The 57671-nt window shown below is 41.8% G+C and carries 39 protein-coding genes, 1 pseudogene and 1 CRISPR repeat array (1 of these 41 running past the window's edge); of the genes and pseudogenes, 25 read left to right on the top strand and 15 right to left on the bottom strand.

Translation table 11 applies throughout. From position 1 onward, the window contains the following. Together HPS56_RS07680 and HPS56_RS07675 are read left to right on the top strand one after the other, a co-directional pair. Window positions 1–588, top strand: the end of a protein-coding gene (locus HPS56_RS07680; protein ID WP_172275582.1) for an ATP-binding protein. 837 nt of this gene lie to the left of the window's left edge; the window shows 588 of its 1425 coding nt (coding positions 838–1425); its start codon lies off the left edge, out of view; it ends in the stop codon at window positions 586–588. Beyond that, window positions 578–1891, top strand: a complete 1314-nt coding sequence (locus HPS56_RS07675) for a hypothetical protein (protein ID WP_172275581.1) — start codon at window positions 578–580, stop codon at window positions 1889–1891. Before HPS56_RS07680 ends, HPS56_RS07675 begins: the two co-directional genes overlap by 11 nt. A gap of 570 nt (window positions 1892–2461) precedes the next feature. Beyond that, a CRISPR array of direct repeats spans window positions 2462–3045; the repeat unit is 47 nt; unit sequence GTTGTGATTTGCTTTAAAATTCGTATCTTTGTATAGTAATAAACATC. A 201-nt stretch (window positions 3046–3246) separates the two neighbouring features. Here the strand turns inward: HPS56_RS07675 and cas2 are convergent. The 5 genes from cas2 to HPS56_RS07650 all read right to left on the bottom strand — a co-directional run bounded on the left by cas2 (window position 3247) and on the right by HPS56_RS07650 (window position 12050). Beyond that, window positions 3247–3579 (bottom strand): CRISPR-associated endonuclease Cas2, encoded by a 333-nt coding sequence (cas2, locus tag HPS56_RS07670; RefSeq protein ID WP_172275580.1) that lies wholly within the window; start codon window positions 3577–3579, stop codon window positions 3247–3249. 10 nt (window positions 3580–3589) lie between these two features. Further along, a complete protein-coding gene (gene cas1, locus HPS56_RS07665) occupies window positions 3590–4537 on the bottom strand; it encodes a type II CRISPR-associated endonuclease Cas1 (protein ID WP_172275579.1) in 948 nt (315 codons plus the stop codon). Between the two features lie 13 nt (window positions 4538–4550). After that, a complete protein-coding gene (gene cas9 / locus HPS56_RS07660) occupies window positions 4551–8720 on the bottom strand; it encodes a type II CRISPR RNA-guided endonuclease Cas9 (protein ID WP_172275578.1) in 4170 nt (1389 codons plus the stop codon). 444 nt (window positions 8721–9164) lie between these two features. Continuing rightward, complete coding sequence (locus HPS56_RS07655; protein WP_172275577.1) at window positions 9165–9545, bottom strand: MarR family winged helix-turn-helix transcriptional regulator; 381 nt, start codon at window positions 9543–9545, stop codon at window positions 9165–9167. 36 nt (window positions 9546–9581) lie between these two features. Then, a complete protein-coding gene (locus tag HPS56_RS07650) occupies window positions 9582–12050 on the bottom strand; it encodes an FAD-dependent oxidoreductase (RefSeq protein WP_172275576.1) in 2469 nt (822 codons plus the stop codon). A gap of 329 nt (window positions 12051–12379) precedes the next feature. Here HPS56_RS07650 and HPS56_RS07645 point away from each other — a divergent pair, with 329 nt between their 5' ends. From HPS56_RS07645 to HPS56_RS07620, 6 genes are all read left to right on the top strand, one after another. Continuing rightward, entirely contained in the window at window positions 12380–13588 is a 1209-nt protein-coding gene (locus tag HPS56_RS07645) for a tyrosine-type recombinase/integrase (RefSeq protein ID WP_172275575.1), read from the top strand. A gap of 300 nt (window positions 13589–13888) precedes the next feature. Beyond that, window positions 13889–15499, top strand: a complete 1611-nt coding sequence (locus HPS56_RS07640) for an NAD(P)/FAD-dependent oxidoreductase (RefSeq protein ID WP_172275574.1) — start codon at window positions 13889–13891, stop codon at window positions 15497–15499. 261 nt (window positions 15500–15760) lie between these two features. Further along, complete coding sequence (gene gyrA, locus HPS56_RS07635) at window positions 15761–18364, top strand: DNA gyrase subunit A (protein ID WP_172275573.1); 2604 nt, start codon at window positions 15761–15763, stop codon at window positions 18362–18364. A 27-nt stretch (window positions 18365–18391) separates the two neighbouring features. Then, a complete protein-coding gene (locus tag HPS56_RS07630; protein WP_172275572.1) occupies window positions 18392–19549 on the top strand; it encodes a tetratricopeptide repeat protein in 1158 nt (385 codons plus the stop codon). Between the two features lie 19 nt (window positions 19550–19568). Further along, complete coding sequence (locus HPS56_RS07625; protein WP_172275571.1) at window positions 19569–20780, top strand: tetratricopeptide repeat protein; 1212 nt, start codon at window positions 19569–19571, stop codon at window positions 20778–20780. 166 nt (window positions 20781–20946) lie between these two features. Continuing rightward, the gene (locus HPS56_RS07620; RefSeq protein ID WP_172275570.1) at window positions 20947–22695 is read left to right on the top strand and encodes a phospho-sugar mutase; all 1749 of its coding nucleotides are present in this window, start codon (window positions 20947–20949) and stop codon (window positions 22693–22695) included. A 98-nt stretch (window positions 22696–22793) separates the two neighbouring features. On the opposite strand, the gene HPS56_RS07615 is transcribed toward HPS56_RS07620, so the two are convergent. The 7 genes and pseudogenes from HPS56_RS07615 to lon all read right to left on the bottom strand — a co-directional run bounded on the left by HPS56_RS07615 (window position 22794) and on the right by lon (window position 33680). Continuing rightward, the gene (locus HPS56_RS07615; RefSeq protein ID WP_172275569.1) at window positions 22794–26192 is read right to left on the bottom strand and encodes an AAA family ATPase; all 3399 of its coding nucleotides are present in this window, start codon (window positions 26190–26192) and stop codon (window positions 22794–22796) included. 10 nt (window positions 26193–26202) lie between these two features. After that, a complete protein-coding gene (locus tag HPS56_RS07610; protein WP_172275568.1) occupies window positions 26203–26712 on the bottom strand; it encodes an exonuclease SbcCD subunit D C-terminal domain-containing protein in 510 nt (169 codons plus the stop codon). Beyond that, a complete protein-coding gene (locus HPS56_RS07605; RefSeq protein ID WP_172275567.1) occupies window positions 26669–27370 on the bottom strand; it encodes a metallophosphoesterase family protein in 702 nt (233 codons plus the stop codon). Before HPS56_RS07605 ends, HPS56_RS07610 begins: the two co-directional genes overlap by 44 nt. Window positions 27371–27602: 232 nt before the next feature. Further along, window positions 27603–28773, bottom strand: a pseudogene (locus HPS56_RS07600) (DEAD/DEAH box helicase); the annotation flags it as partial. A 71-nt stretch (window positions 28774–28844) separates the two neighbouring features. Beyond that, window positions 28845–29963, bottom strand: a complete 1119-nt coding sequence (locus HPS56_RS07595; RefSeq protein WP_369800287.1) for an LptF/LptG family permease — start codon at window positions 29961–29963, stop codon at window positions 28845–28847. Between the two features lie 78 nt (window positions 29964–30041). After that, window positions 30042–31169 carry a tRNA guanosine(34) transglycosylase Tgt gene (tgt, locus tag HPS56_RS07590; RefSeq protein WP_172275564.1) on the bottom strand — a complete coding sequence of 376 codons (1128 nt, stop codon included), beginning with the start codon at window positions 31167–31169 and terminating at the stop codon, window positions 30042–30044. A 51-nt stretch (window positions 31170–31220) separates the two neighbouring features. Beyond that, the gene (lon, locus tag HPS56_RS07585; protein ID WP_172275563.1) at window positions 31221–33680 is read right to left on the bottom strand and encodes an endopeptidase La; all 2460 of its coding nucleotides are present in this window, start codon (window positions 33678–33680) and stop codon (window positions 31221–31223) included. Between the two features lie 692 nt (window positions 33681–34372). Here lon and ileS point away from each other — a divergent pair. The 12 genes from ileS (at window position 34373) to HPS56_RS07525 (ending at window position 46862) form a co-directional block, all read left to right on the top strand. Next, window positions 34373–37939, top strand: coding sequence for an isoleucine--tRNA ligase (ileS, locus tag HPS56_RS07580; protein WP_172275562.1), 3567 nt, complete (start codon window positions 34373–34375; stop codon window positions 37937–37939). 29 nt (window positions 37940–37968) lie between these two features. Beyond that, window positions 37969–38349 (top strand): TraR/DksA family transcriptional regulator, encoded by a 381-nt coding sequence (locus HPS56_RS07575; RefSeq protein ID WP_172275561.1) that lies wholly within the window; start codon window positions 37969–37971, stop codon window positions 38347–38349. After that, on the top strand, window positions 38346–38987 hold the full coding sequence (locus tag HPS56_RS07570) for a lipoprotein signal peptidase (RefSeq protein WP_172275560.1): 642 nt from the start codon (window positions 38346–38348) through the stop codon (window positions 38985–38987). Before HPS56_RS07575 ends, HPS56_RS07570 begins: the two co-directional genes overlap by 4 nt. A 61-nt stretch (window positions 38988–39048) precedes the next feature. Next, on the top strand, window positions 39049–39999 hold the full coding sequence (locus HPS56_RS07565; protein ID WP_172275559.1) for a DUF4296 domain-containing protein: 951 nt from the start codon (window positions 39049–39051) through the stop codon (window positions 39997–39999). A gap of 7 nt (window positions 40000–40006) precedes the next feature. Beyond that, a complete protein-coding gene (locus HPS56_RS07560; RefSeq protein WP_216655775.1) occupies window positions 40007–40210 on the top strand; it encodes a hypothetical protein in 204 nt (67 codons plus the stop codon). After that, window positions 40207–41451, top strand: a complete 1245-nt coding sequence (locus HPS56_RS07555; protein WP_172275558.1) for a nucleoside permease — start codon at window positions 40207–40209, stop codon at window positions 41449–41451. The genes HPS56_RS07560 and HPS56_RS07555 overlap by 4 nt, the downstream gene beginning before the upstream one ends. Then, a complete protein-coding gene (locus HPS56_RS07550; RefSeq protein WP_172275557.1) occupies window positions 41448–42023 on the top strand; it encodes a DUF151 domain-containing protein in 576 nt (191 codons plus the stop codon). The genes HPS56_RS07555 and HPS56_RS07550 overlap by 4 nt, the downstream gene beginning before the upstream one ends. Before the next feature lie 37 nt (window positions 42024–42060). Then, window positions 42061–42810, top strand: coding sequence for a 16S rRNA (uracil(1498)-N(3))-methyltransferase (locus tag HPS56_RS07545; protein WP_172275556.1), 750 nt, complete (start codon window positions 42061–42063; stop codon window positions 42808–42810). A 35-nt stretch (window positions 42811–42845) separates the two neighbouring features. Then, complete coding sequence (locus HPS56_RS07540) at window positions 42846–44231, top strand: DUF4836 family protein (RefSeq protein ID WP_172275555.1); 1386 nt, start codon at window positions 42846–42848, stop codon at window positions 44229–44231. Window positions 44232–44291: 60 nt separating this feature from the next. Beyond that, complete coding sequence (locus tag HPS56_RS07535) at window positions 44292–44936, top strand: ATP-binding cassette domain-containing protein (protein WP_172275554.1); 645 nt, start codon at window positions 44292–44294, stop codon at window positions 44934–44936. Next, complete coding sequence (locus tag HPS56_RS07530) at window positions 44933–46141, top strand: transporter (RefSeq protein ID WP_172275553.1); 1209 nt, start codon at window positions 44933–44935, stop codon at window positions 46139–46141. Before HPS56_RS07535 ends, HPS56_RS07530 begins: the two co-directional genes overlap by 4 nt. 70 nt (window positions 46142–46211) lie before the next feature. Next, window positions 46212–46862, top strand: coding sequence for a DUF3256 family protein (locus HPS56_RS07525; protein WP_172275552.1), 651 nt, complete (start codon window positions 46212–46214; stop codon window positions 46860–46862). Window positions 46863–47026: 164 nt separating this feature from the next. Here the strand turns inward: HPS56_RS07525 and HPS56_RS07520 are convergent, their stop codons facing one another. Then, the gene (locus tag HPS56_RS07520) at window positions 47027–47929 is read right to left on the bottom strand and encodes a radical SAM protein (RefSeq protein ID WP_501981706.1); all 903 of its coding nucleotides are present in this window, start codon (window positions 47927–47929) and stop codon (window positions 47027–47029) included. Between the two features lie 129 nt (window positions 47930–48058). On the opposite strand from HPS56_RS07520, the gene HPS56_RS07515 reads away from it, so the two are divergent. After that, window positions 48059–48427: a winged helix-turn-helix transcriptional regulator gene (locus tag HPS56_RS07515; RefSeq protein ID WP_172275551.1), complete on the top strand. Its 369-nt coding sequence runs from the start codon at window positions 48059–48061 to the stop codon at window positions 48425–48427. A gap of 309 nt (window positions 48428–48736) precedes the next feature. Here HPS56_RS07515 and HPS56_RS13550 read toward each other — a convergent pair whose 3' ends face one another. After that, window positions 48737–50002, bottom strand: a complete 1266-nt coding sequence (locus HPS56_RS13550) for an MBL fold metallo-hydrolase (RefSeq protein ID WP_349665781.1) — start codon at window positions 50000–50002, stop codon at window positions 48737–48739. 14 nt (window positions 50003–50016) lie between these two features. After that, window positions 50017–50649, bottom strand: a complete 633-nt coding sequence (locus tag HPS56_RS07505) for a nitroreductase family protein (protein WP_172275550.1) — start codon at window positions 50647–50649, stop codon at window positions 50017–50019. Window positions 50650–51043: 394 nt separating this feature from the next. On the opposite strand from HPS56_RS07505, the gene HPS56_RS07500 reads away from it, so the two are divergent. The 4 genes from HPS56_RS07500 to HPS56_RS07485 are packed head-to-tail and all read left to right on the top strand — an operon-like array spanning window position 51044 to window position 57333. After that, on the top strand, window positions 51044–52240 hold the full coding sequence (locus tag HPS56_RS07500; RefSeq protein WP_172275549.1) for a hypothetical protein: 1197 nt from the start codon (window positions 51044–51046) through the stop codon (window positions 52238–52240). After that, a complete protein-coding gene (locus HPS56_RS07495; protein ID WP_172275548.1) occupies window positions 52237–52788 on the top strand; it encodes a condensin complex protein MksE in 552 nt (183 codons plus the stop codon). Before HPS56_RS07500 ends, HPS56_RS07495 begins: the two co-directional genes overlap by 4 nt. Then, a complete protein-coding gene (locus HPS56_RS07490) occupies window positions 52772–56428 on the top strand; it encodes an ATP-binding protein (RefSeq protein ID WP_172275547.1) in 3657 nt (1218 codons plus the stop codon). Before HPS56_RS07495 ends, HPS56_RS07490 begins: the two co-directional genes overlap by 17 nt. Continuing rightward, entirely contained in the window at window positions 56425–57333 is a 909-nt protein-coding gene (locus HPS56_RS07485; protein ID WP_172275546.1) for a hypothetical protein, read from the top strand. Before HPS56_RS07490 ends, HPS56_RS07485 begins: the two co-directional genes overlap by 4 nt. The last annotated feature ends 338 nt before the right edge of the window (window positions 57334–57671 follow it).

Raw genomic sequence — 57671 nt, 5'->3', positions numbered from 1 at the left:
CTTGAAGCTATGGTTAACCACTTTATCCATCGTGACTATACGGTGATGGGTGGTGAAGTACATCTTGACATATTCGATGACCGACTCACTGTAACATCCCCTGGCGGAATGTACAATGGCATGCTGATTCAAGACATAGACATCGCAGACGTTTCTTCCGAAAGACGTAACCCTATCCTTGCAAATGTAATGGCTCAGCTTGACTATATGGAGAAACGAGGCAGTGGACTTACACGCATCTGCAATGAGACAAAAGCATTGGATGGGTATAGGGACGAACTGAAGCCCATATTCAAATCAACCCCGACCCAATTTCAGACCATCATCTTTGCCTCTTCCGACAGTTCGAATGTCGGAGATAATGTCGGAGATGTGTCAGAGACAAAACTCTCTGAACGTCAACGGAAAATCCTTAATATAATCAAAGAGTCTCCGACAATAACTGGTAAGCAAATGTCGGAGACATTGTCGGTGAGCCAACGTACCATCGAGCGTGACCTTTCTGCTTTACAAAAGAGTGGAATACTGAAGCGTGAAGGCAAGGATAATGATGGTTTTTGGGCAATCGTGAAAAATAATGTCAACTGAAATTATGGGTAGTCAATACAAAGTATTTTTCTCTTGGCAGTCTGAGGACAAGAAGAGCAGAAAGACATTAGATGTTGCTCTACAAAACGCTGTGGAAGCATTAAATGATAGAGGCATAAGGCTTGAGATTGACCCTTCTACATTGGGTGAATCTGGTATGCCATCTATAGATCAGACGATTCTAAGGAAAATAGATGCTAGTGATATATTTCTTGCAGATGTAACTCCAGTGATAAACTATCAGAAGACGTCTGGGAATGGGATGCAAGTCAGTAAGGAAGTGCCTAATCCTAATGTTCTTTTAGAATTGGGATATGCTATGAGTGCTTTGGGAGTAGGATATGTTATTGTTGCGGCTCGTCAGGGTAATTGGGGTCCAGAAAATATGCCCTTTGACATTAATCATCGTGCAATATATAGTTTCACTTCTTCCAACTGTGACCTGACTTCACGCATACTTGAAGTTATTGAATATATCAAGAGGAATGGTAGGCATAGGCATTTAGACAAGTCATATCTTATCAACTGGATAGAGAAACAATATGAAAAGCTAAGACCCTCTAAACCTGTCATAGAGCCAGTTATCTCTGAGAAATCAACATTGTTTTTCAGAAGAAGAATGGCAGAGGCTTTTCCTGGCTACAGAGGTTTGGTTGAATTTCAGAAGATAAGAGACATTCAACGTCACTTGTCCAAGTTATTGGATTCCCCCATACAATTTAAGAAAAGTATTATTGGGGTAAATGATCCAATTTGGTGGTTCAGAGCAGGCTGTGCGTTAAACATTACTAATTTTAGGCATTTGAATAGGCGAAAGTTTCTAATAGAATGGGATGAATTGGTGATTCGTAGAATTGTGGCCTTTATTGATAATGGGCGTTATTATTTGAACTATGTGTATGTGGAAGCACAAGGTGAGAAACCAACAGGACTTTATAACCATTATACATCAGAAAGAATTAAAGCACTTAAAGAAGACCTTGGTGGTTTTGTAGATGAAGAGTACGCAATATATAAGCGTTGTGCGTTTTTTTGTAAGAAAGTAACTAAACAAGAAGAAGATGATGGCTCTACTAAGATTTTGGGTAGGCTTATAAAAATGAAAAGAGAATATGTTGAGACTATGTGCCGATTCCTAACGGACTACAATTTCATCATCGCAGCAAAAGGCTCTGCTTCTAACAATGCTGTATTTGACAGAACATCGGGAGATTATTTTAAAGGTCTGTTGGATGGCACTATATCTATTGAAGCTTTTCATGAATATATGATGCAGTTTCCAAAACCAAACAATGAAATGTAAGACAGAAAGAGAAAATTTTCGCATGAATCCACTGTTAAAAACACTCGCTTGAGCAATTATGCCGAGATATACAGCTTTGCTTATGTAAAGAAGAAAAGAGCTATTACCTTGGCAACTCACCATCTTTGTACTACTTGACTTTATTCATCTCTTATATATAGCATTAAGTCAAGAAATCAATTTAGGTCGATACAAACAGATGGTGTGGTTTAAACCGACCCCATTCCATGCAATCCACTTTACTTTATACTTCTTAAATATACAGACTATAAAGCGAAGTTGCCTTTATATCCATATATGGGAATGGGTATCGTTTCAACCGCATCCCATTTTATTTTCTTTTTTGACTGTCTTCTCTTATTTCTCTTTCCTCATTTTGTCATCCAAACCTCATATTTAGCGTGAAAGCAGGTTAAAATCGTTAAATCTTCACTATCCTTAGACCTATAAGTAAATTCTAGTTCACTTTTCTACCGTATTAACTGCATATAATAGGCAATCAAATACTTCCACATACCATGGTTGTATAGTAATAAACATTGTTTGGAAGAATAGGCATGTTTAAAAGTCGTTGTGATTTGCTTTAAAATTCGTATCTTTGTATAGTAATAAACATCCATCGCGCTCGATGACGCTTGTGCTGTCGTGTTGTGATTTGCTTTAAAATTCGTATCTTTGTATAGTAATAAACATCTTTTGGGTAGAACGATACTTGAAGTGACATGTTGTGATTTGCTTTAAAATTCGTATCTTTGTATAGTAATAAACATCGTGGCGAGAGAAATAACGCCGCAGTGGCGAGTTGTGATTTGCTTTAAAATTCGTATCTTTGTATAGTAATAAACATCGATTGTTACGGTTATTAGAACGGTTGGAGGTTGTGATTTGCTTTAAAATTCGTATCTTTGTATAGTAATAAACATCAAAGCATTTATAATGTTATGACCGTAAGGAGTTGTGATTTGCTTTAAAATTCGTATCTTTGTATAGTAATAAACATCATCAATATTAACAGTAGTCATCACCTGGCGTTGTGATTTGCTTTAAAATTCGTATCTTTGTATAGTAATAAACATCGGAAAGTGTGGGAATGACCATCCCCGGTGTGTTGTGATTTGCTTTAAAATTCGTATCTTTGTATAGTAATAAACATCACAAGTGAAGTAAAGTGGTGAAAGACAGAGATATACAGACACAAATAGAAAAGAAAAAATGTTGTCTTATTAATGGGATTTTGTTATATAACAAAATCCCATTAATATAAAGATTCCATTAATAGCATATATTGATATATAAATAGATAGATAGGAATTAATCTAAACTGCCGTTAATTAATATTTTGTAAGGTTAAAAGATTAGAAAAGTTCAAGTTGCTGTCCTGGTGCATTTGTGGCAAGATGTTTTGAACCATAAAATACTTTTATGTTACCAAATTGTTTGTCTGTAATACAAATTATTGCAACATGACCATATTGAGGTAGGAAGGATTTGACGCGTTTAATATGTACTTCTGCATTTTCCATACTAGCGCAATGACGAACATATATAGACATTTGAAACATAGTGAAACCGTCACGCTGCAGATTCTTACGGAACAAAGTATACTCTTTTTTGTCTTTCTTTGTCTCGGTCGGTAAATCAAAAAATACCAATATCCACATAACACGATATTCACTAAAACGGTTCATAACTATGATTTTATATTTCTGGATATGATATTCGTCGTAATTCTCCATTGAAACAACGGTATAATGAAGCTGTAGTTTGACTTACTGCTATCATCAGTGGACTGCGTTTCCCATTTATTATAACATCTGTTGTTGGTATGGAAAGAAGGCGTATTTTCATCTCTTTTGTAAGTTCTTGAATATTATCATATCCATATTCTTTTATCAGCGAGAATACTATTTCATCCACATACGGACGGTATGGCTCCATAATGTCATCTGCCAGACAATAAGCGTTATATCTGTTGTGATGATGTATGCCAAGTGTTGGAAGCATTCCGCTTGAAACCAGAGCACGGGCTACAACAGCACGCAGTATCGCATATCCGTAATTAAGAAGATTATTTGGCGGGATGCCTTCACGGTCGCGTGTAAATCCATCCAGTTCCTTGATGCCGGAGAAAATAGTTTTCCAGTAATATGCTGCGGCACGTCCTTCAAGATTATCCGTATCTCCACTCTTTACATCGTTCTCCCAGCGTCTCATGTTCTTTATTTCCTTTCCAGTGCAAATAGTTAGAACGGAAGTCTGATTTCTTATTTTTGCTTTGACAGTCTGCTGCCACAATTGTTTTTTCAATGGTAGCGAAGCGTCTATTTGGTCGCGGAACCGTTCACTCTGAACGGTGTTTCCACACAGAGGCAGCATAAGTCCGACAGGCATGCTTCGTTTGTCGCAGGTTATAATGGCACTGTTGGTCTCAAGCAATGCTTCTAACAGCCCCTGTGTAATGGTTACTTGTTTGTTGTCTAGAACCACTATTCCTATGTCTTCTATAGGTTTGGTAATTTCTCCCTGTTGTTTCATACGTTCTGGGAGTGTTTCATTTTTTGCGATTTCCGGAAGTTTTATCACCATCTGTCCTAACTTTAATGACAGATATGCAGGATTGCCGAAATATAGTGTTTTCTTTATCATGATATTCCAATATTTAGTATTCACCTACAGATACTATTTGACCGATATGATTGACGCGGACTTTAATTATTTTATTTATTCCGTTTAATGATGTTATTCTTTTCCATGTAATTTCTTGTAATTCATTATTGTCATCAACAGTTGTTTCGAGATGATGTCTAAACACATAATATTTACTTGCCAGCTTCTGTACTCTGAACAAGTTTTTGCTAATCTCTGTGTAGTTGTCGGGATTAAGCAGATCTGTTTCACTTGGATTAAATCCCGTTTCAGTATTAGGAAAAACAAAATATTCATTCTGTTTCATGGTAAAAAGGAATTGCCATCCATCTGTTTTCCTATAGTTCTTGTCTATAATCGGCATATTCATATTTGCACGCATTGTTGCTTCATAGAATGATACAACGTTCTCCTGCAAATTATCTTCCGCATCGCGGTATATTGCAACATGATGATTATTGCTTGTACTTACAAAGTCGGCCGGCTGTCTTTTCCCTTCACTGTCAAGAATAAGCTTTCCGGTATTATCATGTTTGTCATGTAGTGCCACGGCATTATTCACACCACGTATAGTCACGCGCTTTATTGAAATACCCTTTTCTTTATTCAGCCATATTGGATTATAGTCAAGATTGACAAATGCTTTTTTCGGGTCGTTGTCATATTCTTTAAGACGTGCTTTTAATATTTCACGCACATGAACATCTATAACTTTTTCGAGTTTCAAATCTGGGGTTATTTCTTTTCTTTGTGTATATATACCCTCAAGAGTCACAATCTTGACTTTTTCCGGAACACATTCTGTGTGCATTTCATTTAGGAAAAGCGGTTTCTTCTGCAAACTGTTGCTTCCCGTAAATGCTTTTTTTGCATTTCCGTCAAAGCTTTTTAGTCTTGCAAACAACGCATTGCGGTATTTCAGATTTGCAACTGTAGCTATTTTCTCTTCTGTAAATGCCGCATTCACTTTTTCTTCTTTTACGGTATATTGCCTAATTTTTCCGTATATCGTCTCGTTATGCAATTTACCTCGTGGAGTCAACTGTATTTTCTTGTTCTTTCCATTCTTTTTCTTAGATATGTTTTTATTTTTTGTGACGACCTTGTTCTTTGACTTTATTGAAACAAGGACGTTTTCCAGATGACGTTTTGCCTCAGCCCTAAGTATATCCAACGGCATGGGAGGGCAGAACTTAAGCTTGCCTTTGTCGCGATAAAGTTCTTGTTTCTCTATAGCATATATGTTTCCTCCCTTGTCATTTTTTGCGTTTAGGTTGTTGAGATATTGAATGTGGCTGTGTTTTGTGAATGCAATTGTGAGTGCATCCATTGCGTGGTGACGATGGTCGTTGCGCTTTGTCCAATTCGTAATTTTACGTATTCTTCTTCCGTCCCTGTCTTCTATAATCTCTGTTAGTCCGAGCTTGTTGTATTTGTTCCAGTTAAGTTCTTTCATCACATCAACCAGTTGCCAGTCTTCACGCAGACGTGAAGTTACAGAGCCGGTGGTTGGTACCACTTCCCTGACAATCTCTTCCAATATTTCCCGTGCTTTCTTTGCGATATATTGAGATTCTCGTAAATCACGGTTGATAAATCCATCTGGTATGTCGGCTTCTTTCATCATCAGCTTATCTCGCTTGGTTTTACTTATCACGCCATCGCGGAAAAGTTTGTCTATTTTGCTTACATAATCTTTAATTTCTTCAGCATTATATTTTTCACATATAAAGTCGTATGCTGTTTTATTGCTCTTCTCTATATTTATATCACGGGTCTCTATCGTCTTATTTGAGAATGAGTCGTCAAACAGTTTTGCTTGCGGTATGATATGCTCAATGTCGAATTCTTTGCTGAAAAGTTTTTCCTTAGAAATATACGTGTTTGAATATAGCGTTTTGTGTCCGTTCTTCTCGAGTTCCATATATAATTTATATCTTATAATATCATTTCGGCTTACGTTTTTTATACCAAATTCTTCTTGCAATATGTTCCGAAAATCTTCGTGTTCTTTTGTTGTCCGGTTTATGGCTTTTGTCATTTCCTCACGTTCTTTGGCACTTTTCTTCAGTTCACGTGCCATCTCTATACGTATCTCGTCCGGTTTACCGTACATTGTGATGATACTGTTTACTATGTTTATCATTTGATTGAGGATTTTCTCTACCACAGGATTGCGTAGGCTGTTGCGCGGTAACTGTTCCAGCCTATCTTTTAGCATCTTGTTGTCAAGTTCTTCTTTCGTAAGTGACTTTTTCGAATGTCTGTATCCAGCAGATTCACAAGCCATGCTGTATTCTTGTCCATTCTTCATGTAAGGCAAGATTTTGCGTATTGCTTTTGAACTGAGGTTTCCATAATCTTGTTGTAATGTTGCTTTAGCTATTATCGCAGCATACTCCTTGTCGAAGCCATATAGTTCTGATATTTTCCCGATAAGTTTTTCATTACCGGATTTTGAATTGTCACCGGTAAATGAATACAGTAGATGCCAGAGCATATATGCCGGTTGTTTTTCATATGCCTTTCCTTTTATAGAAGAGTCAAAATGAAGAATGTCAATATTAAATCCAAGGTCACAGAAGACGGGCTTTACTATATTCATGATTTCGTCTGTTTTCATTTTTGGGAAATCATATTTACCGTGTCCGCTCATATCTATTATTGTCTGATAAGCTTTGAACAATGCAGCCTGCGTACGGTTTCCTTCTATTTCCTTGAAATTAAGATCTAATTCCTCTGTCTTATTGAATAAGAGTTTCAGAACATCATTCTTAGACATTTTTTCCTTGATATTCAATTCTTTGAATAATATTTCTTTTTCTTCCTGATCAAGAAAACGTTTACCGTGTTTCATTTGGCATGTTGTTCCGAACAGATCTGTATATTCTGTCGGAATAACCTTCCCCGAAACCTGGATATTGTTAATAATATGCCAAATCTTGAATTCTTGAAATAATGGAGATGATTTTGGACAAACGCGTGAACCGACGGTTATTTGTCTGGTTTTCCCATCCACGATAATCTCCATTTGCTTATTTTCAAATTCACAGAAACTTATGAGGCCTTTTTGTGATTTCAATGCTCTTTGATAGAATATGATCACATCGCGTATTTCGCGTTTTAAGTCTTTTGTAAGTTCTTTATGATATATAGCCTGGTTTTCCCATATTCGTTCAAACTCGTCTAAATAATCCTGTCTATAGAACACTTTATTCTTTAAACTGTAATTAGGATTGGCATTTAGTTTTTCCATAAGATACTGTCCCACGGTCTGTCTCTTGAAATACAGTTCTTTGCTTCTGTCGCTTATTTCTCCGAGATAGCCGCTCGAATTGTTTATCTGTCCGTTGATTTTTTGCAGGACAATCGCAAGTCTTTCAAGATTCATTTTATGTGATAGACTATCCTTGCGCCATTCATAGTTTTCTCTTTTTTGTTCGTCTCCTTTTGTTTCACGCTTTATTCCTGTAAGTGAGAACGGTTTGGCACATATAGCCCATGTCTGCTTTTCGTTCTTGTCATACAGTTCTACTCTCAGAGTGTCTGTAAGTATCTCCGGATAAAACTGTTTTTGAAAGTTCCATATTCTGTCAAATTCTGTAATCAGATCTGAACGGTAGAAATCAGGTGTGTATCTTTTCCCGTTTTTTATATTTTGGAACATGAATTCTCCCGGAGTGAGATTTTGGCTGTACATCTGTATGGCAACATCCATTCCGTCTATAATTCTTCCATCTTCATTAGCTTTTATTTTGCGTGAACTTTTGTATCCGCGTTTTTTGTTTATCATTAGCAATACTCTTGCAAATTCTTCTAATGATATTTGTTCCGTTGCAGCCTTTGCCCTGAGATGGAAGGTCTCAAATGTCGATTTGTTTCCTTGTTCCGTCAATGTTGTATCTTCTTTTATGAGACCGTTGGATTTCATTATTTCTATAAGATTGTTGCGCCTCAGTTTGTAGCGTTGTAAGTTGCGTCGCATACTGCGCTTCATGGTTCTATCGGCATTTGTTGTTAACTGTTTGCCTGCCTTAAAATCGCGTTGCTCCTCAGCGGTGAGTGGGGTTACCCTGACTCCGAGTTTTACTATGGAAGACTCTTCGCCTTCATGTTCTTTTTCGTTAACGACAGCCCATCCGATACTGCTTGTTCCTAAGTCGAGGCCTAATATCTTTTTCATAATTTCCGGTTTTTCTGATTTAAGTTGTTGACATTGTTATGGTTCTTTTGCAAATATACGAAAAAAATAATGAGTAAAGTCTATGTATATAAATATTTTTTTAATACCTTTGCAATGAATTTTAAGCAAATCACAATAAGGATTATTCCGTTGTGAAAACACTCAGGTTGGCCCATCGTCCTTAACGGTGGGTTTTTATTATATGGTAATGTCCATTTTCAAAAAGAATAGAGTTGTGCTTTGGGCACTTCATAAGTATTTCCATGAAATGGCTAAACGCAGTATATATTGTGAAGTGATTTACCTGCTTGATGAAGTCGGTCGTGACATTTCGGTATTTATAAGCCTGAAAACTTTTCGTTAACCGAAATTAGAATATCAAGCTTTTTGAATACAGCTATGGCGGGAAAAGGAGAATAAATATGCCAAAATAAATAAAACTTTCTATTGATAAATTGCAGAATCTCCGGTATCAAAAAATCTAAGCAGTGTGGGTGGAATGTCAAACTGATGGCATTTTAGTTTGTCGAGTTTATCCTTTCCACTGGCTGTAAGAGAAAGAAATACCAGACGCTTGTCATCTTTGCCGAATTTACGTAACAGTAGTTTTCTGCGTTCCAGGGCTCTGATTACCTTAGAGGCGTTTGACGCACTGAGGCCTGTCTGGCCGGTGACGGTCGAAGCAGTGATACTGTCAGTGCCGATGGCACACATAACCATTGCTTCATTGAGCGACACACCATGAGTGGTCTGCAGTTCATTTTCGAGTAATGAGAGAGCTTTATACAACTCTCTCATTACACATATACATTTTATTTTTTCCATTTCCTGTATTACGCATTAATATGCGATAGATTTTGTTTATATGAAAAGATTTACGTTGGCCTTTTCGGCACGTTCCATATATGAAGCCACACCGCCTACAATAACATTATCGAGCAGCTCTTCGTGCTTTATGCCCATCACTTCCATCGACATCTGACAGGCAATGAATTCCACACCGGAGTCGATAGCATTCTGCCTAAGAGTCTCAAGTGAGTCAACGCCCTTTTTGGCCATAAGAAATCTCATCATCTTTCCTCCGATGCCCATCATGTTCATCTTCGACAGGCTGAGTTTCGTGGAGTCGGCAGGCAGCATCCATCCGAACATCTTGCCCCAAATATCTTTCTTTACCTGTGGCTTGACAGATTTCTTGATGGCATTAAGTCCCCAAAACGTAAAGAATATACTTACTTTCTTACCTGTGGCGGCAGCCCCATTGGCAAGTACAAATGTGGCGAGTGTCTTGTCGAGGTCATCGCTGAATAGAATGAATGTCTTGCCGGTGTTGCCGGTCTGTGGATTGTCATCCTTGACCATGCATGACGCAGACTTTTTTATTTCTACTGTATGTATTCCTTTTTCCGATTTCTTGTTGAGGAAAATGTTGCCAGTTGTGCGACACCATGCTTCGGCATCGCGTGGAAAGCCAGCATCGGTGGCTTTCACTTCCAGTGTCTGTTCTACTGTTAGTTTTTCCATTGCCTGCTTTAATTTCAGGATGGGCCCGGGGCATTGTAATCCGCATGCGTCTAACCGTATGATTGGAGAATGGCTGTTATGTGGACTCCCGGCACATTCGCATGTCTCACTTGTTGTGGTAAAGCCGTCTGGGGCAGGCATCTTTGCAGTTGAGGCTTTGTAGGTTTTCAAGCCTCCGATGAGATTGAACACATCGTTATATCCGTGACCTTTCAGAATGTTCGAGGCCAGATAACCTCTGAGTCCGACACCGCAGAACAGCCATACAGGTTTGCCGGACGGTATTTCCGATATTCTGTCTCGCAGGTCGTCAAGCGGTATGTTTACAGCTCCGGGTATCGAGCCTAATGCTGCCTCATCTGCTGTGCGTACATCAATGAGTGTGACTTTGGACAGGTCTGCTTCCTTGAGTTCACGCCAATAGAGTGGATTCATCTTTCCGCTGAGGATATTGCCGGCAACATATCCCGAAATAGCCACCGGGTCTTTTGCCGAGGAGAATGGCGGGGCGTAGGCGTGTTCCAATTTTGTAAGCTGTTGTACGGTGCATCCCTGTTTGATGGCGAGGGCATATTGGTTTATGCGTGTATCCACACCGTCATATCCCACTATTTGTGCTCCGTAAAGCTTGCCGTCGGATGGAGAGAAGGTAATCTTTATCGCCATCTGTAGCGAACCTGGGTAATAGCCGGCATGAGAGCCGGAGTGAATAGTTGCGGACAGATAGGGAATATCCATTTGTTGCAGACGTTTGGCCGGCAGTCCGGTGGATGCCACAGTTATATCGAATATCTTGGCGATGGCCGTGCCTATAGAACCTTCGTATTTCACATTGTTGCCTTTCACCATGTTGTCTGCAACGATGCGTGCCTGCCGGTTGGCCGGTCCGGCAAGGAAGTTGAGCCATGGCTTTTCTGTTATAGGGTGCTTGTACTCTATGGCATCACCGACAGCGTATATGTCACAGTCAGAAGTCTGAAGATATTCGTTGACGTATATGCCGCGCATCTCGCCAAGTTGCAGTCCTGCTTCTTGAGCCAGTTTGGTTTCTGCTCTCACACCAATAGAGAGTAACACCATGTCGGTTTTAAGTTCTATACCTGATTTGAAGTGTACTGTCAGTTCTTCACCTTCTTGTGAGAATGATTCCACGGCTTGTTCCAGGTATAGTTTTACGTCATGTTGCAGCAGATGTTCGTGCACTAATGCGGCCATGGAGTAGTCTATGGGGGACATTACTTGTGGAGCCATTTCTACAACGGCTACCTGTGCTCCGGCAAGACAGAGATTTTCCGCCATTTCGAGTCCGATAAATCCTCCGCCTACAATCACGGCACGTTTCACGTTGTGGTTTTCTACGTATGCCTTTATCCTGTCTGTATCATCCACATTTCTCAACGTGAAAATACCTTCGGAGTTTATGCCTTCCAATGGAGGGCGTACGGGTGATGCACCTGGCGATAGGAGCAGTTTGTCGTATGTCTCGGTATACTCTTTTCCCTCTGTGGTTTTTACGGCTATTTCTTTCTTCGTCCTGTCGATGGCTATGACTTCGCTTCCTGTTCTCACGTCAATGTTGAATCGTCTGCCGAAAGTCTGCGGTGTCTGTACGAAAAGACGTTCGCGCTCCTCAATAACTCCACCTATATAATAAGGTAGTCCGCAGTTGGCGTATGATATATAATTGCCTTTTTCGAAGAGGATGATTTCTGCATCCTCTGTCAGTCTCCTGATACGTGCGGCAGCAGTCGCACCGCCTGCCACACCACCTACAATTAGGTATTTGCTGATTTTGCTTTCGCTCATATTCTAAATATATTATTCGTTGATAATTAATCTTTTAAAATACTTTCCATTGGAAATTATTGCAAATGTATATTATTGTTTCCCATTTTCAATGCTTGTTGTGGAAAATATATGGTTTATTAACATATTATGTTCATACAAGGTCTTGTCATAATACTTCTGTATGATAGTCATGAATTGCCTTCAATAGTATGTCTGCCAATGACTTTTAAACGAGTTTCCGTCAAGTGTTATTCTTTAGTGGTAACACTGTGTTTATTTGAATTTTTATAAGAATAATTTTTATTGTTATCTTTCACAAGCTTTTAAATATAATAAAATTAGAAAATATGGCATCAGTAAAAGTTAGATTCAGAGAATTGTCGGTTGACGGTGAAACCGGCTGTTTGTATTATCAGGTAATATGTCGGAGAATTGTTCGTCAGGTTTATACCAATTACAGGATTTTAAAGTCGGAATGGGATACAACGACTAAAACAATTAAAGCATCTTTTGTTAATGAAGGCATTGGTACGCGAGAGGAATATCTTAGATTTGTGTGTAGACGGGTAAATCTGGAGTTGTCACGTTTTCATAGAATTGTAGTGTCTTTGGATAATGGATTGCAGGCATGTACTGCAGATGATATTGTTAGGCGTTTTGAGCAGGCAACCGTAGAGCAGTCTTTACCCTGTTTCATGCGAGGCATAATAGCTCAACTGAAACTTGTCGGAAAATGCAGGACATCAGAGACATATAAGGCTACATTAAACAGTCTTATCAGGTTTGCCGGTGAGAATACCATTCTTGATGAAATAGATTCGGACTTCATGATGGGGTATGAGGCTTACCTTAAATCCCGTCAGATATCGATGAACACTGTATCTTTTTATATGCGGGTGCTTCGTGCAGTATATAACCGTGCCGTTGAAAAAGGACTTACCGTTCAGAAATATCCTTTCAGACATGTATATACAGGAATCGGCAAAACCGTGAAGCGCGGAATGTCTATAACTTATGTCAGGAAGATAAAGGAACTTAGTCTGCCATGCAATTCCGCGCTTGACTTTGCCAGAGATATTTTTATGTTCAGTTTTTATACGCGCGGAATGTCGTTTGTCGATATTGCCTACCTGAAAAAGTCAGACCTTAAGGACGGAATATTGACATATAAGCGCAGAAAGACAGGACAGCAACTTATAATAAAGTGGGAAAAATGTATGCAGGAGATTATAAATAAGTATCCACAGAATGTTACGGAGTATTTGCTTCCTATAATCCGTTATCCTGAGAATAAGCGAAAACAGTATGATACCGCTCTTCACCTTGTGAATAGCCAATTGAAAAGGATTGCTGTGCAGATACGGCTTCCGATAAAGCTTACAACTTATGTCGCCCGCCATTCGTGGGCTGGCGTTGCAAAGAGTAATAATATTCCGTTGTCTGTAATCAGTGAAGGTATGGGGCACGATTCCGAGAGTACGACAAAGATATATCTTGCGTCATTGGACACTTCCGTTATAGACAAGGCTAATGAACTGATATTAAAAAGTATATGATGAGGACTGGATTTTCTCAAGGGTTCAATACATAATCCATACCGTTTTTTGGTTGATAGCTGTATGAATGAGATAAATTCCGGTTAAGGTTTTACGTGCCGTGTATTGTTTCTTCCGGAAATAAATACACGGTTTTTATGTGAATGTTAGTTGTCGTTAATGGAATCTCGTGGATTTTATGTAAATTTGCATGTTATATGCCTCATAATGCGGTGGTTTTGAAAGCAGATGGTGTGTGATTCTGGTTCTTTCCTATTTTTATGAGGCATCCCAGTATACATAATATTATATAGCATCTTTATGATACATGAATATCAGATAAGGGTTTTCCCGCAGGTAGCCTCGAATGAGGGCACAATAAAAGATTATATCGCACGTGAAAAAGGTTTTGATGTACGTACCATATATGGAATAAGGGTATTGAAAAGAAGTATTGATGCCCGTCAGCGTATTATCTATGTAAATTTGAAAGTCAGGGTGTATGTCAATGAGATGCCGGCATGTGACTCCTATATAAAAACAGAGTATGGAGATGTTTCAGATGCTGATGAAGTAATTGTTGTGGGTGAGGGGCCAGGAGGCCTTTTTGCTGCATTGCGCCTTATTGAGCTTGGACTGAAACCAATCGTTGTTGAACGTGGAAAGAATGTAAGAGAAAGGAAAAGAGATCTTTCAATGATAACCAAGGCGCAGAAGATTGACAGTGAGAGCAATTATTGTTTCGGTGAAGGCGGTGCCGGTGCTTATTCAGACGGTAAGCTATATACCCGGAGTAAGAAAAGAGGAAACATTGAGAAAATCCTAAATGTTTTCTGTCAGCATGGAGCATCGGAAACGATTCTTGCCGATGCACATCCGCATATAGGTACGGACAAACTTCCGGGGGTGATAGAGAATATGAGAAATACTATACTGAAATCCGGAGGTGAAGTTCATCACCAGACCCGCATGGACAGGCTCGTCATATCAGACGGTTCTTGTTCTGAACATGCTTTCGGTGCCGGCCGTCGGGTTGTTGGAATAGAGGCAACAGATTTGAATACCGGGCGTGAGATAATGTTTAAGGGGCCTGTAATATTGGCCACCGGACATTCTGCACGTGACGTTTACCGTTATCTTAATGATGCGAATGTTGAAATTGAGGCAAAGGGCATTGCTGTGGGAGTGCGTTTGGAACATCCTTCAGAACTGATAGACAGTATTCAATACCATAGCCGTCAGGGACGTGGGAAATATCTTCCTGCCGCCGAGTATTCTTTTGTTACACAGGTGGCCGGCCGTGGAGTATATTCTTTTTGTATGTGTCCGGGAGGGTTTGTCATACCGGCGGCAACCGACAAACAGCAGATAGTGGTAAACGGAATGAGCCCGAGCAACCGTGGAGGCCGGTGGTCTAACAGTGGAATGGTTGTTGAGGTCAGGCCTGAGGATGTCAGTGGCGATGGTGCTCTCCGTATGATGTGTTGGCAGGAAGAGATCGAACGGAACTGTTGGCTGCAAGGAAATATGAAGCAGACGGCTCCGGCACAGCGTATGGCCGATTTTGTGAACAAACGTCTGAGCTATGACTTGCCTAAAAGCAGCTATGCTCCGGGACTGATATCGTCTCCACTTCATTTTTGGCTTCCGCAGCATGTCGGAAGTCGCCTTCAGGAGGGATTCAAGACATTTGGAAAGATGTGTCACGGATTTCTTACAAATGATGCTGTGATGATAGGTGTTGAGACACGCACCTCATCTCCTGTAAGGATATTACGTGATTCCGATACGCTTATGCATGTCGGAATAGCCGGACTGTTCCCGTGTGGTGAGGGTGCCGGATATGCAGGAGGAATTGTTTCTGCCGGTGTTGACGGTGAACGGTGTGCTGAGCGTTGTGCGTCTTTTTTAGGTAAAAGTTTTGTGGAATAAAAAAAAATGATTACCTTTGACTGCTATTATCGTGACCTCTTCTCGACAGACCGAAAGCTTTATACGGGCTTAGAATGGCGTTAAGAACGCTGTCTTAATAAAAAAAGGTTGCTTATGCATAGCATATCATTGTCGTATGAATGTTGCCTTAAAATGGCCAAAACAACAGGTTTAAGCGATTATAATGCATAAACACACGAAAATGACATCGAAGGATGTTTGTATAAATTAAAGAGCATAAAATAATAATATATTTTACAAATGGATCAGACAATCGATCAAGACAGAATTATTAAAATCAATATTGAGGAGGAGATGAAATCCTCTTATATCGACTATTCCATGTCGGTGATAGTCGCGCGTGCCTTACCCGATGTGCGTGACGGATTCAAGCCGGTTCACCGTCGTATCCTTTATGGTATGATGGGGGTAGGAAACACAAGTGACAAGCCATATAAGAAATGTGCCCGTATTGTAGGTGAGGTGCTTGGTAAGTACCACCCGCACGGAGATAGTTCCGTGTATGGGGCTTTGGTACGTATGGCTCAGGACTGGAATATGCGGTATACGCTTGTTGACGGTCAGGGTAACTTCGGATCTGTGGATGGTGACTCTGCAGCGGCTATGCGTTATACGGAGTGCCGTCTGTCAAAAATGGGAGAGCATGTCATGGACGACCTTGAGAAAGATACCGTAGACATGACGAACAACTTTGACGACTCTTTGCAGGAGCCTACAGTAATGCCTACAAAGATTCCTAACCTTCTTGTAAATGGAGGCAACGGTATTGCCGTAGGTATGGCAACGAATATTCCGACCCATAATCTTGGAGAGGTAATTGACGGTTGTTGTGCATATATAGACAATCCGGATATCGATACCGACGGGCTTATGGAGCATATCAAGGCTCCGGATTTCCCTACCGGTGCGTATATCTATGGTATACAGGGAGTCAAGGATGCCTATGAGACCGGTCGTGGCCGTATCGTGATGCGTGCAAAGGCCGAGATAGAAAGTGGTGACACTCACGATAAGATTGTTATAAACGAAATACCTTATGGAGTAAATAAGGCCGATCTCGTGAAATACATTGCCGACCTCGCTTCAGAGAAGAAGATAGAGGGGATAAGCAATGTGAATGATGAGTCAGGGCGTCAGGGCATGCGTATAGTTGTTGATGTAAAGCGTGATGCAAATGCAAATGTAATACTCAACAAACTCTTTAAGATGACGGCACTGCAGAGCTCATTCTCAGTGAATTGCATTGCTTTGGTAAAAGGGCGTCCTAAGCTTCTTTCCCTTAAAGACTGTGTCCGCTATTTTGTCAGTCACCGTCATGATGTTACGATACGCCGCACACAGTTTGACTTGAAGAAAGCCCAGGATCGTGCACACATACTTGAGGCTCTTATCGTAGCCTGTGACAATATAGATGAGGTGGTGCATATTATACGTGCCTCAAAGACGCCCCAAGCTGCCATAGAGGGGCTGAAGAACCGTTTCGGTTTTGATGACGTACAAGCTTCTGCTATTGTGGATATGCGTCTGAGGCAACTCACGGGACTGCAGATGGATAAGTTGCATCAGGAATATGATGACCTTGAGAAGCTTATTGCACGTCTTCAGGCTATTCTTAATGATCCGGAGCTTTGCAAGCAGGTGATGAAGGAAGAATTGCAGGAGGTGAAGGAGAAATACGGTGACGAACGCCGTACGGAGATAAAGTATTCAAGTGAGGAGTTTAATGCCGAAGACTTCTATCCGGATGATCCTGTAGTGATAACCATCAGTCATCTCGGATATATAAAGCGTACGGCACTTACTGAATTCCGTGAGCAGAGTCGTGGAGGCGTCGGGAGTAAGGGCGCGCATACGCGTGATGAGGACTTTACTGAATATATTTATCCGGCAACGATGCACAACACGCTGTTGTTTTTTACACAGAAAGGACGATGCTATTGGCTGAAATGTTACGAAATTCCGGAGGGGGCAAAGAACGCAAAGGGACGTGCTATCCAGAATCTTCTGAATATAGAGCCGGATGATGCCATTAATGCTGTGCTTAGAATAAAGAAATTTGATGATGAGGAATTCTTGAACACCCATTATGTGGTATTTGCGACAAAGAACGGTGTCATAAAGAAGACATGTCTTGAAGCGTATAGCCGTCCGCGTGCCAATGGTGTTATAGCGATAAACATTCTTGATGGTGATCAGGTTGTAGGAGTGCGTCTTACCAATGGAAATAATGAACTGGTGCTTGCCAACAGAAATGGACGTGCAATCAGATTCAATGAAAAGGATATCCGTACAATGGGCCGTGTATCTACCGGTGTGCGCGGAATGCGTCTTGACGATGGTGACGATGAGGTTGTAGGAATGGTCTGCGTTAATGACCCGCAGTCGGAAACGATAATGGTGGTTAGTGAAAACGGATACGGAAAACGCAGTGATGTTGAGGACTACCGTAAGACATCACGTGGCGGAAAGGGTGTAAAGACACTGAGCATCACAGAGAAGACCGGGCGTCTTGTGGCAATAAAGGTTGTGACAGATGAAAACGATTTAATGATAATAAACAAGAGCGGAATTCTCATTCGTCTGAAAGTTGCGGATGTGCGTGTGATGGGACGTGCGACACAAGGAGTGCGTCTTATAAATCTTACGAAGAAAAACGATACGATAGCAAGTGTATGTAAAGTGATGAGTGCTTCAGATGAAGAAGTTGTCGAGCAGGAGAGCGAAGGTGCATTTGAACATGACGCAGGGAATACGGATACGGCAGAAAACAATTCTATTGCATCGAATAACATATCGGATAAAGATACGGCAGATAGCAATGAGGCCGTAACAGGGATTGAATAATGTAAAACCTACTTAAATATTGAAAAGATGAAGAAACTAATGATGATGGCTGCTGTTGCAGCAATGTCAGCCTCAGCCTTTGCACAGGATGCCAAGACCGAAGCGGAGAAATGGAATCAGGTATGTAAGGACCAGTATCAGATTTATGTTGACAACTCAACGATTCAGACAACAAATCAGACGACAAAGGCCACTAATCCTTTCGATACGGTAGCCATGTATAAGGCAGGAATGGAAGCACTGAAGGCTGCTATGAAGTGTGATGAGTTTGACCGTCAGCCCAATGAGAAAGGCAAGGTCAAGATCCGTTTCCGTGCAGACAACCAGAAGACGGCCAGTCAGTTGAGGATTGCGGCTATCCAGGGCGGTGAGTTTTTCAGAACTGAGAAAAAAGACAATGCGATGGCACTTGAGGGATATAAGTTGTATATAGACTCAAAAGACCATGAGCTGTTCACAGGTATTGATATGTCAAATGATCCTCTTTATTCCCAGATAGCTTATATGGCATCATATATGGCCTATATGATGAAGGATTATGCCGCGGCAATAGACTATGCCACAAAGGCAAAGGAAACAGCTGCCGATGATAAGGGCAAGGCTGATGCGAATGAGATTATCCTGTTTGCAAAGAAAGATAACTGTAAGTCTGCGGCAGACTCAGCCGCTTTCATGAACGATCTGAAAGTCCTGCATAAGGAAAATCCTGCTGATGAGCGTTATTTCAATATGCTCCTTGCTTATTACAACGATCATCCGGCAGAGAAAATGGCATGGATTACAGAAGAAACCCAGGCCAATCCTTCAAACAAGATGGCATGGGCTATAAAGGGAGAGACTGAGATGAAGAATGAGCAGTGGGATGATGCTGTTGCTTCTTATCGTAAGGCCGTTGAGATTGATCCGAATTTTGTTGCTGTAATATTCAATATCGGCACGAGTCTCAACTCAAAAGCCATTGCATTGAAAGACAAGCTTGCCGATAAGAATACCGGAGGCCTTACAAAAGCAAATGCCGACAAGGTGAAGGCTGTTCTTGCAGAGGCCAAAGAGGCTCTTCTGAAAGCAAAGGAACTCGATCCTTCACGTGAGAAAGTGAACTGGGCATACGCTCTCTATCAGGTTTATTATTCTTTGGGAGACAAGGCTAATTCTGATGAGATGGAAAAATTGCTCAATAAGTAAAAACAACGTAAAACCTTAAATGAGGAAGCTTATATTGATAACGCTTCTCTTACTGTCAATAACACCGTGCCTGAGAGCTCAGCGTAAGCAACTTTCTCAGGCACGGTCTTATATTAAGAGCGGCAAGGATTTGGATAAGGCGGAGAAGATTCTGCAGGAACTTTTGAGAAGCGATTCCGCCAATATTACAAATACCAAAATATATCAACTTTGGTATCAGGCATTACAAAAACAATACGATTCGGGCAATGAAAAGCTTTATCTTAAGCAGCAATACGATACAGCTGCGTTTTTCAAGACTACGGATAAGATGTTTGAAGTGCTTGAGAAGCTTGACTCTGTGGATACCGTGCTAAATGGAGACAGACCCAAGTTCAGGGCACGTTCTTCTGCAGATTTAAATAAGTTGCGGCCAAATCTTTATTTCGGCGGTGCATTCTTTGTAAGAAAAGCTGATTATAAGACAGCCTATCTTATATTTGACCGTTATTTGAAGTGTGCTGATATGCCAATGTTTGCACATTATGATTATGCAAATACTGACAGAAGAATGGAGCAGGCTGCATATTGGGCTACATATTGTGGATATAAACTTAAAGTTCCGGAAATGACGCTTAGATATTCGGACAAGGCTCTCGCTGATACGGCACGTATGGGGCAGACCCTTAAGTATATGGCAGAGGCATATCTTATTGATGAGGATACTGTCGATTACGTCTCTGCACTGGAAAGAGGGTTTGAAAAGTATCCTATGTCATTATATTTTTATCCAAAACTGTTGGAGTACTATACGGTGACAAACAAATTGGATTCGGCCCTGTTGATTACCGACAGGGGGCTTTCTTTTGACAAGGAGAATAAGATGTTTTTATTCGCAAAGTCGTCAATTCTGCTTAATGTCGGCAGATACGATGAGTGCATCGCTGTCAGTGACTCACTCATTGCAATGAATGATTCGTTAGGCGAACCCCATTTCAATGCCGGTACGGCATATCTGAACAAGGCCTTGGACAAGGAGACGTCCATGAGTAAATCGTTAGACAGAAACGAGATTCGTAAGAACAAGGAGACACTGATGTCGCTATATAGAAAGGCATTGCCTTATATGGAGAAGTATCGGGTTTTGGCTCCAAAGGAGAAACGCAAATGGGGGCCGGCATTGTACAGAATATATCTGCAGCTTAACATGGGGAGGCAGTTTGAGGAAATAGACAAAATCATAAGTGAGTAGTTTTTGGTCTGTCTCTATTTTTTATAATTACAAAAACAAGTAATCCGTTGCTGTTATTTTACAAAATAATGAAAAATAATTGTGGCGGATTACTTCTTTTCTGTATTTTTTACTACCTTTGTAATAAACAAGAAAGTTTATTGATAAATTATTAAATAACACATTTATGGAAAACAATGCCCAGCTTATTGCCCAATGTGAGGCTAAAGCCCAAAACTGGCTTTCTCCTGCTTTCGATGAGGAGACAAAGGTGTCAGTGAAATCAATGTTGGAGAAAGAAGACAAGACCGATCTTATCGAAAGCTTCTATAAGGATTTGGAGTTCGGTACAGGCGGATTGCGTGGAATCATGGGGGTTGGAAGCAACCGCATGAATATCTACACCGTAGGTATGGCTACTCAGGGATTTGCAAACTATTTGAAAAAGAATTTTTCAGACCGTGAGGAAATATCCGTTGTTGTTTGTCATGACTGCCGTAACAACAGCCGTTTGTTTGCCGAGACTGTGGCAAATATATTTTCCGCTAACGGAATAAAGGTGTATCTCTTTGAGGATATGCGTCCGACTCCGGAATGTTCTTTTGCAATCAGATATCTGAAATGTCAGGCCGGTGTGAATGTGACAGCCAGTCACAACCCACGTGAGTACAACGGTTATAAAGCTTATTGGGAAGACGGTGCTCAGGTTTTGGCTCCGCATGATACAGGTATTATAGACGAAGTTAATAAGGTTAAGGTTGACGACGTCAAGTTTGAAGGCAACAAAGAGCTTATCACGATTATCGGTGAGGAAATAGACAAGGTTTATCTTGAGCAGATAAAGAGCATTTGCATTGATCCTTCTGTGATTGAGCGTCAGAAAGACCTTAAGATTGTATATACTCCTCTTCACGGTACAGGTATGACGATGATACCGAGCTGTCTTAAGGAATGGGGATTCAACAACGTGCATTGTGTGGAAGAACAGATGGAGAAGAGCGGTGATTTTCCGACAGTTGTTTCTCCCAATCCGGAGAATGGAGAAGCACTTACCCTTGCTCTTCGTGACGCAAAGGCTATGGATGCCGACATTGTCATGGCCAGTGATCCCGATGCCGACCGTGTTGGCATGGCCTGCAAGAATGATAAAGGAGAATGGATACTGATAAACGGCAACCAGACATGCTTGCTTTTCCTTTATTATATTATCACAAACAGGAAGGCTACGGGAAAGATGCGGCCGGGCGATTTTATTGTAAAGACAATTGTTACGACGGAGGTCATCAAGAAAATCGCTGATAAGCAGAATGTTGAGATGCGTGACTGTTATACTGGCTTTAAATGGATTGCCCGCGAGATAGCGCTTTCAGAAGGCAAACAACAGTATATCGGTGGAGGTGAGGAAAGCTATGGTTTCCTTGCACAAGATTTTGTACGTGATAAGGATGCGGTTTCCGCATGTGCTCTTCTTGCCGAGATATGTGCATACGCCAAGGACAATGGTAAGACTCTTTATGATCTTATTATGGACATATATGTTGAGTATGGTTTCTCTAAAGAGTTCACTGTTAATGTCGTGAAACCAGGTAAGAGCGGTGCTGATGAGATAAGACAAATGATGACCGACTTCAGAAACAACCCTCCTACAGAACTTGGTGGAAGCAAGGTAGTTGTGTGGAAGGATTATCAGACTCTTGAGCAGAAAAATGCGGACGGTACAACATGTAAGCTTGATATGCCTACGACGAGCAATGTGCTTCAGTGGTTCTGCGAGGATGAGACCAAGATAAGTGTACGTCCTTCCGGTACAGAACCAAAGATCAAGTTCTATCTTGAGGTAAAGGACAATACAATGAAATGCTCAGGTTGTTATGACCGTTGCATGAAGGATGCCGATGCAAAGATTGAGGCAATAAAGAAATCCCTTAATCTGTAATTCTGTCAATTCAGTTATAAACTGGGCTGATTTTTATTAATATCACCGGAACTGTTGCATTATGTTTACTTTGGGAATGCAACGGTTCCGGTATTTTCTTATGGTATAACCTTAATCATGCTGCTTGAGTTATTGCCATCCTGTATAACCTGAATCTGAACAGGTATGCGTTCTTGAAGTTCCTCCACATGACTGATTATACCCACATGACGGCCGGATTTATTGTGTAGCGAACGGAGAGTGTTTATTGCGTTCTGCAGCGGTTCTCCGCTTAGGGTTCCGAATCCTTCGTCGATAAATAATGTGTTTACTGCCAGTTGTCGGCCGATATCACTCAGGGCAAGAGCCAATGAGAGTGACACGAGAAAACTCTCACCGCCAGATATTGTACTTGTTGCTCTTGAAACATATCCCTGATAGGCATCCTCTATTGATATTATGAATGTTCCCGGAACAGTCTTCAGGGTGTAGCGGTCTGTAAGTGTCCTCATGTAGCTGTTTGCAGAATGAATCAGGCCTGTCAATATATAGCTTTGCGCTATCTTGCGGAATTTGCTGCCGGAAGAATCACCGATAAGGCTGTTTATCCTTGACCATTTATGGTATTCGGTCTTTTTCTTTTCTGCGTCTTCAACGAGTTTGCCGAGTTTTTCCCGGTTTTCCTTATTTTGTTTCAACTCAAGATTTATAGCTCCTCTTCTTTCACCGATTTCGCTTATATGCTGTTCCATCTCCGCAATACGGATGTTCAGTGAATCGATGCTGTCGTTTTCTGTAATATCCGGTTTTCTTTGCAGATGTTCCCGGTGTTGCTTACTTACTTCGCTGAGTAGTACTCTTTGTGAAAGTTCGTTGTTGCGTATGTTTTTCAATGAGCTGTCAAGTGTAAGGATACTCTCTGATGAATAATTGTTTATGTATTCGAGATATTCCCTTGACATGTCTTTATGCACTGCCATGAAATCATTCATGGCCCTTTGGGCTTTATCGGCTGTTTCGGATGCCGCTTCAAGTTGTTTTACAACAGATACGGTTTCTACACGTATTTCATTTGCTTTGTCCAACAGATTTTCCGTATATTTTATCTTTTCAGCCTTGAGATTTGTCCAATCGGGCATAATCTTTAATATTGATTCTATTATGGAAGAAATATTGGTGCAGTAGCTCTCTGTTTCATTATATTTATTTTCGAGTGTCTGTTTTCTTGTTGTGAGCCTGTTGTAGTTTTCTGCGTCAAGTATCAATGTGTCAGCAAACTCTTTTGGATCTGTTTTCCAGTCGACAGACCATTGGCTGTCGGAAATCAGTTCCCGGGTATTGTTCTGCATCTCGATTATTTCCTTTTCTTTTGTGAGGATTATTGCCCGGGCGGTTTTTATTCTTCCATTGCAATCGTTTATTTTCTGTATGGTTGTCTGTACATCTGTTTTTAGTTTCTCTATATGTTTGCGCAGGTCATCAGCATGTATGCGCATGTGTCTTATCATGCTTTCCTGTTTTTCTGTTTCTTCAATTCTTATGTCAAGAAGTTTTTTGTCTGCTTCAGCTTTGATTTTTATATTGTCAAGCGAAAGCATTATTGTTTCATCATATATTTCCACACCGCATAATTTACATGCTTCTGTTGCCCTTTGTATTGCGCTATCTACAGTCGTATCACTGTCATATAAGGCTTTGGTATGTTCGTATTTGTCTGTGAGTGAACTTATTTCAGCTTCAAGTCTGTTTATTGTCCGAGTCAGTTCGTTGTATTCTTTTTCAGCTTCCCTGAATGTTTTCTCATAGATGGCAATGAGATTGTCAATGTCATCTTCTTTGGGCATTGCCGATTTGATTTTTTGAAGGCATACAGGGCAAATGTCATCAGGCTGTAGTCTCATACGTATACTTTTTGCCCATTTATTTACACTTTCACGTTGTCGTTCAAATATCTCTTTGGATGTGTGTAGTTTTATTTCTGCATCATGGATTTTCCGTTTCATGTTATTGCACTCCTTGCGTTTACATTCGATAGTATTGAAAGTCTTGTCAATATAAGTTTTTGTCTCTTCCATGCGTTTTGTTTCTCTGTAAAGGAATTCCATTTTATCCCTGGCACTGTTTACATGGGCGATCAGAGTATTTTCGTTGTCACGGAGTTTGTGCAATTGTGATATGTCTGCTTCAACGAGTTTCTGTTCCTTTTCTTTCAGTTCAAGTTCCTGTTTATTTAAGGCATACTGTATTTTTTGCAGGTTTTCGTTTCTGTCGTTAAGTTCCGGTTGAAGTATGTTTTCTAAAGTTTTTTTCTCTTCGGATATATCGTTATTATTCCTTTCAATTATTTTTCTTCCTTCGGATGCGGCATACAGTAATCCTGCTATTGCCTGTGCATTTTTATAAACTTCAGCCTTGTCTTTTTTCTCGTCTATAACTTCTGTTACTTTTTTCAGTTCCTGCAGAATATCTTCATTCCTTTTCTTTTCACAGGCCATTCCGCATATAAGGTCTTTATAGTTGTCGCATAATGACAATAGACTGTCGGTCAGTACTTTTTGTTTTTCAGAAGATATTCTCACCGTGTCCATCATATTCCTTACTTCTATTGTTGTATTCCATGAATTGACCAGCTGTTCCTTTGGCATGAAGATGTTGTCTGTTGTGGCTTCAAGAGCTTTGGCATGTGCTTCTTCTGATGCGGCAATCTTTTCAGACAGTTCCTTTTCCTTGTTTATCCATATCAGTTTGTCATTCTCTTTATGTATATCGGCCTTTAATTTTAATGCCTCAGTTTCGAGTGTATGCAATTCTGATTCTTTTTCCTTGATTTCATCATCATCGAGTATTTTTACACCCTCTGTTTTTTGTTGTGCCTCATTCCATATTGCCTTTTTCCTTGCTGTTTCCTCGAATACCTTTGCTCCGATTCTTGAATATATGTCAACCCCGGTTATCTTCTCAAGTATCTGCGCTTTCTCGTCATCTTTACTGTTGAGGAACCGTGTGAATTCTCCTTGTGCCAGCATTGTTGTCTGACAGAATTGCTGGAAATCAAGTCCGATGGCTTCGGCTATTTCCGCTTCTATCTCCTTGTCTTTAGTCAGAAGAATATCTTTATCAATATTCTTCAGTGTCCTGTTTTTATTCTGAATTGTTCCGGAAATCTTTTTTCTTGCACGTGTCACGCTCCATGTTGCCTCGTAGTTTATCTTGTTGCTGCCGGTAAATGTGAGTGTGACAAATGCCTCTCCTGTATTTCTGCGCATAAGTTGCCGTGGATCATTCACTTTCACACTTTTGCCGCCTTCTGTTATCTCTCCTTGCATAAGTGTGTTTGTCATTCGCGGTGTTTTGGCATAGAGTGCGAGGCATATTGCATCAAGTATGGTGGATTTTCCGGCTCCGGTCTTTCCTGTAATCAGAAAGACCTCGCAGCCGGCAAGCGGATGTGCCTCAAAATCTATTTCAGCGTCTTCTATGGAAGCGATGTTGTGTATGGTCAGTTTCCGGAATCTCATATTAAATGTGTCATTCGTTTCGTAAATCGTTGTCTATCAGCTTAAGTGTCTCGTTGAAGAGGTTTTGCATATCTTCGTCGAATGCTATGCCGATATCATCCGCATAACGTCTTGCAATGTCTATTGGGGCTTCAGAGCGGAATTCCTGAATATTTAATATTTTCTCTTGCGCTTGTTTTCCTAAGTTGCGCTTTACATTGATGTTGCAGAATCTGCATTGTTTTTCTTTTGTCATGGCGATGGCTTCGTCATTTGCTTCTGGATGCAGAAAATCTTCTGTCTCTATGTTGAGCCTTATGTATGCAGGAATATTTTCAGGAAATTCTTTCAGCAGTTGTATTGCTTCACTGAATGTGGATGTTCCCTTGGCGGGAAGTGTTACCATCGGATGTGGATTGTGTATTTCTATTTCATTGATTTCGGGAGTGCAGCCGTGAGACTTTATTTCCACGATACTTACAGTATGGGCGAAATTCTCATCGAAGCTGACGGGGAGGGGGGGAGCCGCTATAGCGCACATTGTGCTTGCCGCTGTGTATAAATTGCGCATGATGGATATGTCCGAGTGCGAGATAGTCATATCCGTAGCCCATTTCTTTCAGTTCGAGACAGTCGATTCCTCCTACAGTGTATTCGCTTGAATTATCATGACCGGTGAAATCGCATCCGTTGACTGTAGTATGGGCTGTCATAACTACCGGCAGTCCGTTTGTGTTCCGTTCATTAACGGTGTCAAGCAAATGTTGGAAGAACCCCTCAGGAATGTTTCTTTCATTGCTGTATGGTATGGCGATGATAAAACCTTTATCAGGAATTTCTATTATATGTTCATCAGTAGAGTCTTTGTTGATGTTTCCTACAGTGAAGACTTTAAGGGCACGCCACGGATTGCGGAATATCTCATGTCTTGAACAGCTGTCATGGTTTCCGGCCGTGACAATAATGGTCATTTGCGGGTTGGCCATGTGTATTTCCACTAATGCATCTGTGAACATTTTTTGTGTGGCGGCAGACGGTTGTGGAGTATGATAGATGTCACCGCAGATAATAAATGCATCAGGTTTATGGCATTCTGTAATTTTTATCATTTGCCGGAGCATCTGTGTGTGCTCTTCTGTACGGTCGTAATTATATAATGTATGGCCGAGATGCCAGTCGCTTGTATGAAGTATTTTCATGGTTTTATATAAGGATAAGTAAGACTGTGCTTAAAAATAAAAAGAGTCATACCAAGACCTTTTCTTACGTTAAAGTTTGATATGGCTCTTATATTTTAATCCTTTATTTGTGTTTTTTTGCTTTTATCCGGTTTGCTTCCATTGCCGTCTTTTCCCTTGTTTGTCTGTGGCCGTTTGCTTTTATTCGTTTTTTTCTTTCCGGAATATGACCGTCTTTTTCCGGCTCCTTTTGTCTTTCGCTTTCCTGTTGCTTTATATTCAGGGGCCTCGCCAAGTCCTTCGGGCAATATGTTTTTGCTGATTGTTGTGCCGAGGAATTTCTCTATCTCCTTAAATTTATATATGTCCTTGTCGCTGACGAATGTTATTGCGACACCGTCTCTGTCGGCTCTTGCCGTACGGCCAATGCGGTGGATATAATCTTCCGAATCACCGGGTACATCATAGTTGATGACCATACTGATGTCGTCTATGTCTATACCGCGTGCCACAATGTCGGTAGCCACAAGAACGTCAATCATTCCTGCCTTGAATGAATACATTACTTCGTTGCGTTCTTCCTGGCTCAGGTCGCTGTGCATCTGTCCGCAGTTTATTTTCAGTTTCAGGAGCTCGTGAGCCACATTTTTAACCTTGTCTTTTTTCCCTGAGAATATTATAACCCTTTTCAGTTGGTTTTGTTTAAAGAGATGCTTGATAATGCCAATCTTCTGTGAATCATAGCAGATATATGCCGATTGCTGTATTTTCTCGGCCGGTTTGCTTACTGCAATTTTTATTTCCACCGGATCATGTTGCAGGGTTTTAGCCAAAGTCTGTATTTTCTCAGGCATTGTTGCTGAAAACATTATAGTCTGTCTCTTTTCCGGCATGTGCTTTGCGATTTGCAGGATATCCTCGTAAAAACCCATGTCAAGCATTCTGTCTGCTTCATCAAGAACAAAGAAGCCGACCTTGCTGAGATCCACATTTCCCATTCTGATATGGCTTATGAGTCGTCCAGGTGTGGCGATTACGACGTTTGCACCCATCTTGAGGCTTTTCATTTCCTGATCATAGCGGTTGCCGTCATTGCCCCCATAAACCGCAACATTACTTATATCTTCAAGATAGTATCCGAATCCCTGCAGTGCCTGGTCTATCTGCTGTGCCAGTTCGCGTGTCGGTGACATTATGACGCAGTTTATTGCATCTTTGGGATATCCTCCGTCATCGAGCATGCTTAGAATAGGCAACAGGTATGCCGCGGTTTTTCCTGTTCCGGTTTGTGCCACACCGATGATGTCCCTGTAATCCAGGATTTCCGGAATACATTTCTCCTGTATCGGTGTGCATTCGTCGAAATGCATGTCCCAAAGCGCATCGAGTATATTGTCATTTAAATAAGTCTCTTCAAATTTCATTCTTAATAATTATTTTTTTTCTTTTGAATATCAACCTTTTGGTGTAGCGTGGCTGTAAACGCTGTGCTGTTTTAGTTTGGAGCATGCCTGTAACAGTAATATGCAATAAACACGTATAGTATATTGGGTATCCATGCTGCAAGCATTGGCGGTGTGTTTGCATTAATTGCAAATGTAGCGCAAACCGTCTGCAGAAGAATGTATGCAAAACTTAACGCCAGTCCGATACCGAGATACAGTCCCATTCCTCCTTTTCTTTTTCTTGCCGAGAGGCTTGCGCCTATTATTGTAAGGATGAATGACGCGAAACATGACGCTATGCGTTTATGGTATTCCACTTCATATTGCACGACATTGGTGGAGCCGCGGTCCTTCTGCTTGCCTATATACCGCTTTAGCTCAGGGCTTGTGAATGTTTCCTGTTGTCCCTTGCTGAATACAAGATCCATGGGTTCCATCATTATCACTGTGTCGATTTCATGTCCGGAGGTTATGTGCTCACGCATGCCTTTCAGTTCGCGTATCTTATAGTTTCTTGCCTTCCAATGATATCGTGAGTCGGATATTGTGTCATACTGTATGGTATTTGCGGACATGTGGCTTACAAGTTTCTTGTTTTCAAACTTATCGAGTGAGAATCCGTATCCTGTTTTTCTTACATCGTCATACTGTGCTATATATGCTATTATTCCTTTGCCTACCTGCATCTGCACGTTGCTTGCAGATGAGTTTTTCTGTTTGTTTTTGTAGAGAGACTCAAAATTCTGCTTTATCACCGTTCCTTTTGGAATTATGTATGCCCCGAGATAGAAGTTCAATATGGAGATCATGGCTGCCGATATCATGTAGGGGCGCAGAAGCCGTTTAAAGCTCATGCCCGTAGACAGCATCGCAATGATTTCAGAATCGCCCGCCAGTTTTGACGTGAAGAAGATAACGGCGATAAAAACGAACAGCGGGCTGAAAAGATTTGCGAAATAAGGAATGAAGTTTGCATAATAATCAAAGACAATAGCTCTCAGCGGTGCATGGTATGTCGAGAATTTTGCGAGATTGTCATTTACGTCAAAGACGATGGATATTGATATTATCAGCACAATGGAGAATATATATGTGCCGATAAACTTCCTTATGATATATCTGTCTATCTTTTTGATGAATCTGAAAGGACTGAATTTCTTATATTCCATATTCTTTAATATGTGTATTGCCATAGGCACCGGTATTGATATGGCCGGACTTTGTCTTCAGGCCAGCGTGTGACTTTGCTAAATCCGTCTGCCAAGATTGTCCATAACGCTTCTTTTCCATATCGTGAAGTCGCCTTGTTCGATATGTGTGCGTGCGTCGGAAACCAGCCGCAGGTAGAAAGCCAGGTTGTGTATGCTGGCAATCTGCATTGCCAATAGCTCCTGGGCCTTGAACAGATGATGGAGATATGCTTTGGTGTATACAATATCTGTATCACAGCCTTCTGGGTCAATAGGGGAAAAATCGTTTTCCCATTTCTTGTTTCTTATGTTTATTGTTCCGTTATAGGTGAACAGCATGGCGTTGCGTCCGTTTCTTGTAGGCATGACACAGTCAAACATATCGACACCGCGCTCTATTGCCTCAAGTATGTTCTGCGGTGTGCCGACACCCATAAGGTATCGTGGCTTGTCTTTGGGCAGGATGTCGTTTACGGTTTCAATCATCTCATACATTACTTCCGTAGGTTCTCCTACGGCCAGTCCTCCTATGGCATTGCCGTCGGCTCCTTTGTCTGCAATATATTTTGCGGCTTCACGTCTCAGGTCTTTGTAGGTGCATCCCTGTACGATGGGAAACAGGCTTTGATTGTAGCCATACAGCGGTTCGGTCTCGTTGAATCTTCTGATGCAACGGTCAAGCCATCTTTGTGTAAGTTGCAGGCTCTTCCTCGCATATTGATAGTCGCTGTCACCTGGAGGGCATTCGTCGAATGCCATAATGATGTCTGCGCCTATGATACGCTCCGTGTCCATTACATTCTCTGGAGTGAAAAAATGTTTCGAACCGTCAATATGCGACCGGAACTCGCATCCTTCTTCTTTCAGTTTGCGTATTCCGGTTAATGAGAATACCTGAAATCCTCCGGAGTCTGTGAGGATTGGACGGTCCCATCCGTTGAATTTATGAAGACCTCCGGCAGATTTTAGTATGTCAAGTCCGGGGCGGAGATACAGATGATAAGTGTTGCCAAGTATAATCTGTGCCTTCACCTGTTCCTTTAATTCAGAGAAATGCACTCCCTTAACACTTCCGCAAGTACCTACCGGCATGAATATAGGCGTTTTTATTTGTCCGTGTGCCGTTGTTATCAGTCCTGTCCTTGCGTCAGATGACGGATCTGTGTGTTGAAGTTCGAATGTCATTTATGTTATGATTTAATAATGAATTGACGGCAGGTATGCCGGCTTTCGGATTTATTTCTCTGTGGCAGGTTTTTCTTCCTCTAAATTAAATACGATAGGATTGTCCACGGTTTCGTTTGTCAGTGCGAAATTCCATACATCCTGTACGTTTTCCACATAATGAAACCCGACTCCTTGTCTGTAAATATCAGGAATCTCCTCAATGTCCTTTCTGTTGTCTGCACATAACAGAATATCGGTTATGCCTGCCCGTTTGGCGGCGAGTATCTTTTCTTTGATTCCGCCTACAGGAAGAACTTTTCCACGTAATGTTATTTCACCGGTCATGGCTGTGTTTTTGCGCACTTTACGTTGTGTCAGTGCAGAGGCAAGTGATGTGGCAATCGTAATACCTGCGGAAGGCCCGTCTTTCGGGGTGGCTCCTTCCGGTACGTGAATATGTATGTTATAGTTTTCAAATATACGGAAATCTATACCCAACACTGATGCGTGGGCCTTTACATATTCAAGAGCCAAAACGGCAGATTCTTTCATCACGTCTCCAAGGTTACCTGTGAGAGTGAGTTTTGCACTCTTTCCCTTACTCAGACTTGTTTCTATAAACAGGATCTCTCCTCCGACGCTTGTCCATGCCAGTCCTGTGACAACTCCCGCGTAGTCATTACCCTGATAGATGTCGCGATAGAACGGAGGCTTGCCAAGAAGGTCTTCAATTTCTTTCGGACTTATTTTTGTATAAGGCAACACGGAATCCTTAGCCAGCCTGTAGGCCAGTTTACGCATGGTCTTGTTTATTTGCTTTTCAAGCTGCCGCACACCGCTCTCACGTGTATACTGTTCAATGATCTTTTCTATTGCAGCCTTTGTCAGACTTAGTCTCTTTTCCTGGTCAAGTCCGGTATTGGCTTTCTCTTTGGGTATAAGGTGGCGTTTGGCTATTTCGATTTTTTCTTCAGTAATATATCCGCTTACCTCTATCACCTCCATGCGGTCGAGAAGCGGACGGGGGATGGTATTGAGGTCATTGGCGGTTGCCACGAAAAGCACCTTCGACAGGTCATAGTCCACGTCAAGGTAATTGTCGTGGAAAGCGTTGTTCTGTTCCGGGTCAAGAACTTCAAGTAAAGCTGATGCAGGATCTCCGTTGACGGTGTTTTGGGTGATTTTGTCTATCTCGTCGAGGATGAATACCGGATTTGACGAGCCGGCCTTTTGGATGTTCTTTATTATTCTGCCGGGCATGGCGCCTATATATGTGCGTCTGTGGCCGCGTATTTCCGCCTCGTCATGTAAGCCTCCGAGTGATACTCTCACATATTTGCGTCCCAGTGCGTCTGCAATGCTCTTTCCCAGTGATGTCTTGCCTACTCCGGGAGGGCCGTACAGGCAAAGTATCGGTGACTTTAGGTCTCCGCGAAGGCTCAGGACGGCAATATATTCCAATATACGTTCTTTCACTTTCTCCATTCCATAGTGATCCTTGTCGAGGATTTTCTGTGCCTTTGTAAGGCTTAGGTCATCAACGGTATATTCGTTCCATGGAAGTGAAACCAAAGTCTGCAGGTAAGTAAGCTGTACATTATAATCAGGACTTTGCGGATTAAGCTGGTCAAGTTTGTCGATTTCACGTGTGAAAATTCTGTCGACCTCTTCCGGCCATTCCTTCTGTCTCGCCTTTTCTATAAGCTCGGCTTTTTCAGGTGAGCTTTCGCCTCCACCGATTTCTGCCTGCATGTTTTTTATTTGCTGTTGCAGGAAATAATTGCGCTGTTGCTCGTCTATATCGTTTTTGGTGCGGTTGCGTATGTCTTCTTTCAACTCCTGTAACGAAAGCTCTTTATTCATAAGTTCCAGGGCATACAGGAGTCTGCCGTTTATGGATGCTGTCTCGAGCAGTCTTTCCTTCTCCGCCACTTTCTGTATCATGTTGGTACAGATGAAATTGAGGGCCATTATGTCATTGTTGAGGTTCTTTATGGCATAGATGGCCTCGTCAGGTATTTCTTCGTTTATGCGGATGTAGCTGTCTGCAATGCGGCGCAGGTCTTCTATACCGGCCTTGAATGTCAGATCGCCAGGTGCAGGAAGTTCTTCCGGTGCTGGTTCTACGGCACCTTTCAAATATGGTTTCTCGTTTGTAATCTCATTGAGTTTCATCCTTCCCATTCCCTGAACGATAACTGTGACATTGTTATCCGGCATGGTGAGAAGTTTGACAACCCTTGCATATACTCCGTAAGAATACAGGTCTTTTCTGGATGGATTATCCGTGTCGGGATCAGTCTGGCATACCACACCGATAATAGATTCTTTTTTTTCTGCAGCCTTGACAAGTGCAAGGCTTGATTTGCGTCCGATAAGAATAGGGGTGACTACCCCCGGAAACAATACAATGTTTCTTACCGGCAATATTGGTAATTCCTGCGGAAAAGCATCTGTTTTAAATAAATCACTGAAATCGCCGTCAACATCGGCTATCATAGAAAAAGCCTTGATATTCTGTTTACTCATTTTTCTTTTTAAAATGCAAATTTGGGGTGCAAAGGTACAAAAATATTTTAAATAAAAACGGATTGTGGTTATAAAATAATATAAAAGCATTCGTCAACTCCTTTAAATAAGCATACTTGTGATTTTATAAGTGGAAAAACTGTTGGAAAGCAGCCGGTTATCCAATTTTTGAAATATGTGTAGAATCGCTTGTCTTAACGATGTGGAAAATCAGATAAAGAGATTCATAATGTACGCCAGTAGCTAACGGAATCGGCAGTCATGCATTTTGTGTAGATGGAAGGCATGATGGTTACCGGCCGAATGAAATGTTAAAAGTGTATTTGGCCTACATACACTCTGTATTTGGCATAAATACACTGTGTATTCAGCCTACATACACTGTGTATTTGGCCTGCATACACTTTTAACATTTGCTGTTCGCTTTGTGTATTCATAACGGTTGCGGCCGATGATAAGGGGGCGGTACGGATGTAGCACGGCACAAAGGTGATAAATGAGAGTCGTATGCAAGTGCAGCCGGGGAGGATTTTTAGTAAAAACTGCGGCTTCAATGCCGCTTTCTAAAAAGATTTTAAGAAATTTGGAGAATTAAAATTAATTCTATACCTTTGCACGCTATTAAATAAAGTATTTATAACTATGCTTCAGGCATAAATTACATAAGATAAAAATAAAAACGGAAATAGAAAATGGCTAAGAAATTTGCAGAGCATAATGGCTTGGATTTACCAAAGGTGAACACCGGTATTCTGGATATGTGGAACAATAATGACGTGTTTCATAAATCTGTCGATGAGCGTGACGGGTGTCCTCAGTTCGTATTCTTTGAAGGACCTCCTTCTGCAAATGGCCATCCTGGTATACATCATGTGCTTGCACGTTCCATAAAGGATACTTTCAACCGTTACAAGACGATGAAAGGATTTCAGGTTCACCGCAAGGCCGGATGGGATACCCATGGGCTGCCGGTGGAGCTTGGTGTTGAAAAGGAGCTTGGCATAACAAAGGCAGACATAGACAATAAGGATTCTGAAAAATATATATCCGTAGAAGATTATAACCGCAAGTGCCGTGAGAATGTGATGAAATTTACTGCCGAATGGCGTAAGCTCACAGAGGAAATGGGATATTTTGTTGATCTTGACCATCCGTATATTACATACGACAACAAATATATTGAAACCTTGTGGTGGCTTTTGAAGCAACTTTATGATAAAGGGTTGCTTTATAAGGGATATACAATACAGCCATACAGTCCGGCTGCCGGTACCGGTCTTAGCTCACATGAGTTGAACCAGCCCGGTTGTTACCGTGATGTCAAAGACACCACCGTTACGGCTCTTTTTGCCGTTGTGGATGCAAAGGAGGAATGGTGTAAATGGGGAAAGCCTTATTTTGCGGCATGGACTACAACTCCGTGGACATTGCCCTCAAACACAGCTCTTTGCGTCGGACCTGCGTACAATTATGTAGTTGTAGAAACTTACAATATATATAACGGTGAGAAAATAACCGTTGTGTTGGCGGAAGACCGTCTGAATGCATACCTTAAGCCCGAAGGCAAGGATGCTCCTATGGATGAGTATAAGCATGGCGATAAGATCATACCATACCGTATAGTGGAGACACTTACGGGTAAGGAACTTGTCGGTATGCGTTTCGCCCAGCTTATGCCTTGGGTAAAACCTTGCCAGAAGCTTGATGATTTGGCTGCTGACTACGTTAAGGAATATGCTGCGGCTCATCCGGAAAAAGTGTTTGATGCGGAGAACGGAAAAGACCGTTTTGTGGAAATGGCAGACAAGGCATTCCGCGTGATACCAGGTGACTATGTCACCACAGACGATGGTACGGGTATAGTGCATATTGCACCTACGTTCGGAGCCGATGACGCCAAGGTTGCAAGAGATGCTCATGTGCCGGGGCTTTTCCTTATCAGCAAAAAAGGCGAGACACGTCCGATGGTAGACCTTGAGGGCAAGTATTATGTCGTTGATGAACTTGACAGCAATTTTGTTGGTTGTTGTCTTGACCTTGAGGCATATAGCCGTCATGCCGGCGACTATGTGAAGAATGCCTATGCACCGCAGTTTAATGCCGGTGGCAAGTACGACAGTGAGGCGGCTGCCAAGGCGGAAGACCTGAATGTCGTGATATGTATGGAAATGAAGCAAGACGGAGTGGCATTCAAGATTGAAAAGCACGTGCATAACTATCCGCATTGTTGGCGTACCGACAAACCTGTGTTGTATTATCCTCTTGACAGCTGGTTTATACGTTCAACAGCAAAGAAGGAACGGATGGTTGAACTCAACAAGACAATAAACTGGCAGCCGGAGTCAACCGGTACCGGAAGATTTGGAAACTGGCTTGAAAATCTCAATGACTGGAATCTCTCACGTTCACGTTTTTGGGGAACACCGCTCCCTATCTGGCGTGATGAAGACGGCTTGGAAAAATGTATAGGCTCTGTTCAGGAGCTTTTTGATGAGATAGAGGAAAGTGTTGAAAAGGGCTTTATGGATGTAAATCCGTTAAAGGCAAACGGATTTGTGCCTGGTGACTATTCAAATGATAATTATGAAAAGATAGACCTCCACCGTCCTTATGTTGACAATATTGTCCTCGTCAGCGATACAGGCAAGCCTATGAAACGTGAGACAGACCTTATAGACGTATGGTTCGATTCCGGTTCAATGCCCTATGCTCAGATTCATTATCCGTTTGAGAATAAAGAACTTATTGACGACAGACTTGCATTCCCCGCAGATTTTATAAATGAGGGAGTGGATCAGACACGTGGTTGGTTCTTTACTCTTCATGCAATAGCTACAATGGTTTTTGACTCTGTTGCATTTAAGAATGTCATCTCTACAGGTCTTGTTCTTGATGCCAAGGGGAACAAGATGAGCAAGCATGTGGGAAATGTTGTCAATCCGTTCGATATGATAAACAAGTACGGGGCAGATGCCGTAAGGTTCTACATGATGACAAACTCGGAGCCTTGGGACAATCTTAAGTTTGATGAGAATGGTGTTGACGAGGTGCGCCGTAAGTTCTTCGGCACATTGTATAATACATATTCGTTCTTCAGCCTTTATGCAAATGTTGACGGTTTTGATTATTCGGAGCCGGATATCCCGTTAGAAGAGCGTCCTGAGATAGACCGTTGGATTCTTTCTGTACTTAACACATTGGTGAAGAATGTAGACAGGGAACTTCAGAATTATGACCCGACACGTGCCGGACGGTTTATTGAAAGTTTTGTTGACGATGATTTGAGCAACTGGTATGTGCGCCTTAACCGTAAACGTTTCTGGGGCAAGGATATGAGCAAAGATAAGTTGTCTGCCTATCAGACGCTTTATGTATGCCTTGAGACTGTAGCCAAACTCCTGGCTCCGTTCTCTCCGTTCTTTGCCGACCGGCTTTATCTGGATTTGGTAAATGTTTCCGGACGTGACAATGTATGCTCTGTGCATCTGGCAGAATTCCCGGTGGCTGATGAGGCGATGATAGACACAGAGCTGGAAGCACGCATGGGAATGGCATCAAAAATTACCTCGATGGTTCTTGCTTTGCGCCGTAAGGTCAATATAAAGGTGCGCCAGCCGCTTCAGGCTGTTATGATACCTGCTGTTGACGATGAACAGAAAGCCCGTATAGATGCAGTAAAGGAGCTTATAATGAGCGAGGTGAATGTGAAAGAGCTTAAGTTTGTGGACGGCTCAGGTGTTCTTGTCAAGAAAGTCAAGTGTAATTTCCGTACGATGGGAAAGAAATTCGGTAAGTTGATGAAGGGAATCGCATCGGCAATGGACGGTCTTTCACAGGAGGATATCGCAAGGTTCGAAAAAGACGGACGGCTGGAGCTTGATGTCGATGGTCTACAGGCTGTTGTCGATGTTGCGGATGTTGAGATAATAAGCGAGGACATTCCGGGATGGCTTGTCGGAAACGAAGGCAATCTTACGGTGGCGCTTGATGTGGAACTCACAGACGAGTTGCGTAATGAGGGCATGACACGTGAGCTCATCAACCGTATTCAGAAACTCCGCAAGGAAGGAGGATTGGAGATAACCGACCGTATAACAGTCACCCTTACACCTGCTGGGCAGGTCTGTGCGGCAGTTGACGGATATGCGGAGTATATAAAGACTCAGGTGTTGGCTGACGGTATCCTGCTTGCAGACAATGACGGACAACCGGCGGATATAGACGGAGTGAGTGTGAATATAAAGATAGAGAAGAATTGATATAATTGTATAACTAAATCTATTTTATTATGACAGATAAAACACGTTATTCTGATGAAGAACTCGAGGAGTTCAAGTCAATAATCAATGAGAAGCTGGCTCTCGCAAAACGCGACTATGACCAGATGATGAGAGTCTTGATGAATCAGGATGGAAACGATGTGGATGATACATCGCCCACGTATAAGATTCTTGAGGAAGGAAGTGCCACGCAGAGCAAGGAAGAGCTTATACAGCTGGCCAGCCGCCAACAGAAGTTTATTAACGGACTTGAGGCCGCACTTGTAAGGATTAAGAACAAGACTTACGGTATTGACCGGATAACAGGAAAGTTGATAGCAAAGGAGCGACTGCGTGCTGTTCCTCATGCAACGCTCAGTGTAGAGTCAAAACAAAACAGAAAGAAATGAAGAAGATTCAGAGCTGTAGAATCTCTGAGGGAAGAATGGCTATACTGATTGTTATAGCCATTCTTTTAATAGACCAGGTCATCAAGATTTGGGTTAAGACAAATATGACCCTCCATGAAAGCATATTTATAGCAGACTGGTTCAGGATATATTTTATTGAAAACAACGGTATGGCTTACGGTATGGAGATAGGAAGTAAACTTTTACTTTCTGTGTTTCGTGTAATTGCCGTTATATTAATAAGTTATTATATATACCGTGAGGTAAAGGCCGGCGCGTGTGCTGGATATATCGCCTGCTTGTCAATGATAGTTGCCGGTGCGGCGGGAAATATTCTTGATAGTATGTTCTACGGCCTGATATTCAGTGCTTCATCAGATTTTTATACAGCCTATCTTGTTCCTTTCGGAAGTGGCTATGCCCCTTTTCTTATGGGAAAGGTTGTGGATATGTTTTATTTTCCCATGATTGTCACTACATGGCCCGAATGGATGCCATACGTAGGCGGCAATGAGTTTATATTCTTCAGTCCTGTTTTTAATTTTGCCGATGCCTGTATCAGTGTCGGGGTTGTTTTACTTATCCTTTTTTACAGAAACGAGATATGCAGCATCCGTATCGGAAAGAAACAGAAATGATACTACATATAAAAGGAGAATATAATCATAAAATAGATAAAGACACATCCAAATAAAATCGATGATGAAGTCAATTACACTTATGACCCGTGTATTAGTGTTTGTTACGGTCATTGCGGTGATCATGTCATGCAAGCCGCAAATACCTTCGGAATACATCCAGCCGGATACACTTGAAGATATTCTTTATGACTATCACCTCGGAAATGCCATGGCTAACCGTCGTGGCGGTGACAGTGCCGCTTTCAACAGGATAATGTACTATCATTCCGTGTTGAAGAAATATAATGTGACTGAGGCTGATTTTGATTCTTCGATGGTTTATTACCATACGCATGCTGAAATTCTTAGTGACATATATAAGAGACTTGCAGAAAGGGTCGAGAGTGCCGCTGAACTTATGGGAGCCAATGTTGCCGATGCCGGAATCTTCAATAATCTATCTTTGAGCGGAGATACAGCCAATATCTGGCACGAGCGGGATAATGCAATTCTGATGCAGATGGCACCGTATAACAGGATTGATTTCAAAATAGATTCTGACACTCTTTTTGAGAAGGGTGACGAGCTTATATTGAGTTTTAACAACAGTTTTATTTACCAGGGTGGGGCCAAAGATGCGGTGACAATGATTGCCGTTACGTTTGAAAACGACAGTGTGGCAAGTTATGTAAATCATGTCATGGGCTCTGGTATGGCAAGGCTGAGAGTTCCCGGAAATAACGACAAAAAGATAAAGAGCGTCAGAGGATTTATTTATCTATGCTCTAATAATGGTGTGTCTAATGCATTAAGAATGATGCTTATAGACAATATAAGGCTCATACGCATGCATGTAAGACAGCCGGAACCGAAACAACCGGCAGGTGCATCGGACTCTTTACGTAAAGATACGGTGAGTGTCGCGCATAAGGATTCTTTGAATGCTAAAAAGCATTTTACGGAAACATATAATGTTTCAGACGGTAAGACTTCACGTGGAACAATAAACAGGACTTTCGTAAGGAAGTGAATGGAGTATGGGTAAAATACGGAGGTTTGCTGCTCACGAGATTGTTGACGGTGACTGTATTTACAGGCTTGGTGTCGTGGAAACGGATGACGGCATTGTTTCGGATATTTATCCGTTGGACGGTGAACAGCCGTTTACGGAGTGGGTAGGGGGGACGCTCACCATTATAGAAGAAAACGGAAAACGAAAACTTAAAAATAATACAATATGAATCTGAAAGTAAGGTTAGCATTGATGAACTTCCTGGAGTATGCCGTATGGGGAGCTTATCTGACATGTATGGGAATGTATTTGGGTCGAATCGGCATGGCTTCCGATATCGGCAGTTTCTATGCCATGCAGGGTATTGTTTCTATATTCATGCCTGCAATAATCGGTATCGTTGCAGACCGGTGGATACCTGCTCAGTTTATGTTGGGCATTTGTCATTTCATAGCCGGTGCGATGATGTTTTGTTCTGCCTGGTATGGATATACGGCCGGTGCCGATGCTGAGTTTTCAGTTCTTTTCCCGTTCTATTCTGTAAGTGTTGCATTTTATATGCCGACCTTGGCTCTTTCAAATTCAGTATCATATAATGCCTTGACAAAGGCCGGTATGGATACCGTGAAGGATTTTCCTCCAATACGGGTGTTCGGAACCGTTGGTTTTATATGTGCCATGTGGTTTGTAGACCTGACAGGCTTTTCCACAAGCTATATGATGTTTGTGACGTCAGGTGTATTGAGCATGCTGTTGTTTGTCTATACATTCACGCTGCCCAAATGTCCTGTGACAGAAAAGACAGGTAAGAAAAGTCTTGCCGAGGCATTCGGCCTTGATGCTTTCAGACTTTTCAGACAGAGGCAGATGGCAATGTTCTTCATATTCTCGGCGATGCTCGGAGTATGTCTGCAGATAACAAACGGATTTGCAACCCCGTATATTGAGAGCTTTGGAACAATGCCTGAATATATGGATACATTCGGTGTACAGCATTCGAATATTCTTTATTCGCTTTCTCAGATGAGCGAGACTTTCTGTATTCTTCTTATACCGTTCTTTATGAAACGTTTTGGCATAAAGCAAGTGATGCTGATAGCCATGCTGGCATGGGTGCTGCGTTTCGGGTTCCTCGGTATAGGAAATCCAGGAGGCGGAGTGTGGCTCTTTGTGCTTTCGATGATTGTATATGGAGTGGCTTTCGATTTCTTCAATGTGTCAGGCTCATTGTATGTTGATATTTCCACACATCCGGAGATACGTTCAAGCGCACAAGGCCTTTTTATGTTGATGACAAACGGTATTGGTGCTACTATAGGTTCGTTGGGAGCACAGGCCGTTGTGAATTCACACACAGTTGACGGAGTTATAGACTGGATGCCATGCTGGATGACTTTTGCCGGTTATTCGCTTGTGGTGGCTGTCGCATTTGCCATTATGTTCAGGCCTAAAAACGAGAAAGCCGCATGACGGGAAAGGACAGCCGGGTGTTGCTCTCTTATGACAGTGTTTCACTGTTGGTGGGGAATGAAAAACTGGGAGTGATAACCCTAACGGATAAAACCAAAGACAGGGCACTGAGCATTATATGCGGAATAGGAATCGCGAATGAACTTAAACTTCGTGATGAACTTCCGGACGGTGCGTTCGGCAAGCGTCTGCCTGAGGTATTGGTGAAAACACTGGGGTATCTTGACGACCTTACATCCTATTATATATATATAAGCGGAATACGTAACGGTGAGTATATATCATCGCTGATGAATGAAGAACAGGACTTATGTCTGCCCCTGCGTGTCAGCGAAGCGGTCCTTCTTGCGAGAATAATGCATATAGACATGTTTATAGATGCAGGACTGATGATGCGGCAAAGTTCGGCATACGAACAGGGAGCACAAAAGATGACGATACCTCTCAATGCGTTAAAGACGGAAGAGCTTGTTGACGAACTTGAAAAAGCCATATCCAAAGAAGATTACAGGCAGGCGTCATATATAAAGGAGGAGCTTGACAGACGCAAGCATGATGCAGGTAATGAATAGTGGTTCATAGGTATTTGAATAAGGAAAAAGGTTTTATATGAAAGAAACTCGATTTTTTTATGTTCCGGATGCGGACATATTGTCAGAACTGCCGGAAGATGAAGCCAGACACGCCTTGCGTGTTCTGCGCCTTGCAGCAGGTGACGAGATAATGCTTATGGACGGTAAGGGAAGTTTCTATAAGGCGGAAGTTACCGTCGCTTCATCACATAAGTGCATGTATAAAATCAATGATGTATGCAGCCAGAAGCCGCAATGGTGCGGACATTTCCACATCGCAATGGCTCCGACAAAGATGATGGACCGTGTGGAATGGATGGTAGAGAAAGCGACGGAGATAGGAGTCGATGAATTTTCATTTCTAAACTGTTCGTTCTCTGAGCGTAAGGTAATAAAGACAGAGCGGATAGAAAAGATAGTGGTGTCGGCTGTGAAGCAAAGCCGTAAGGCATGGAAACCTGTTGTGAATCCCATTGTTTCATTTGACAGATTTATTGCGGTGCCGCCTAAAGGACGGAAATATATCGCCCACTGCTATGACGAGATAGAAAAGACGGAATTGTTTGATGAACTGAAAAGAAAGGTTTGTTGTGGTGGTGACGCCACGGATGTCAATATGCATGACGTGACAGTGCTTATAGGACCGGAAGGTGATTTTTCAATTGATGAGGTCAGGGCGGCTGTCGCTGCCGGATTTATTTCCGTAAGCCTTGGAAAGAGCCGTTTGCGTACGGAGACCGCCGCGCTTGCAGCTGTTATGATGATGCAGCTTGCTTCAAGAGAGTGATACCGGTGAAATAAATGAAAAGATACAGAACTATTATGAGTATAAATCCAATATCATTCTTCCGGCATACGTATATATTGTTTTTATCCGTATCGGTAATGCTTGTCGCATCATGCTCTGATGCCGATTATATGAGTGTTATTCCGCGCGACTGTATGGCAGTAATGCGTATCAATGTTTCTGATGCTGTTTCTAAATCCGGAAGCGGTATCACGAACAGACCTGGTATGCTGAAGAGTTTTTTTTGTATTGATGATATAAAAGAATCGGGAATAGACTTCACCGAACCGATTTACGCCTTTGAAACATCAGACGGAAATATAGGTGTTGTTGCAAAGGTCGGGAGTAAGGGGAAGCTTGAGGACTGGCTGACGGTATTGCATGATAATGGAAAGGCTTCGGAAATCAAGGAACGGAAAGGCTTTGGTTTTTCAATTGTCAATGGAAGCTATATGGCCGGATTTTCCGGTTCGGCCTTGCTTGTGATGGGACCTGTCGCAAGCAGTTCGGTGGCTGAGGTTCAGCGACGTATGATAAGGTATCTTGACAGTGATGACGGGGCAGAGGTGAAGAGTGCCCGTATTATGCAATATCTTGATACTATGGATGGGAATATTGCTCTTGTCGCTCAGGCGAATGCTCTTCCTGAAAGATTTGTTGCGCCATTTATGATAGGTGCTCCGAAAAATGCAAGGCCCGCAGATATAATTATTGCCGCATCGTTTGAGCAGGAAGGCCGATGTCTGAATATTACAGGTGAGACATTTTCATTCAATCCGGATACAGACAGTGTGTTGAAGGAGTCGATGAAGGCGTATAAGCCGATAACAGGCAAGCATATAGACTGCATACCGTATGATGCATCCGTATCGGTGATATGCGGTGTCGACGGAAACGACTATATAGACCTGCTGCGCAGAAATGATACGTTCAGAGTATTGCTTGCAGGACTGAATACCGCAATTGATATTGACAAGATGTTGAAGAGTGTCAACGGTGATATGCTTATGACGTTCGGCAACATTGGAAACGGGAAACCGCATTTTTCCCTTATTGCTGAAGTCTCGGATGCCGGCTGGTTGGAAGATGTAGGCTATTGGAAGGCTTCGACACCTTCCGGAACATCCATTACGGACTGGAAATTTAATGACAGCTATCATTTCAATGGTGGCGATTGGAATGCTTATTTCGGATTGACATCAGATAATATGATGTATATATGCAGTTCCGAGTCATTGGCGTCTGCCGTTCAGGCACGTCAGGCCATGCCGTTTCCCGATGATATTGCAGCAAAGATTAAGGGAAAGCATCTTTGTGCCGTGATAAACATAGGTGGCATTCTTGACGGTAATCCGCAGATGAAAGCCTTGACGGGAAGTATTCTCGGAAATGTGGAGCGGATTGTTTATTTTACAAAATAATGTTGGCATGATACACCTGTATGTTTTTATTATACAGGTTGTGGCGTTTATTTTAATAAGATGGAGAAGATTGTTTTTGAGAGTGTCTTGCCTGAAGTGTTTTCCGGCAGTGACAATATCCATTCGGAAATATGGCGGCAAAGAGTCTGTTTTCAACGCGGACATTTGTATCTGGTGGAGGCGGAAAGCGGCAAGGGTAAAAGCACCTTTTGCAGTTATGTGACAGGCTACCGTCATGACTATTCGGGAAGAATTCTTTTTGACGATGTTGATGTGCGTTCATATAAGACTGGTGATTGGACGAACTGCCGTATAAGTCATATAAGTCATCTCTTTCAGGAGTTGCGGCTGTTTCCGGAACTTACCGCTTATGAGAATGTAGATATAAAGAACCGGCTTACAGGCTTCAAGACGCGTAAGGAAATAGAAAGATGGTTCGAGTTGCTTGGCATTGCAGACAAGATAAACGTGAAGGTGGGAATGATGTCTTTCGGCCAACAGCAGCGTGTGGCAATGATCAGAGCCTTGGCACAGCCGTTTGACTTCCTCCTTGCCGATGAGCCCATCAGTCATCTTGATGAGGAAAACTCCATACAGATGGGCGATATAATGATGGCGGAGGCAACACGTCAGGGAGCCGGAGTCATCGTTACAAGTATCGGAAGGCATATCGGTTTAAATTATGAAAAGGTGATAAGATTATGAGTCTTGTATGGAAATTACTGAGGCGGCATATCAGTGTCGCACAGCTGGCGGGTTTTTTCTTTGCCAATCTTTTGGGAATGCTCATTGTCCTCACGGGGTATCAGTTCTATCGTGATGTGTTGCCCGTATTTACCAAGGGTGATTCGTTTATGAGTGCCGAATATATGATATTGAGCAAGAAAATAAATGCAGGCAGTTCGCTTTCCGGCCGTTCTGGTACGTTTTCCGGTGAGGATATCGAAGATCTTGAGGCTCAGAAATTTGTACGTGCTGTCGGAATGTTTACCATGGCAGGGTATAATGTCACAGCACGTATGGGCATAAACGGTGTGCCAGTATTGAGCAGCGAGATGTTTTTCGAGAGTGTTCCCGACAAGTTCGTTGATACTCCTGTTGACCGATGGGAATGGAAAGAGGGAATGGATGAAGTGCCGGTAATTTTGCCGCGGTCATATATGGCTATGTATAATTTCGGCTTTGCCAGAATCCATTCGTTGCCCAAGTTGAGTGAAGGTATTGTCGGTATGATTGATTTTCAAATCATTGTTAGCGGCAACGGAAAACGTGATGCCTATAAAGGGAAAGTAATAGGATTTTCAAACAGGCTGAATTCCATCCTTGTGCCTCAGCAGTTTATGGACTGGAGTAATTCTGTATATTCATCATCCGGTGATGTAGAGCCGTCACGGGTTATTGTGGAAGTAGGTAATCCGGCAGACGGGGCTATATCAGGCTATATGGAAAATAAGGGATATGATGTTGAGAACGGTAATCTTGATACGGGTAAAACGATGTATTTCCTCAGAATGACAGTTTCCATGGTGATGTGCATAGGTCTGGTCATCAGTTGCCTGAGTTTCTATATGCTCATGCTGAGTATCTATCTTCTTGTTCAAAAGAATGAGACAAAGCTTGAGAATCTTCTCCTCATAGGCTATAGTCCTGTGCAAGTGGCATTGCCTTATCAGTTGCTTACTCTTTTATTGAACATGACAGTCTTTGTTATTGTCTGTGTGCTACTTTTAGCAGTGCGTGGATATTATATGGATATAATCGGTATGTTATATCCTGATATTGATGAAGGTTCGGTTCTGCCTTCGTTCATTCTTGGTTTCTGTCTTCTGTGCCTTGTGACTCTTTTCAATTTTGTGGCCATACGGGAAAAGATAATGAATGTGTGGTCCAGGAACGGGGCTGTTGATTAAAAAGGAAATGGCGGCACGTGAGAATTATTAATATAAGCGCATGGAAATATAAAATGAAAGCTTTATGATAATGAGAATATTATTCGGAGTGTTGGTTGTTTGGCAGTCCTTTGCTGTTTCTGCGCAGAAGCAGACGATGAGGGATGCGTTTGTGAATATGCCGGATTCTCTTATGCCTGGCCTGTCTCACAACAACAGGCTCGATATGATTGACTTTATGGATTCCGGCATGAAGTCGGAAGTGACAAATCTGTTTGATGGCAAGAGTTCCATGACCGTGCTTGATGAAAGATATCTCAAGCTTAAGCTTAACGCGTCTGTATCTGTGGAGATGTTGCTGTTGGCAGACAGTGCAGTTGCTGTCAGGGATTCTTCTGATGCTTATATATGTATGGTGACGACATACGGTACTGTTCCGGTAGAAAGCAAGGTCGTTTTTTATGATTATAAATGGCGGAAACGCACTCAGGAGTGCGGGATTATTGAAGATTATATGCCGGAATTGATAAGCAGACCGGATACAATGGCTGCAGACAGTTTTGAAAGCCTGAAGCCATTGCTTGCATATATGACTGTCGTTGCGGAACTTTCACCAGAGGATAATTCGATGACGTTAAGGGCTGAATTTCCTTTATTGTCTTCATCGGAAAGGGAAAAGGCAATCTCGATTGTGCGAAAGAGGCAGGTGAACCTTTCTGACCGGATTCAGAAAAACAGGTGAAAGGTGAAGAGAGTGGCCGAAACTTTTTGGCATTGTGTAGGGACATCGCTTTGCGATGTGTCAGATGATATGAAAACTGTTGTTATAAGATCGGTCAAGCATACTTTATGTCTGACAGATGTCAAGGACAGGTCCATGCATAGAATGGCATTTATCGCGATCTTTCACAAATGTCTGATGCTGTTGCGGTAATCTTTCAGTTCCTTCTCAGGAAAAGACGCTATGGCCTTGTCTAATTCTGCGAGTATTGCGGCTTTGTCTACGGGAAGGGCTCCGGTGACAGGCACCGTGTTTGAGATGTGATGACCGAGAATATTTGTCTTTATGGTGAGTTGCCTGATAAAGGTTTTCGTTTCTATTAGGCGTTCAATCTCCGGTTCCTCCTCATAGCCTCCGTCCGTCACTTCCTGATATAGCCTTGATTCGGGGAACACAGTCAGCGATACGATATTGATGATGCATGGATGCAGACGGTTGAGCACATCTGCGGTGGCTGTTGCGTTTGCCTCACCGTTGCCCTTTCCGGCGAGACCGTTGAGATAGAAAACGTTATAGCGGATGCCTGCTTCATCGAGCTTCGAAAGTTGAGTTAGGATATCCGAGGCAAGGTAACCCTTGTCCATGCGCAGTAGTGTCGGATTGTGGGCCGTTTCTATTCCTATGCTGATGCCGTCAAGCCTGAGATGGCGGAGATTTTTCAGTTCTTCCACAGATTTGGGCACAATGTCGGTCACTCGGGCAAACATGCCGAATGACACCATGTGCGGAAGATATTTTCGTAGCATCAGTGCCACGTCAAGCAGTCTGTTGTAGCTCAGCGCGAACGGATTGGCACCGGTCAGATAGACGCGGCGGGCCCGTGGCTGCCATTCCCTGATGACTTTCAGGTCAGTTTCAATCTCAGACAGTGGAGACATACGGAAACGGGTGCCTTGGTAGAGTGTGCAGAACTTGCATTTGTGCCATGTGCAGCCGGAGGTCACTTGAAGCAGTTGTGAGTTTGCCTCGTAAGGCGGCCGCCATACCTGGCCGGTGAAATGTAGCTGTGGATAAATCATTTTTTTCATTGTTTTTGTTTAACTTTGTGCCTGCAAAATTACAAGATAACCATCGGATGTGCAATAACTTACCAATAGGTATGACCCTTACCGAAAAGTTAGTTTTGTTTGTTATAAACAAGTTATGACAGCAGAGAAATGGCAAAAAAATTAGATTACGAATATTGTAGGGCCGCTCCAATGCTTGAATGGATTGGCAACAAGTGGGCAATGGTGGTACTGTTGAAGGTTGCTGAAACCGAGCCGGTGCGTTTCAACGAGCTTTACAGGACTATCCCCTCCATATCAGAAAAGGTACTTTCAACGGTATTGCGGCAACTGCATACTGACGGTCTTCTCGACCGCAGACTATATCCCGATGTGCCTCCGCGGGTGGAATACTCTGTTTCGGAGTTCGGCCATACACTGCTGCCTCACGTTCAGAAGTTCATTGAATGGGGACGTGATAATTTCGACACCATAATGAGGAACAGGAATAGAGATAAATGCAGGACTGTTGATGATTGACAGAGATTGAAAGACTTTGAAATCTATTTACATTCCCGAGTATATGTAAAATTCTCTTTCGATGAATGGCCTATTCATGCTCAGTGAATGGCATGTTCATCGTAAGAGAATAGCCTATTCATCACGCGTGAATAGGCCATTTGTTTTTGGTATACTTTTTGTTGTTGGTAACGGTCTGTATTTCAATTAATTATGGGATTTATGAAAATGAATTAAAACCTTGTGTAAAAGAACATAGAATTTTTATTACAGATTATGGGTGTGCGGGAAGTTTTCGGTATTGTATGAATAGCTCACAGCCAATTCTATTCATGATGGTTTTGTCAATTGATATGCTAATCTCTCATCACCGTTCCAGCAACGGATAATTCCGCAATATTTGAATCCTTCTTTCCGTATGGCATTTTGCATCACCGTATTATTGCGGTGTGTGTCGATGCGTATGGCATTATGGTGGCGCAGGGCAAACTTCATGGCATAATGCAAGATGCCTTTTAATTTGCCGTTGCCTGCTATACGGTGTATGGTTGCGTATGGACAGTCGTCAGGCCATCTTCCTTCATAGATAACACTGTATGTGGGGTCATTGCCTTCACGGAGGACAAATGTTGCCACAATCTGATTTTCAGAGAGGCATACATAGCTGTCACCTTGCCTGATGTCGTTCCTGAGCAAGTCGTCGCCCGGATAATCCTCAGACCACTGATCCGGATTGCCCGTTTCTTTCATAAACTTGCGTGCGATGGAGAAAATCTCCTTAAGGCGCGGAATGTCTTCGGTTGATGATTTTCGGATAATGATATTGTTTATCAGGGCAATGCTTTCACCTTCATTTCTGATGCTCCAGAATGGAATGTCATTCTCATTGCAGAAAGGTTCCATCCTCCATGCACTCTCAAAGCCACCGGCAGCAAAATGCATTGGAACAAAAATCCCGACTTTAAACCGTTCTATAAACTGACGCGCTCCAAGGGTATATCCGTTGCCGATGCGGTTGTCGACAGGAAACATTACGAGGTCGAACGAATCTGTTGTTTTTCTGATATCTTTCAACTCTCCAAGGAACCGTTTCTCTTCTGCTATTGGATTAACATATTTACCAAACTCCTCACTGTATACATTTTTGTCCGGAGTGTTGCCGGACAGAAATCTTGCATACCAGTTGCAGAGGTCTCCGGCATGGAAAATGCGCTTGTCCTCTATCTCTATAATCCAGCTTATGCCGCTGTCGTTGCTGCCTGTGGCGATGACGGTGATGTTGCTGTCTTTCCATGTATCGCCTTTGGATATCCATATATCAGCTTCAGTCTTTTGGGCTCTGCGATGTTTCAATATGTCCTTGGATAGGATATACTTGCAGTCTGCGAAAAGACGGTTGCCCTTCCACTTGAATATTTCCCCGGTGAAATGATCTTCATGGAAGTGGCTTGCAAACACATATATATGCTTGTTTACGGGATGATTGATGAAACGGTGCATGACATTGGACGGATCCATCCAATAGTCGAAGATGAGGACACACCTGTCTGCCTCCACAATGAATCCACTATGGAAAATGTAGGTAAGCTCTATCATTGAAACTGTATCTTTTATTCCACGAACCTGATTATGGCTTCTTTTCTTGGCTTTGCCTCCGGTGTCTCGTCTGGATAGCCGAGTGCAATGCAGTAGAGGAGTTCATAACCGTCGGAGAATGCAAGACGGTCAAGATATGGCTTGGCTGACGGAGAGTCGTTTATCCAACGGGCGGAACTGCCAAGGCAACATGAGCCTATACCTTTCGCCCATGCAGAGAGTATGATGTTCTCGCCCAGCAAGCCGCAATCAATCTGTGCCATATCGTAGTTCTTGTCGAATGCAATGCATAGTACGCAGGGGGCATTGACGAATATATTCTTGAATCCTTTGCGTTCGGCCACTTCAGGATAGTCCTTAATCACGGCAGCCGTAATCGAGTCTATGAGGGCGGGGGAGTCAATCACTCTAATCTCATACGACTGCAGGTTCTTGCCGTTAGGCGCATTGATGCCGCATTTCAGAATATCATTCAGTGTCTCACGGGGGATGACGGAGTCTTTATAGGCACGTATGCTTCTTCGGCTCATCATAATGTCTGTTACGATACTTGAAGTGTCGATGTCCGAGGCCGGCTCATGGCTCTTATTCCCGTTGCAGGCTGTCATCATCAGTGCAGCTGCCATCATTGATAATATTTTCTTCATTTGATTTATGATTGTATTTTTACTTGAACTCTCACATGCAAAAATAGGTAAAATATATTAAAAGCCGGTGGAAAACGGGTCTTAATAATCTGTAAAATGTCGTTTCGCGGCAGGAATTGGAGAACAGATATTGTCGATGATTCCGCTGAGCGACACCGGCGATCCCCTGAATATATTTTCTTTGAGAGCGGGATTCTGATTGTTTGTTTAGAAAGTACACAATATCAGGTGAAGATAATGCAGGATAAAAATAAATGGAAGACCACGAAAAAAGATTGTATTTAAGACGTCATAAGAGTTTAGTTATAAACTTTTTCATTAATTTTGCACTTGCTTGAGGAATCCACTATTATAGTGAGATTTATAAACAATTAAAAAGTTAGCGGATAGTTTTATGCCAACGTACAATTCTATAAAAGAACTGACAAGAGGACTTCAGCAGGGCGCAAAGTTGCTTAATGACATGTTCATTAAGAGAAAGACGGTGTCGATACGGTATAATGATGCCGTTGAGACACTGGATGGAGACGAAAACAAACTGAAATATCTTATAAGTTACGGTGTTATTATGCAGACCGGTGATACACTTGAACTTGGTGAGACTTACAGAAAGTTTTTCGAAGAGGTATTGGCAGTGAATGAAGATATAAACATTGCTTCCGTCCAGACTTACATTTCAAAATTGAAGCTGAGCATGGATTCCTTCTTGGCGGCAGACACTCAGGCGAGAAGATCACAGTATCTGAGAGAAATACGACATATATTTAAAAGTATAGAAAATACTACCAAAAGAAACGTTGTTGACCTAAAACGAAACGTTGAGCAAACCTACAAACAGGAACCGAATTTCAAAATAAAGGAGCTGAGACTACGTGATTTTGATGAAAAAACCAGACTCATAGCAGAATTGGTGCGTCAGACAGAAAAAGTAATGGACGAACAAACGATATTCTTCGCTAATGCGGCCGCGGATATTGGTCTGAAACAGACTATCAGTGAAGTTAAAGAAGGATTACATGATTCCGCCCATGCGCTGATAGCTGTTTCCGCACAGATTATCGACTACTTGAACAGGATTGAATACCAGAGCCGGCTTGTTAGGAAAATCCGGCAGCTGAAATACATGAAAGACCAGCTGATGATAGAAGAAAGTACGGATATCAAGAGCCGGCTTGGCCATGTTAATGACCTATGGATGGAAAAACAGCCTAAATATATCACCAGAGTATCGCTTGATTACCTTAGGAATGACGACTCCGCCCTTGATGTATTGGGGAACATAAGAAGACGGCTGTCAAAGAAGAATACGGTAAAAGCAAGGATTGCCGATCCTATTGATGATAAATATATTTCAGAAAAACACGAGACGAGCCGGATGTTTAATCATGCTGAAATAATGAACGGTTTTTTTGCGCAGAGTTCTGATCTCTTTAGCTATGTGTGGAACTATGAGTTTTCCATACAGGCAGACGAGGAAATGCGGCTTGTTCTGTTCCTCCAGCTTGCCTCACAATATGATGCGCAACTGAAGTATTTGCATGAAACGAAAGAAATCAATGATATTGAATACCCTATAATCTATTCAAAATGAAATATACAAGTGAAGTATTCCAAAGATTGTCAAAAGGACAGTTTGTTTCAGGTAATAGCATTGATCCTGAAATAAGGGCTATTTACAATGACATAGAAGAATGTCAGCAAGAGTATGAAGATTATTTCCGCCAGATAGATTTTAACTTATCGGCAGGAGACGGATTTTATTATTTCAGCAGGAAAGAAGCAAAAGTAAATGTTGAGAATAAACTGCAGTCGCTTTTTCCCTGGATTGACTATTTGGACTTTCTGAAAACATACGATACTGCATTTGACGCGGGAGTCCAATTTTCATTGGCACAGATGGAAATAAGGATTTCATCTGATATCGAACTGCGAGAAAAGCTTTCAAGGTTGTTTCAGGATAAGCAGTCAAATAGGGATAAGTTGGAAGAACTGGTTAATAAAATGGTTAATATGGGATTTGCCGAACAAACAAACGAGTCGGAGGGAAGATACCAGATTACTTCGGCATTCCATTATATAGAGCAGATCATATCATGTATAAACATTGATGAGGAGGTGAAAAATGAGATACCTGAATAAGATCATATTCATAAACAGCGCGCATATCCCATACGCGGAAATCAAGCTTGACGGAAACGTCCATTTTATAGGCACCCAAGGTGTGGGTAAGTCAACTCTGCTTCGTGCCATTTTGTTTTTTTACAATGTAGATAAAAGTAGGTTGGGAATACGTACCCAGGACAAACAGAAAAGCTACGATGAATTTTATTTCCCATATCCCAATTCTTATATCATTTATGAGATTTGCAGAGAAAACGGAAAATTCTTTATAATGACTTTTGTATCCAACGGAAGAGTTGCTTTTCGTATTGTCGATTGTCCGTACGACAAACGTTTTTTTGTTGATGAGAACAATAATGTGAGGTATGAGTGGGGAAAGATAAGTGAATATATCGGGACAAAGGTATTCAGAAGTAACATCATCAGAGGATACGGGGAATTCAAGGATATAATATACGGCAATACGCAAAACGTAGCCAAGGAACTGCATCGGTTTAATCTGATGGAAAGCTCAAGATATCAGAATGTCCCGCGTACCATTCAGAATATATTCCTGAATCAAAGTCTGGAATCCCGTGTCATTAAGGATACGGTTATAGATTCGATGGATTTTGCCGGAGACAGCATTGATTTGAATTTCTATAGGGAACATGTCAAGGATTTCCGTCAGCAATATGAAGATATCTGGAAATGGTTTAAGAAGGAGAGGAACGGTAAAGTCAAGGTAAAGGCCGATGCGGAAAACGTGATAGCAAAGTATTCCCTGTACGAGGTTGCACGTAACAATATCAGGGAACTTTGTGCCAAGTTGAACTATGCTTTGGAACGTGATAAGGAAAGATTGCCTCAGGTAAAGGAAGATATTGAAGTCAAATCCCGGGAACTTACCCGACATGAAAGGCTCTTAAGTGAGGAAAAAGGAAAATACGACAAAGAAAGGGATGAGCTTAAAGGGCGGGAAGCCGTTGTAAATGAATTTCTTAAGCAGATAAAGGCGAAAATGCAGCATTATATTGAAATAGACATTCATTCAATTATAGATAAAATATCGAAAGAGAAAGAACTGTCTATCCGTAGAGACTCGCTGATTCGTCAGGAGAATATCCTTACTGACAAAAACCAGAGTATCAAAATGTGCTATGAGGCACTGATATCGGATATTGACAACAGCCTTAAGGAATTCAGTTTGCAGGCTATGCAGCATGTTAACGACATTGAAAGCCAAAAAACTCAGAATATCGTTGATTTACAGCGCGAGTTAAATGTCAGACTGACAGAATCGGATCGTGCTTATCAGCAAAAGACTGATGGTATTCAGGCGGACATAGATTCCATACAACAAGATAAAACAGAGTTAAAGCTTAAGGAACAACGTACCCGTCAATCCAATCCGTTCGAGAAGGAAATTAAGGAACTGACGGAACAGATTGAAGAACAGGAGAAAAGGAGGCTCTCGTTAACTGAACAATTGGCAAGGAAACAACAGGAAATAGTCCGGATAACAAACAAGACCGAATCAGAGCGTAAGGAACTTGAGAATTGTTGTGAAAAAGAAATTCAGAAAATAAGATATGATGAAGATAGGATAAAGCAAGAGATTGACAAACTTGAGAAACTTCTTGACAGACAGAAAGGTTCGTTCTTGGAATGGTTGGACGGTAATATGGCCGGATGGAGAGACACATTGGGAAAGGTTGTGGATGATGACGTACTTTACAGCACATCCCTCGACCCGCGGAAAACCACGGACTCTGAAACTTTGTATGGAGTGCGAATAGATTTACAGAATATCTCAAAAACGGTAAAAACTCCGGAGGAAATCCGTTTTCAGACAGATACTCTTAAGCAAGAACTTAGATTACTTGGCAGTAAGATTGCAGAAAGCCAGAAGAAGCTGGATAACGACATTAAAGAATTGGAGCGTATCCCGGCTGTAAAACTGAAGGCTCTACGAATCGAAAACATTAATATTGAAGCAGAACTCCGACAGATACCGGACAGAATCGAACGTCAAAAAAAGAAAATCACTGATTACCTGTCGAAACAGAAAGAATGGATAACGAAAGAGGTAGGCGCTATCATAGAAGAACTTGGAAAAACAGAGGAGCGATTAGTCAGGTTAAAGACGTTAAAGCAGGAAACGGCTTCTGTGAAACAAAAAGAAACGGAAGAATTGCGTAAGTCATTTGAGCGTAAGAAAAAGAATTTCGAGGCAGTGGCAAAGGACATGAAGGATGAAATCTTAAGTTCCATACAATGCCAGGAAGCGGACGCTACAAACCGCAAACATGAGCTTGAAGCACAGATGGATGCAGAGCTGAAAGGCTTGGGCGTAGATGTTGACAAACTGTCAGAAATAAGGAAGGGGTTGCAGTGTATAAATGATGATTTGTATTTTATAGAAAACCACAAATCCGATTTTTATGCTTGGCAAAATGACAAGAAAGAGTATTTTGATGTAGAGTCATCAAAGAAAGATGAAAAGAGAATGTTGCTCAATAGACTGCTGGAGTTGCAGCAAAAATTCGAACTCAGAAGAGAAAAGAAAGAGAAAGAGATTCGATTTCTTGTAGATGAACTTCGTTCTTATCGTGCTGAAGCTGAAAAACTGGAAGAGGCAATTGAAAAGGTCCGGGTATTTTTAGGTACCGAAAGCTGTCCCGCTGATATTGGCGAGGCAGGAACTAAAGAGACACAGGCTCTGCTTGCCGATATTCTTGATGGTCTTCGTGACAATATAGCCGCCCGGCAGCAAAGGATGGAGGAGTTCAAAAAGACGGTGATTGTATTTAAAAGCAATTTTTCACCTCAGAACACGTTTCATTTCCGGACTGAATTCAATACGGAGTCGGATTATACCGAATTTGCATCAGAGCTGAATGAATTCATATCCAATGGGAAAATTGAGGAATATCGCACACGTACCAGCAGCCAGTATGCAAGTATCATCAAGCGTATTGCCAGAGAGGTCGGTGATTTGAATCTGCACAACGCTGAAATAAAATCGACAATCAATGAAATTAACCGTGATTTCAGGGAAAATAATTTTGCCGGTGTAATCAAGGATATTGAACTTCGTGCCGTGGAAAGCAGCGACAGGCTGATGCAGCAACTTCTCAATATCAAGAAATTCGATGAGGAACACGGATTTGATATTGGCAGCCTCAACCTCTTTTCTACGGAAGAGTCGTTGAACAGAACAAATGAGGAGGCTGTAAAGTTGCTTATGAGTCTCATTGATATGATGGATCTTGAGAAAAAACGTGATAGAATAACCCTTTCGGACACATTCAAGTTAGAATTCAAAGTCAGGGAAAATGACAACGATACCAATTGGGTTGAAAAGCTCTCTAATGTAGGTTCCGACGGTACAGACATTTTGGTAAAATCAATGGTTAATATCATGCTTATCAATGTCTTCAAACGGAAAATATCCAAACGTTTCGGTGATTTTAAACTGCATTGCATGATGGACGAAATAGGAAAACTGCATCCTGACAATGTGGAGGGTATATTGAAATTTGCCAATGTACGTAATATATTCCTGATAAACAGCTCACCGACAACATACAATGCCCAAGTGTATAAGTATACTTATTCCTTGAGTAAGGACGAGAAGAGTAATACGGTGGTAAAGACTTTGCTTACTATTAGATGAAAATGACTTGCGCGCTTATCGAGAAGTTGATCAGGCTTGCGAACGGGGATTCTATTCCGGCCGGAGCCTTGAAGGGTGAATTGTTTGAGTGTATGATTTCTGACGGAATACTCGTTGTTATTACGAGAGGCTGCAGAAAAAGTTATCGTGCCAGTGATGAACAGTCATTGAGAAATTATGTGGCAACTCATTATGACATCAGGGATCTGGAGGCATATTTCGCCCTTTTGAAAAAAGATAATGTCAGCAGGGCTGAGCAAGTGAGGATTACTGGAAATTCAAAGGTAAAGCAACAGCGTTCTTTCCGCGGATTTCTTGTTAATTGCTATGAACCCATATCCGTCATTCTTGCCGGACGACAAATGGAATTGTTACCGGAAGACGGTACATTCACTTTCATATATGATTTTGATAGATTCTCTATATCCGAAGATATTGTCATTATAGGTGTGGAAAATCCAGAGAATTTCAGGTATATCCGAAAACAAAAAAGGCTGTTTGATTCCTATCTTCCTAAGAATACAAAATTGCTCTTTGTTTCAAGATATCCTCAGGAACAGAGCCGTGACCTTATGGAATGGTTGCTCTCGGTTTCCAACCGTTATATCCATTTCGGTGATTTGGATCTGGCCGGTGTTCATATTTACCTGAGTGAATATTATTGCCATCTTGGGGAACGGGCATCGTTCCTGATACCCCAAGACTATGAGACAAGAATCTTATCAGGTAATCGGGAAAGATATGAGAATCAATATTCTAAATTCGGGAAAATGGAAATTGCGGATATAAGGATAGTTCCTCTTGTAGACTGTATTCACAGACTTCACAGAGGTTATGATCAGGAAGGATTTATTATGGAAGAAGATGCAGAAAACTCTGAATGTGTTGCCGATAATCTACTCTGAAATTCAAATAAAGATATCCTACAGTTTTTTTATTTACATACTTTTTTCGGCTGAGGCTGGTATTTGATTGTGTTGCGGTCTGTTTCCGGTCAAAGAGGATTCTTGTTGTAGAGTACTTGATCATAACGTTTGTTTTGGTATCACACGTAGGTATCAAAACGGTATCACATATTGGCATAAAACCATATAAAACGGGTTGGAATATACTAATATTAGTGAGAATATTATGGCTCACCCGCCAAACCATGGGGATTAAGCATATAGCCTTGTAAGTCTGAAAAGAAAGAACTTAATGTCTGTCACCCCTCTTAAAGCAGCCCTGAAAGCCTTGATTTTTG

Origin of the sequence: Xylanibacter muris (assembly GCF_013166605.1) — a bacterium.
In the GTDB taxonomy this organism is placed as follows: Bacteria; Bacteroidota; Bacteroidia; order Bacteroidales; family Bacteroidaceae; genus Prevotella; species Prevotella muris.
The sequence above is the reverse complement of the archived record's forward strand: the minus strand, read 5'-3'. Positions and strand labels throughout refer to the sequence as shown.

What these genes read in the sequence shown, in the direction of transcription:
- HPS56_RS07485 (WP_172275546.1), top strand. Translation starts at nt 56,425, where the DNA reads ATGAAAATGACTTGCGCGCTTATCGAGAAGTTGATCAGGCTTGCGAAC.
- HPS56_RS07655 (WP_172275577.1), bottom strand. Translation starts at nt 9,545, where the DNA reads ATGGAAAAAATAAAATGTATATGTGTAATGAGAGAGTTGTATAAAGCT.
- HPS56_RS07565 (WP_172275559.1), top strand. Translation starts at nt 39,049, where the DNA reads ATGATGAAGTCAATTACACTTATGACCCGTGTATTAGTGTTTGTTACG.
- HPS56_RS07490 (WP_172275547.1), top strand. Translation starts at nt 52,772, where the DNA reads ATGAGATACCTGAATAAGATCATATTCATAAACAGCGCGCATATCCCA.
- HPS56_RS07595 (WP_369800287.1), bottom strand. Translation starts at nt 29,963, where the DNA reads ATGGAATATAAGAAATTCAGTCCTTTCAGATTCATCAAAAAGATAGAC.
- tgt (WP_172275564.1), bottom strand. Translation starts at nt 31,169, where the DNA reads ATGACATTCGAACTTCAACACACAGATCCGTCATCTGACGCAAGGACA.
- HPS56_RS07555 (WP_172275558.1), top strand. Translation starts at nt 40,207, where the DNA reads ATGAATCTGAAAGTAAGGTTAGCATTGATGAACTTCCTGGAGTATGCC.
- ileS (WP_172275562.1), top strand. Translation starts at nt 34,373, where the DNA reads ATGGCTAAGAAATTTGCAGAGCATAATGGCTTGGATTTACCAAAGGTG.
- HPS56_RS07525 (WP_172275552.1), top strand. Translation starts at nt 46,212, where the DNA reads ATGAGAATATTATTCGGAGTGTTGGTTGTTTGGCAGTCCTTTGCTGTT.
- HPS56_RS07615 (WP_172275569.1), bottom strand. Translation starts at nt 26,192, where the DNA reads ATGAGATTCCGGAAACTGACCATACACAACATCGCTTCCATAGAAGAC.
- HPS56_RS07650 (WP_172275576.1), bottom strand. Translation starts at nt 12,050, where the DNA reads ATGAGCGAAAGCAAAATCAGCAAATACCTAATTGTAGGTGGTGTGGCA.
- HPS56_RS07530 (WP_172275553.1), top strand. Translation starts at nt 44,933, where the DNA reads ATGAGTCTTGTATGGAAATTACTGAGGCGGCATATCAGTGTCGCACAG.
- gyrA (WP_172275573.1), top strand. Translation starts at nt 15,761, where the DNA reads ATGGATCAGACAATCGATCAAGACAGAATTATTAAAATCAATATTGAG.
- HPS56_RS07545 (WP_172275556.1), top strand. Translation starts at nt 42,061, where the DNA reads ATGAAAGAAACTCGATTTTTTTATGTTCCGGATGCGGACATATTGTCA.
- HPS56_RS07540 (WP_172275555.1), top strand. Translation starts at nt 42,846, where the DNA reads ATGAGTATAAATCCAATATCATTCTTCCGGCATACGTATATATTGTTT.
- HPS56_RS07560 (WP_216655775.1), top strand. Translation starts at nt 40,007, where the DNA reads ATGGGTAAAATACGGAGGTTTGCTGCTCACGAGATTGTTGACGGTGAC.
- HPS56_RS07550 (WP_172275557.1), top strand. Translation starts at nt 41,448, where the DNA reads ATGACGGGAAAGGACAGCCGGGTGTTGCTCTCTTATGACAGTGTTTCA.
- HPS56_RS07620 (WP_172275570.1), top strand. Translation starts at nt 20,947, where the DNA reads ATGGAAAACAATGCCCAGCTTATTGCCCAATGTGAGGCTAAAGCCCAA.
- cas1 (WP_172275579.1), bottom strand. Translation starts at nt 4,537, where the DNA reads ATGATAAAGAAAACACTATATTTCGGCAATCCTGCATATCTGTCATTA.
- cas9 (WP_172275578.1), bottom strand. Translation starts at nt 8,720, where the DNA reads ATGAAAAAGATATTAGGCCTCGACTTAGGAACAAGCAGTATCGGATGG.
- HPS56_RS07495 (WP_172275548.1), top strand. Translation starts at nt 52,237, where the DNA reads ATGAAATATACAAGTGAAGTATTCCAAAGATTGTCAAAAGGACAGTTT.
- HPS56_RS13550 (WP_349665781.1), bottom strand. Translation starts at nt 50,002, where the DNA reads ATGATAGAGCTTACCTACATTTTCCATAGTGGATTCATTGTGGAGGCA.
- HPS56_RS07505 (WP_172275550.1), bottom strand. Translation starts at nt 50,649, where the DNA reads ATGAAGAAAATATTATCAATGATGGCAGCTGCACTGATGATGACAGCC.
- HPS56_RS07640 (WP_172275574.1), top strand. Translation starts at nt 13,889, where the DNA reads ATGATACATGAATATCAGATAAGGGTTTTCCCGCAGGTAGCCTCGAAT.
- HPS56_RS07500 (WP_172275549.1), top strand. Translation starts at nt 51,044, where the DNA reads ATGCCAACGTACAATTCTATAAAAGAACTGACAAGAGGACTTCAGCAG.
- HPS56_RS07625 (WP_172275571.1), top strand. Translation starts at nt 19,569, where the DNA reads ATGAGGAAGCTTATATTGATAACGCTTCTCTTACTGTCAATAACACCG.
- HPS56_RS07535 (WP_172275554.1), top strand. Translation starts at nt 44,292, where the DNA reads ATGGAGAAGATTGTTTTTGAGAGTGTCTTGCCTGAAGTGTTTTCCGGC.
- HPS56_RS07515 (WP_172275551.1), top strand. Translation starts at nt 48,059, where the DNA reads ATGGCAAAAAAATTAGATTACGAATATTGTAGGGCCGCTCCAATGCTT.
- HPS56_RS07570 (WP_172275560.1), top strand. Translation starts at nt 38,346, where the DNA reads ATGAAGAAGATTCAGAGCTGTAGAATCTCTGAGGGAAGAATGGCTATA.
- HPS56_RS07675 (WP_172275581.1), top strand. Translation starts at nt 578, where the DNA reads ATGTCAACTGAAATTATGGGTAGTCAATACAAAGTATTTTTCTCTTGG.
- HPS56_RS07630 (WP_172275572.1), top strand. Translation starts at nt 18,392, where the DNA reads ATGAAGAAACTAATGATGATGGCTGCTGTTGCAGCAATGTCAGCCTCA.
- lon (WP_172275563.1), bottom strand. Translation starts at nt 33,680, where the DNA reads ATGAGTAAACAGAATATCAAGGCTTTTTCTATGATAGCCGATGTTGAC.
- cas2 (WP_172275580.1), bottom strand. Translation starts at nt 3,579, where the DNA reads ATGAACCGTTTTAGTGAATATCGTGTTATGTGGATATTGGTATTTTTT.
- HPS56_RS07520 (WP_501981706.1), bottom strand. Translation starts at nt 47,929, where the DNA reads ATGAAAAAAATGATTTATCCACAGCTACATTTCACCGGCCAGGTATGG.
- HPS56_RS07610 (WP_172275568.1), bottom strand. Translation starts at nt 26,712, where the DNA reads ATGTGCGCTATAGCGGCTCCCCCCCTCCCCGTCAGCTTCGATGAGAAT.
- HPS56_RS07645 (WP_172275575.1), top strand. Translation starts at nt 12,380, where the DNA reads ATGGCATCAGTAAAAGTTAGATTCAGAGAATTGTCGGTTGACGGTGAA.
- HPS56_RS07575 (WP_172275561.1), top strand. Translation starts at nt 37,969, where the DNA reads ATGACAGATAAAACACGTTATTCTGATGAAGAACTCGAGGAGTTCAAG.
- HPS56_RS07605 (WP_172275567.1), bottom strand. Translation starts at nt 27,370, where the DNA reads ATGAAAATACTTCATACAAGCGACTGGCATCTCGGCCATACATTATAT.